The sequence below is a fragment of the Streptomyces sp. YIM 121038 genome, assembly GCF_006088715.1.
In the GTDB taxonomy this organism is placed as follows: domain Bacteria; phylum Actinomycetota; class Actinomycetes; order Streptomycetales; family Streptomycetaceae; genus Streptomyces.
On record NZ_CP030771.1, the window covers coordinates 7,567,057 to 7,623,718 of the forward strand.

The following is a 56,662-nucleotide window of genomic DNA, read 5'->3' on the forward strand; positions in this document are numbered from 1 at the left end:
ACCGGCCTGATGAACGCCTTCGACCTGGAGGTGTTCTACGGCGAGCGCGTCGCCGTGCTCGGGTCGAACGGCTCGGGCAAGTCCCACTTCCTGCGCCTCCTGGCGGGCGACCCGGAAAGCCCCGTCGCGCACACCGGCCAGTGGCGGCTCGGCGCCCGCGTCGTGCCGGGACACTTCGCGCAGACGCACGCCCACCCCGAGCTGGAGGGCCGCACCCTCCTCGACATCCTGTGGCGGGAGCACGCCAAGGACCGGGGCGCGGCCATGTCCCGGCTGCGCCGCTACGAGCTGACCGGGCAGGCCGAGCAGCGCTTCGAGAAGCTGTCCGGCGGCCAGCAGGCCCGCTTCCAGATCCTCCTCCTCGAACTCCAGGGCTCCACCGCCCTGCTGCTCGACGAGCCCACGGACAACCTGGACCTGGAGTCCGCCGAGGCGCTCCAGGAAGGCCTGGAGGCGTACGAGGGCACGGTGCTCGCGGTCACCCACGACCGCTGGTTCGCCCGCTCCTTCGACCGCTTCCTCGTCTTCGGCTCCGACGGCCGGGTCCGCGAGACCTCCGAGCCCGTCTGGGACGAGCGCAGGGTCGAGCGCGCGCGGTAGCGTGGCCGGCAGCGCAGGGCAATCCGTCGTACGCTGCGCGGTTGGAGACACCGTGTCCGTGAGGACGTCCTTCAGGACGGGCGACGTCGACGAGGCAAGGCAGCTCATCGAGGCCACGTACTACAGCAACTTCATGGACGTGTGCGAAGACCCGCGGCCCTTCAGCGCGCGGTACGACATCGGGAAGCTGGGGGCGCTCACCGTCGGCGACATGCGCTGCGGGGCCGACGTCCGCATGCGCTTCGGCGAGCTGGGGGCCTACCACGTCAACATCCCGCTCAGCGGGCACGTCTCCTGGCGGCAGGGGGCCGCGCCCGCCACCGCGGCGGGCGTCGGCAGCGCGGCGGTCTACCAGCCGGTGGGCGACACCGTCCTGGACCGCTGGACCGGCGACTGCCGCCTGCTCGCCGTGAAGGTGGACCGCGCCGCCCTCGAAGGGCGCCTGGAGCGGCTCATCGGCAGGCCGGTGCCCTCCCCGGTGACCTTCGGCCCGGTCTTCGACACGCGGCGGGGCGCCGGGCGCGGCTGGGCACGCCTCGTCCGGACCGTCGTGGCCGACCTGCGCGAGGACGACGGCGTCCTGACCCACCCCCTGGTCGCCGAGCCGCTGCAGGAGGCCCTCCTCAACGGCCTGCTGCTCGCCGCGGACCACCGCTACCGCGACCGGCTCACCGACCCCGTGCACCAGCTGCGCCCCGCCCCCGTCAAACGCGTGACGGACGCCGTCCACGCGCGCCCCGAGCACCCGTTCACCACCGCGGCCCTCGCCGCCGAGGGCCGCGTCGGCGTGCGCTGGCTCCAGGAGGCCTTCCGCCGTTACGTGGGCATGTCCCCGATGGCGTACGTACGGGACGTGCGCCTCGGGCGGGTCCGCGAGGAGCTGCTCGCGTCGGGTTCCTGCGAGCGGTCCGTGAGCGAGGTCGCCCACCGCTGGGGCTTCACCCACCTCGGCCGGTTCGCCGAGCAGTACCGGGCGCGGTTCGGGGAGCTGCCGTCGCAGACGCTGCGGCGCTGACAGGGGCGGCGACCGGGGCCCGCGACGGGGGCCGCGGCCGGGGCGCGTGCGCTATCCGGACGCGGTGCGCTATCCGGACAGGCCGTGCGCACAGCGGATCGTCGGCGCCGGAGCCCGCGCCTAACGTGGCTCTGTCGCCGGGTGGACCGGTCGCGTCGCGGGGGGCCCAGCCTTCTCCCGGGGCGGACCGTGGACGGAACCCCGGCACCTCCGGCCCGGCTCTGGTGAGCGCCGGGCCGGCTTCGGACCGGCGGGCCCGGTCGTTCCCCCTGGCATTCCCCCGTGTGCCATCGGGCCCGCCACTCCGCACGCCGTCGGGGCCCCAGCGGCCCCCTCCCGGTGGTTCGCGCCGCGCGTCGCGGTCAGACTCGACAGCACGCGGCCCGCGCACCGACCGACGGGAGACGGCATGAGCACCGGCGACGACCAGCGGACCCTGGAGCGGCACGGCCAGGCCGTCGAGCAGTTCACCGACCGGGTGCACGCGGTCCGGCAGGACCAGTGGGACGCCCCGACGCCCTGCGCGCGCTGGACGGTCCGCGACCTCGTCCACCACCTCGTGTCCGAGCAGCTGTGGGTGGAGCCGCTCGTCCGTGACCGCGCCACCGTCGAGGAGGTCGGCGACCGCTTCGACGGCGATCTGCTCGGGCCCGACCCCGTCGCCTCCTGGGACACCGCGGCCGCGGCGTCCCGGGCCGCGCTCGGCGCGCCGGGCGCGCTCACGGGCACCGTCCACCTCAGCTACGGCGAGAGCCCCGCGCGCGCCTACTGCGCCCAGATGACCACCGACCTGGTGGTGCACACCTGGGACCTGGCCCGCGCCATCGGCGCCGACGAGCGCCTGCCCGACGCCCTGGTCGCCGCGGCCGCGCGCGAAGTCGCCCCGTACGCGGCCGACCTGGCGCAGAGCGGCCTGTTCGCCGCGCCGGTGGAGCCGCCCCCGGGAGCGGACGCGCAGACCGAGCTCCTGTGCCTGCTCGGCCGCACCCCCTGAACCGCCGCGCCGACGCGCCTCCTCACCGGGGCGGGCCCGCGCCGCCGTCCGGTGCGGCGCGGCTGATGTCGGCGAGCGCGGACGCCGGGTCCTGCTCGATCGCCAGATCGCCCAGGCTCACCATGCCCACCGGCCGCCCGTCCTCCACGACCGGCAGCCTGCGCACCGCGTGGTCGCGCATCAGGCCGACCGCCGCGGCCACTTCGTCGTCGGGGCTCACCACCACCGGGTTCGGGGTGCACACGGCCTGCGCGCTGACCGTCAGCGGGTCGGCGCCCTCGGCCACGGCCCGCAGCGTGATGTCCCGGTCGGTGAGCACCCCGACCACCTGGTCGCCGTTGGCCACGACGACGTCACCGATGTCCTGGGCGCGCATCAGCTGCGCCGCCTCGACCAGGGAGGCGTCGGGCCTGACCGCGACGACTCCCGGTGTCATGACCTGCCTCACGTACTCCGCCATGTCCGCAGAGACCTCCTTCGTCCGTCGGCGATGCGACCCCGCCCGCAGTACCCCTGTACGGGCCACCCATGCCGCCCGGCCCGGCGCTACCGGCGCTTGCCGCCGCCCGGCAGGAAGTCCTGGACCTTCGCCTTCAGGCCCTGCTTCACCACCGCGCCCCGGTCGGCGTCGCCCTTGAGCAGGGCCGTCGCCGTCGACTCCAGCTGCTCCCAGGAGGCGTGCGGCGGAATCGGCGGCACCGCGGGGTCGGTCAGGAACTCGACGACGGCGGGGCCCTCCGCGTCGAGGGCCGCGCGCCAGCCCGCGGTCACGTCCTCGGGCTTGTCCACACGGATCCCCGTGAGCCCGATCGAGCGCGCGAAGTCCGCGTACGGCACGTCCGGCAGGGACTGCGAGGGCTCGAACGACGGGGCGCCGCCCATCGCCCGCAGCTCCCACGTCACCTGGTTGAGGTCGCGGTTGTTCCACACCCCGACGACGAGCCGCGGATCGTCCCAGCGGTGCCGGTACTTGGCCGCGGTGATCAGCTCGGCCATGCCGTTCATCTGCATCGCGCCGTCCCCGACGAGCGCGATCACCGGCCGGTTGGGGTGCGCGAACTTCGCGCCGATCGCGTACGGCACGCCGCAGCCCATCGTCGCGAGCGTGCCGGACAGCGAGGCCCGCATGTCGCCGCGCAGCGTCAGATGGCGTGCGAACCAGTTGGCCGTGGAGCCCGAGTCGGAGGTGATGATCGCGTCGGCGGGCAGGAGCGGGTCCAGGGCCCGGGCCACGTACTCCGGGTTGACGGGGTCGGCGGCCAGCTGCGCGCGGCGGTCGAGGACGCCGTGCCACCGCTCCACGTTCGCCCGCACCGCGGCGTGCCACTCGCGCCCGGCCGCCGCGCGCTCCTCGGAGACCAGCGGGATCAGCCGGCGCAGGGTGGCGCGCGCGTCGCCCACCAGGTTCACCTCGTAGGGGTAGCGCATGCCGATCATGTGCGGGTCGATGTCGATCTGCACCGCGCGGACCTTGCCGTACTCCGGCAGGAACTGCGCGTACGGGAAGCTGGAGCCGATCGTCAGGAGCGTGTCGCAGTCGCGCATCAGCTCGTACGAGGGGCGGGTGCCGAGCAGCCCGATCGCGCCCGTGACGTACGGCAGTTCGTCGCTCAGGGCGTCCTTGCCGAGCAGCGCCTTGGCGACGCCCGCGCCGAGCAGCTCCGCGAGCTCCTCGACCTCGGCCCGCGCGCCCGCCGCGCCCTGCCCGATCAGGACCGCCGCCCTGGTGCCGGAGTTCAGCACGTCCGCGGCCCGCTCCAGGGCGGTCGGCGAGGGCAGCGCCGTCCAGGCGCTGCGGTCCAGGCTGGAGGGCACCATCTTGAACGCGTGCGGCGGCGGGCGGTAGTCGAGCTCCTGGACGTCACCGGGGACGATCACGGCGGTGGGGCAGCGGCGCGCGTACGCGGTGCGGATGGCGCGGTCCAGGACGTTCGGGAGCTGCTCGGGCACCGTCACGGTCTCCACGAAGTCGGAGGCCACGTCCTTGAACAGCGTGTGCAGGTCGACCTCCTGCTGGTACGAGCCGCCCATCGCCGAGCGGTGCGTCTGGCCGACCAGGGCGAGCACCGGCACGTGGTCCAGCTTCGCGTCGTACAGGCCGTTCAGGAGGTGGATGGCGCCGGGCCCCGAGGTCGCCGCGCACACCCCGAGCCGCCGGCCGAACTTGGCATAGCCGACCGCTTCGAACGCGGCCATCTCCTCGTGCCGGGACTGGAGGAAACGCGGCCGGTCGTCGGCGCGGCCCCAGGCCGCGAGGAGGCCGTTGATGCCGTCCCCGGGGTAGCCGAAGACGCAGTCGACGTCCCAGGCCCGCAGGCGCTGCAGAATGTGATCGGCGACCTTCGTGCTCATGACGGTGTCCTTCCGGTGCCGGGCGCGGAATGCGTCCCGGCCGGGTGTCCGCCGGAGCCCCGGGAAAACCCGCGCCCGCCGACGTGGCGTTTGGTGCGCGGAGCGAGGGGCAGGCGGAAGGCAGTGCTTCGGAACGGAGGCACGTCCGTGGGAGAGGCTTCACTCGCCCCGGGTGTGCCCTGACGCGGCACGTGCCCGCACTCCCACGGTGACCGTGCGACCCAAAGCACAGGCAAGGGAGTTGTGACGCACCATGCCAAAGGACGCAGCACGTCCCGAGGAAGCTGCGGCGGTCCCCGACGACACCTCGTCGGGCACGACCACGCGCCGCGAGCGCCCGCACCACGGCCGAGCCACCCCGCACACCCCGCACGCGCAGCGCGCGGCGGCACCGACACGCCTGTCCGGCAGGCAGTCCCCGGCGCGGCGGCAGCGCGCCTCCCGGCACCCCCACGACGACGCCCCGGACACCGCCGCTGCCTTCGGCAGGCTGTGCGGACTCCCGCACGGGCCCGAGCGGGACGCCCTCAGGGAGGAGATCGTGCGGGCCTGGCTGCCGATGGCCGAACGGCTCGCGGGCCGGTTCCGCAACCGCGGCGAGTCCCTGGAGGACCTGCGCCAGGTCGCCGCCCTCGGCCTGGTGAAGGCCGTCGACCGCTACGACCCCGAGCGCGGCAACGCCTTCGAGAGCTACGCCGTGCCCACCGTCACCGGCGAGATCAAGCGCCACTTCCGCGACCACATGTGGACCCTGCACGTGCCCCGGCGCGTCCAGGACCTGCGCAACCGCGTGCGGTTCGCCTGCCAGGACCTCTCCCAGACCGTGTCCGGGCGCGCCCCGACCATCGCCGAGATCGCCGAGCGGGCCGGGATGAGCGAGGAGGACGCGGCCACCGGCATGGAGGCCCTCGACAGCTTCACCGCGCTGTCCCTGGACGCCGAACTGCCCGGCAGCGACGACGGCTACGCGCTGCGCGACACCCTGGGCGGCCCCGACCCGGCGCTCGACGTCGTCGTGGACCGCGAGGCCGTCAAGCCGCGCCTCGCGGCGCTGCCCGAGCGCGAACGGGCCATCCTCTACATGCGGTTCTTCGGCGACATGACGCAGAGCCGCATCGCCGAGCACCTGGGGATCTCCCAGATGCACGTGTCCCGCCTGATCAGCCGCTGCTGCGGGCGGCTGCGGGACGAGATCACCCGTGATCTGGCGCGGCACCCGGCCCGCCCGCACCCCGTCGCGTCCGCCGAGATCACCCGGGACGCCGCATAGCCAGCGCGATATGACGGGACATCACATCCACGGCGCGCGCCTCGGCCATCGAGAAGGCGAGGCGCGCGCCGGTCCTGAACAGGCTGAGCACCCCCTCGGGCGGGCCGCCCGCCTCCGTGGTCAGCGCCACGCACAGCAGGGACGTCACCTGCGCCCGTACGAGCACCGGCGCGCCGGACGCGTCCCGGCCGAAGCCGTCCTCGGGGTGCGGCCGCACCTGGAGGGCGGGCGCCCCGCAGCGCACCGCCTCCATGACCAGCGGGCAGTCGGTGGGGTCGAGCGCGCGGACGTCCGCCACCGGCCCGCCCGGGGGCCCCAGGACCGCGGTGCGGCGCGGCCGCGCCCCGCCCTCGTCGGCGATCACCCAGTCCGCGAACGTGCCGTGCAGCACCTCGGCGGCGCGCCGCAGCACCCCGGCCGGATCGCCCGGCGGGGCCGTGAGCAGCGCCGCCGTCATCGTGTCCGACAGTTCGAGGAGCTCGGCGTGGCGGGTCGCCTCGGTCAGGTCGGGCACCTGGCCCCGCAGCGGGCCGAAGGAGCCGTGCCCGGCGGCGCGGAGTTCGCCCGCCCCCGCGGGCTGCAGGACGGCGAGGACGACCGTACGGGGCTCCGTGCCGGGCCGCAGCGCGGTCAGCGTCGCCCGCAGCGGCTGCTCGGGGCGCGGCTGGAGGCGCACCGTCAGGCTCCGGTCGCCCTCGCCGCGGGCGACCGCCGCGGCCTGCGAGCGGAACGCGATGCCGTCCGACGGCGTGAGGAACCCGGACAGCGGGCGCCCCGTCGCGTATCCGCCGCGCACCCCCGTCAGGCCCGTCGCCGCGACGTTCATGCGCCGCACCACGGTCTCGCCGTCGACGAGCACCACGGGAAGGGGGAAGCGCTGGAACACCGCGCGCAGCAGCCGCTGCTCGTCGCGGTCCGAGGAGGCGGCCGCCGCCCCGCCGTCCACCGCGAGCCGCTCGAACCCCGGCCACAACCGCGCGGCCGCGTGGTCCAGTTCGAACAGGGCCGCGTCGAGCATGGTGCCGAGGTCTCCGGCCGGCACGGCACGGGACGCCTTCAACTCCGCGACGCGGCGCACGAAGTCCGCGAGCTCCTCACCGAACTCATCCGTCTGCCCCATGCGTCGAACGTAGCCGCTGCGCCCGTTTTCCGGAGGCTTCCGGGGGAAGCCGCACAGGTGGGAAGCAAGGAGGAGAGCGCCATGCCGATGCCGATCGGACCGGAAGGATCGGAATCCACGCTGCCGCAGCGCAGGCTGTCCGAACTCGCCGAACAGGCCGTCCGGTGCACCGCCGCGTGCTGCGGCGCCGGCACCACGGTCACCGACGGCGGCGACGAGCTGCCCACCGCCGTCACCCACCCCGACCTCGCCGGGCTCGTCTCCGTCCAGCTGCGCTCCGGAGAGGGGCCCATCCCGGCCGCGCAGGAGCGCGGCGCGCCGGTGGACGCGGGCGACCTGCTGCGCGACGAACGCTGGCCCGAATACCGTGCCCTCGCCCTCGCATCCGGTGTCCGCGCCAGCGTGACGCTGCCGTTCCGGCGCTCCGGCCTCACGCTCACCCTCAGCCTGTTCAGCTTCCGGCCGCGCAGCCTGGACGACGTGAGCTGCGGCCCCGCGCAGGCGCTCGGCGCCCTCGCCACGACCGGCCTGGTCCGCGACCGCCACTACCGCGCGGCCCTCACCGAGCTGGACCACCTGGGCGAGGCGCTGCGCACCCGGCCCGTGGTCGACCAGGCGCGCGGCATCATCATGCACGTCCTGAGCTGCGACGCGGACCAGGCCTTCGCCCTGCTGCGGCGCATCTCCCAGACCACGAACCGCAAGCTCTCCGAGGTGTCGGCCGCCCTGGTGGACTCCCGCGGCCGCGGCCTGGAACGGGAACTGACCTCCCTGGCGCGCGAGGCCCGCACCGGCTGACGGCACCGTCCCGCGCGCCGGGGGTTAGCCCGTCCGGCGCGGGAGGACGAGCGCGCGGCGCGGTCAGCGGCTCGAATGAGTGCATGCGCACTTCCGTCCCCCTGACCCTCGCCCTCCCGCTGGCCCTGTACCCCCTGCTCGCCGTCGTGCCGCCCGCCCACGCGGAGGGCGGCACGGCCGCCGAGGTCACCCCGGCGCGCGCCGCGCCCGGTGAGCAGGTCACCGTCTCCGTCGCCTGCCCGGCCACCGGCACCGCGCCCCCGCAGACGATGGAGGCCGCCTCCCGGGCCTTCGAGCGGGGCAGCGCCACGCTCCAGCGCGTACCGGACCACCAGAACCGGAGCCCCGGCGCCATCGGCTACCAGGGCACCGCCCGCATCGCCCCCACCCCGGGCGCCGCGGGCGGCGGCCCGGAGGTCGGGGGCCCGGCGTCGGAGTGGTCCGAGGACGGCGGCCCGGACGTCGCGGGCCCGGCGTCGGAGTGGTTCGTGGACGGCGTGTGCCCCGACGACGGGCCGTGGCAGGCCACCTTCACCGTCACCCGGGCCGCACCGGGCCCCTCGCCCACCGCGCATGCTCCCGCCGCGCCGCACGGCGTCCACGCGGGCGGGGGCGGCGCCTTCACCGACTCACCCGCGGCCCTCGCCGCGGGCGGCGTCCTGGTGGCGGGCGCGTGCGCCGCCGCCGTCCACCGGCTGCGCCGCGACCGCGCCGCCGGGCGCTGACCGCCGTACGGAGTAAACCTGACGGACCACCACCCACCCGACGATGGAGCGGCGCCGCCGTGGGTACGCACAGACCCGACGGCACGCGGACGGTCACACGGGTGGCCAGGCGAGCGCACGGAGGTGCCCATGCGGCGGACGGACCACGCGGGGCGCGGCCGCGTCCGGTCGGGACCGCCCCTGCCGGAGCCGGGCCTGCCGGTCCTGCCGGAGCTCGCCGCCGTCGTCGCGGCCGCGGCGGGCCACAGCCACGCGCCCCCGCCCGGCGGCGACCCGGCGCTGCGCGCGGCGGCGAGCGGCTACTGGGAGCGCCGCGGCCTGCCCGTCGGGCCGGAGCAGGTGGCCGCCGCGCCCGGCGCCGGGCCGCTGCTGCTCGCCGTCGCCGCGGCCCTCGGCGGCGACGTCCTGCTGCCCCGGCCGTGCGCCGCCTGGTGGGAGCCCCAGGTGCGGCTCCTCGGCCGCTCCGTCTACCACGTGCCGACACCGGCGGAGTGCGGTGGTGTCCCCGACGCGTACGCCCTCCTGGAGACCGTGCGCCGCGTCCGTGCCGAGGGCGGCGCGCCGCGGCTGCTCGTGCTCTCCGTCGCCGACGACCCGACCGCGACCGTGCCGCCGCCCGACGCCGTCCACGAGGCCGTCGAGGCCGCGGCGGGCGAGGGCCTGCACATCGTGAGCGACGAGACGTGGCGCGACACCCTGCACCACCCGCGCGACACCGTCCTGGTCGGCCCCGCGGCGATGGCCCCCGACCGGGTCACCGTCGTCAGCGACCTCGCTGGGGCCTTCCTGCCGCCCGCGCTGCCCGCCGCCGTCGCCCGCTTCCCGGCGGACGGCGCGGGCGCCGCGCTGCGCGCCCGCGCCCTCGACGTCCTGACGGCCCTGGGCGCGACCCCGGCCGCGCCGGTCGCCGCCGCGGCCGCGTACGCGCTCGGCGAGCCCGACGAGATCACCGCGCGCCTGGCCGCCGCGAACCGGCTGCACGCGCGCCTCGCCGCCGCGCTGCGCGAGGCCGTCGTCGGCGCGGGCGCGCTCGCCCGGCCGCCCGCCGCGGGGCGACACGTGTACGCCGACCTCGGCCCGCTGCGCGCCGCGCTCGCCGCGCGCGGCGTCACGGACGCGCAGGAGCTGGAGGACCACCTCCAGGAGCGGCTCGGCCTGCCCGCACCCGGCGGCCACCGCTTCGGCGACGACATCGACGCGCTGCGCGTCCGGCTGTCCACCGGGCCGCTCCTGGGGCCGGACCCCGCGGAGCGCGGCCGTGCGCTCAGCGCCGCAGAGCCACTGGAATCGCCGTACGTGGAGCGGGAGTTGGCCGCGATCGCCGCGGCCTTCGACGAGCTCCGCGCAGAAGCACAGCGACGGGAGCCTCCTCGGTGACGCAGACACAGCAGCAGCCCCAGGGCACGGAGCAGGCACGACGGACGGCCGCGACGGCCAAGACGGCCGCGACGGCCAAGACGGCCGCGACGGCCGCGACGGCCACGGCGGACGGGCCGGACAGGGCGGCCGCCCCGGACGCCCCGGACGCGCGCGGCACCGCGACCGTCCGCCGCCCGCCCGCCCCGGTGTCCGTGCCCGGCTCGCCGCGCCTGTGGCCCAAGTCCTTCGCGGACCGGCTCACCGCGCCGCTGCCGGGCCTGCGCGCCTTCGCGCGGTTCGCCCGCGAGGGCGCGCTGCGGCCCGCCCCCGCGGGCCTCGCCGACATCCCCCGGCTGCCCTTCGCCCCGGGGCCGCTGCCCCGCGTCGACGCCCGTACCGTCGCGGTGACCTGGGCGGGCCACGCCAGCTGGGTCGTCAGGATCGGCGGCCTCACCGTCCTGACCGACCCGGTCTGGTCCCGGCGGATCCTCGGCACCCCCGCCCGGGTCACCCCCGTCGGCGTGGCCTGGAGCGCCCTGCCGCGCGTCGACGCCGTCGTCATCAGCCACAACCACTACGACCACCTCGACGCGTCCACCCTCAAGCGGCTGCCGCGCGACACCCCGCTGTTCGTGCCCGCGGGGCTCGGGCGCTGGTTCGCCCGGCGGCGCTTCACGCGCGTCACCGAGCTCGACTGGTGGGAGAGCGCCGAACTCGACGGCGTCCGCCTCGGCTTCGTGCCCGCGCACCACTGGTCCAAGCGCGGCCTGCGGGACACCTGCCGGAGCCTGTGGGGCGGGTGGGTGCTCACCGACGGGGAGGGGCAGCGGGTGTACTTCGCCGGGGACACCGGGTACGGGCACTGGTTCGCGCGCATCGGGGAGCGGTATCCCGGGATCGACCTGGCGCTGCTGCCCATCGGGGCGTACGAGCCGCGGTGGTGGCTGCGGGACGTGCACTGCGACCCGGAGGAGGCGGTGCGGGCGGCGCGCGACGTGGGGGCGCGACGGATGGCCCCCATGCACTGGGGCACGTTCCTGCTCTCGGCCGAGCCCGTCCTCGAACCCGTGGAGCGGGTGCGGCGCGCCTGGGCGGCGGCGGGGCTCGCCGCGCGCGACCTCTGGGACCTGCCGGTGGGCGGTTCGCGGGTACTGGGGCCCGGCTAGGAGGCCCGCTCCGACCGGGCGCCGCGCGGCCGCAGGCGGCGCCACAGGGCCGGGGCCGTGCTGATGACGACGGTGAGGCCCACCGCCAGGGCGACGCCCTGCCAGGGTTCCCGGAAGAGGGAGCCGCCGAGGATGCCGATCAGCTGGTAGGTGACCGCCCAGGCGAGGCACGCGGGGAGGTTGCCGCGGGCGAAGCGGCGCAGCGGCATCCGGGCCAGGAGGCAGGCCAGCATGACCGGAAGGCGGCCCGCGGGGACGAGCCGGGACAGGACGAGGACCAGGACGCCGTGGTCCTGGAGCTTGTCCTGGGCGCGGGCGAGGCGCTCCTCGGGCGCGCGGTCGCGGATCGCCTCCAGCCAGCGCGACCCGTTCTTCGAGCGCATGCCGCGCTGCCCGAGCCAGTACAGGGCGACGTCACCGGTGAACGCCGCGAGCGAGGCCACGCCGAACACGACGAGCAGCGCGAAGGGCGAGGTGTCGGTCTGGTGGAAGGCGACCACCGCGGCCGAGCTGACCAGCGCCCCCGTCGGCACCACCGGCACCAGCGCGCCGACCACCACCAGCAGGAAGAGCGACGGATAGCCGACCGCCTGCTGGGTGGAGTCCGGCGACACCTGGGCCGCGGCGGCCAGCATCATCGGGCGGCCTCCGGCCGGACGCTCTCGCCGTGCGCGAGGCGGTGCACCGCGACCTCCGGCGCCCGGCGCGCGGCCTGCCGCACGAACTCGTCGCCCGGCGTGTGGAACTCGTGCGGCCGCACCGCGTCCATGCCGATCGGCCAGTACGTGCCGTAGTGCACCGGCACCGCGCTGCCCGGCGCGATCCGGGCCAGGGCCTCGGCGGCACGGGCCGGGTCGAGATGACCGTGGCCCAGATAGGGGCCCCAGCCGCCGACCGGCAGGAGCGCCACGTCGACGGCCCCGACCTCGTCGGCCATCGCGTCGAACAGGCCGGTGTCCCCGGCGAAGTACGTACGGGCCGCGCCCTCGACGACGTACCCGAGGGCGGGGGAGCGGTGCGGGCCCACCGGGAGGCGGCGCCCGTCGTGCAGGGCGGGCACCACCCGCACGACGACGCCGGCGTCGCCGACGGGCACCTCGTCCCCCGGCGCGACCTCCGTGAACCGCAGGTGGGACAGGCGGCGGAGCCCTGGCACCGAACGCGCGGCGCCGCGCGGGACCAGCGCCCGGGTGCCGGGCGCGAGGCGGGCGAGGGAGGGCACGTGCAGATGGTCGGCGTGCAGATGGGAGAGCAGCACGACGTCGGCCACCGCCGCCTCGGGCGGCGGGAGGGCTCCCCGGCGGCGGCGCAAGTGCGCGAGCCTGCGCACGAAGAGAGGATCGGTCAGGACCCGCGTCCCGGAATCCTCGACCGTGCAGGTGGCATGGCCCCACCAAGTGACCGTGACGTCCGGCCGCACCCGTTCCTCCTTCGTGTGACTGTCTCCGAGCCTACGGCCAGGAGTAGTGTCGTCGGCTGACGCCAGAGGTGAGGGGCATGCCATGGGAAACACCTGCGGGGGGCCGGCCCGCGCGGTGCGGGTCGCCGCCATCGCCAGCCTGACGCCTCTGGAGGAGCTGGACAGCGACCCGTTCCTCGTCGACTCGCGCAGCCAGCACGCCATGTGCGCGCGCTGGGCCGCCGCCCACGGCTACGTGGTGACCCGGGAGCTCGTCGTGCACGGCCTGCGCGCCGACCACGCCGTCTTCTGGAACGACGTGGACGCGGGCCTGGTCGACCTGTTCGTGGTCCCGTGCCGCCGGGTCCTGGAGCGGGCGCTGCGGTCCGCCGACGAGTTCACCGCGGAGTGCGCGCGGCGCGGCGTCCGCATCGAGACCGCGGGCTTCGAGGAACCCTGCTACGACTCCCGCATGAAGGCCCGCGTGCACCGCCGCCTCTCCATGCCGACGGCGGGCTACGACGGCTGCTGAGCCCCGCCCCGGGCGCCCTGCCGCCTGCGGGATCCCGCCCTGTGACAGGCTGAGGGCAAGGTCGGGACGTGAGGCAGGCGGAGCGCGGTGCGTGGTGGTCGGTGGCGGACGGTGGGGCGCGGCCTCGGGCGCGTGATCGTCGTCTGGGCGGTGAGCACGCTCACGATGCTGGTCCTCGCGGGCATCCTGCCGGACTTCAAGCTCAAGGCCGACGACGGCGACAGCGCCACCCGCGTCGCCGTGACGGCGGCCCTCGGCGCGGGCGCCTTCGGCCTGCTGTCCGCCCTGGTGTGGCCGCTGCTCGTCCGGGCCTTGCTGCTCGTCCCCGCCCTGGTCATCGGGCTGCTCACCTTCTTCCTGAACGGCTCGCTGCTGCTGCTCGCGCTGCGGCTCATCCCCGACGGCCGCGGCGACGCGAACGCCGAGACCGCCGTGGTCGTCGCGGCCGTGATGTCGGCGGTGGCGTCCGCGACGGGCGGCGCGCTCGCCGTCCGCGACGACGACGCCTACCGGCGGCGCCTGTACCGCCTCGCGGACCGAAGACGCCGCCGTGCCGCGGACCCGCACCGCCCCAGCACCCCGGGCACGGTCTTCCTCCAGCTCGACGGCGTCGGCCACGACGTCCTGTGCCGGGCGGCGCGCAAGGGCGTGACGCCCACGATCGCCCGCTGGCTCGGCGCCGACGAGGGGCCCGACGCGCGGGCCACGCACCGGCTCACGCCGTGGCGCACCGACTGGTCGAGCCAGACCGGCGCGAGCCAGCTCGGCATCCTGCACGGCAGCAACCACGACGTGCCCGCCTTCCGCTGGTACGAGAAGGACACCGGCGAGGTCATGGTGTCCAACCGGCCCGCGTCCGCCGCGGAGCTCCAGCGGCGCGCGATCGTCCGCACCGGCGACGGCGGACTGCTCACCTACGACGGGGCCAGCCGCGGCAACCTCTTCAGCGGCGGCGCCGAGCAGCTGGCGCTCGTGCTCTCCATGGCCGCGCGGCGCGGCCGCGAGAACCGCTCGCGGGCCGGGTACTTCGCGTACTTCTCCGACCCGGCCAACGCCGTCCGCACCGCCCTGTCCTTCGTCGCCGAGGTCGGCCGGGAGATCGGCGAGTCGACCCGCGCCCGGATCCGCCGACGCCGCCCGCGGGTGAGCCGCGGCGGCCTGTACCCCTTCATCCGCGCCTTCGCCACCGTCGTGGAGCGCGACGTCGTGGTCGCCGCCGTCATCGGGGACATGCTCGCCGGGCGGGCCGCCGTCTACGCCGACCTCGTGGCGTACGACGAGGTCGCGCACCACTCCGGGCCCACGAGCGGCGACGCCGAGCGGGTCCTCAGACGCCTCGACCGGTCCCTCGCGCTGCTCGCCCAGGTCGCCGAGCACGCGCCCCGGCCGTACCGCATCGTGCTCCTCTCCGACCACGGCCAGAGCCCCGGCGAGACCTTCCGCGCCCGCTACGGCCTGACCCTCGGCGACCTGGTGCGCGCGGGCTGCGGCCTGCCCGTCCCCCGCCGGGCCCGCCGCACGCACAGCGGCGCCGAGGCCCGCTCGGCCGTCCGCGCCGCCCTGCGCAGGCCCGTGGAGGAGGGCACCGGCGAGCACCGGCCGCGCCGCCTCGCCGAGCCCATCGTGCTCGCCTCGGGGAACCTGGGGCTCGTCTCCTTCCCCGACGTGCCCCACCGCATGACGCGCGAGGAGATCGACCGGCGCCACCCGGCGCTCCTGCCGACGCTCGCCAACCACCCCGGCATCGGCTTCCTGCTGGTGCGCAGCGCGGACCGCGGGCCCCTCGTCCTGGGCGCGCGCGGCGCCGAGGTGCATCTGGACGAGCTGCCCGCCGACGCGGGCCCCGCCGCCCTCGGGCCGCTCGCCGACTTCGGGCCCGGCGCCGCCGACGCCGTGCGGCGCACCGACGGCTTCCCGCACACCGCCGACATCATGGTCAACTCCGCGTACGACCCGCTGGACGGCGAAGTCCTCGCGTTCGAGGAGCAGATCGGCTCGCACGGCGGGCTCGGCGGCGCCCAGTCCCGGCCGTTCCTGCTGTCCCCGCTCGTCCTCTCGCCGCCCGTCGCCGAGGGCGCCGACGGCACCGCCGACCTCGTCGGCGCGGAGGCCGTGCACCAGGTCCTGCGGCGCTGGCTGCGCGAGGCGCACGGGCCGGAAGTGCCCCGCGTCACACCTGCGGATGATCGCCTTCCGGACCCTGCGGCACCGACAGCATTTCCCGCCGCCGACCAGGTCGTACAGGACAAAACGCAGTGATTTTGCGGCGTGCCCCCGGTGCCCGACCATGGGCCCGCGCCCGGTGATCCCGGGCCCCGGCACGACGAGAGGCGCACCACCCCATGCACGACACCGGAACCGCACCACCGTCGGCTCCGGCCCTGAAGCAGGACGCGGAGACCGCCGCGCCGCACGACGACGGCAAGCACGCGCGCCGCTTCGGACTCCCCACCGCCATCTGCCTGGTCATGGGCAACATCATCGGCGGCGGCATCTTCCTGCTCCCGGCCTCCGTCGCGCCCTTCGGCACGATCAGCCTCGTCGCCTTCGCCGTCCTGACCGCGGGGGCCATCGCGCTCGCCCTGGTCTTCGGCCGCCTCGCCGCGCGGGACCCGCGCACCGGCGGCCCGTACGTGTACGCGCGTGAGGCCTTCGGCGACTTCGCGGGCTTCCTCGCGGCCTGGTCGTACTGGATCACCACCTGGGTGTCGAACGCGGCGCTCGCCGTCGCCGCCGTCGGCTACCTCGACGTCCTGATGCCCGTGACCGACCACCAGTGGACCGCCTGTCTGGCGGCGCTCGGGCTGCAGCTGCTCCCCGCGCTCGCCAACCTCGCCGGGACCCGGTACGTCGGCGCCGTACAGCTCGTCGCCACCGTGCTCAAGTTCCTGCCGCTGCTGCTCGTCGCCTTCGGCGGGCTCTTCTTCTTCGACCCGGCGAACCTCGGGCCGTTTCGCGCGAGCGGCGACGGGGCGCTCGGCGCGGTCTCCGCCTCCGCCGCCATCCTGCTCTTCTCCTACCTGGGCGTGGAGTCCGCCGCCGTCAGCGCGGGCGAGGTGCGCGACCCGCGGCGCAACGTCGGCCGCGCCACCGTCCTCGGCACGCTCGGCGCCGCCCTCGTCTATCTGCTCGGCACCCTCGCCGTCTTCGGCACCGTCGCGCACGACGAGCTCGTCGGCTCCACCGCGCCGTTCACCGACGCCGTGAACGCCATGTTCGGCGGCTCCTGGGGCGGCACCGCCGTCGCCGTCGCCGCGCTCGTGTCCATGGTCGGCGCGCTCAACGGCTGGACGCTCCTGAGCGCCCAGACGCCGTACGCCGCCGCGAAGGACGGCCTGTTCCCGAGCGCCTTCGCCACCAAGCGGCGCGGCGTGCCCACCGTCGGCGTCCTCGTGACCGTGGTCCTCGCCTCGCTCCTGACCGTGTACAACTACACGGCGGGGCCCGCCGGGGTCTTCGAGGTCCTCGTGCTCGTCACGACGTTCACGGCCACCGTGCCCTATCTGCTCGCCACCGCCGCGCAGCTCTACTTCCTGGCCTCGGGGCAGCGCGAGCGGGTGCGCCGCGGGCGCCTGGTGCGCGACGCCGTGCTCGCCTCGGCCGCGTTCGGCTTCTCGATGTGGCTGGTCGCGGGCGCCGGGTACGCGGCCGTCTACCAGGGCGTCCTGTTCCTCTTCGCGGGCGTCCCCGTGTACGCGTGGATGGCGGCCCGCAAGAAGCGGGCCGCCCACCGCTCTCCCTCCTAGCGGGTCCTGCCCCGACGCGTCACCGCGCCAGCGGAGCCGTCACCCAGCGCCGGGTCCTGAAGCCGTCCTCGGGGCCGATCTCGATCAGCTTGCGGGCGGCGGGGTACGCCTCGTTGCCCACCACCTCGTAGCCCACGCGGAACGTGCCGGGCACGTCCCTGACCTCGGGCCGCCGCTCCCGCGCGACGGCCGCACCGTAGTCGCCGTCGTCGGCCGCGCCCCGCACCGCGAGGTCGGCGAGCAGCCGCTCCTGGGCGAGCGCGAGGGCCTCCCGCGGGTCGCGCGGGGCCGGTGCGTCGGCGGCCCGGGCGCCCTCGGCGGCGGGCGGTGCCACGCGGCTGCTGGGCTCGCGGGCCGTGCCGGTCGCCGTGCGCGTGGACAGCTGGGCCTGGACGACGGTGCCGTCGTTGTCGAGGCCGACCCGGATCACCCCGCGGTCCGGGCTGATGACGGGCACGCCGTCGAAGGCCTGGCGGAGGGTGACGTGCGTCTGCAGGCTCGTCGGGACGCCGGTCTCCGAGCCGTCCTTCGTGCCGGAGTTCTGCATCAGGTCGTGCACGCTGTCGACGACCAGCTCGGCGCCCTGCGCGTGCTGCTCGGCGAAGGCCCGCGCCAGCTCCACCGCGCGCTCGGTGGGCAGCGGCGTGGTGTTGCGGTGGTTCGCCTCGGCGAGCCGCACCCAGCGCACCGCGTGCGGGCCCGTGGAGACCGTGCGGTCGCCGGACGCGGCGCTCAGCACGCCCTGCCGCTCGACCTGCACCTCTTCGAGGGCCGCCGCGGGGAACTCGGCGATGCGCCCGGCCGCGGTCAGCTCGGCGCTCGGGTCGCGCGGCGCCAGCTGGACGATCTGCGCGCCCTGCGGCGCCTCGCCCGACTCGTCGGCGAGCGAGGCGCGCGCGTAGTACCAGCGCCACGCGTACCAGTCGTCCGGCACGGCGTCGCGGAAGAAGTTGCGCTCGGTGTTGAGCCGGTTGACGGCCTCGGCCTGGGTGGCGCCGACCGCGCACACGGACGGGGCCTGGCCGTGGTAGATGTCCCAGCTGCCGTTCAGCCACGCGTCGCAGAACGTCTGCCCGGACCGCCACTTCTCCCAGAACTTCTTTCCGTAGTCCGGGTTGTCGATGCTGACGGTCTCGAAGCCGAAGAGCATCCGGAAGCCGAGGTTGGGCCCGCCCCAGGTGCGGATCGGGGAGTGCCCGTCGAGCACCCGGAGCGACAGACAGGTCGACCAGAAGACGTACTTCGCCTTCTCGTTGCCGAGCGCCATCCGGTTCGAGTACGCGCGGGTGCGGCCGTCCCAGGCCGCGCCGAGCGGCGCGATGAAGACGCCGCCGCCGTCCATGGTGCCGTGGCCCGAGTGGTACACGGCGCAGACGGCGTCCATGCCGTAGCGGTCCTGCCAGTTGTCGTACGTCTCCTCGTACGCCCACACCTGGACGCCGCCGTCGGCGAACCAGAAGTTGCGGTCGTAGAACTGCTGGAGGTACGCGAGGAAGCCGGTGGCGTCCTCGTGCGTGTACGACAGCGGCGAGGCGTCGGCGAACTTCTCGACGCTGAACGCGCCCCACCAGCCGAACGTCGAGTCCCGGTCCCCGGCCGCGCCCGGCTTCTCCGGCTCCAGCGGAGACGGACCGCGGTCCGCGTAGTTCATGCGCATGGTCTTACCCCCTGGGTTCTCCCCGTCGCGTGGCTGAACCGCACGCGGTCGAGGGGGCCTAAAAGTGTCACTGCCGAAGGGCCTTGCCCAGGTGACATTCCGGCCATAGGGAACGCGCCACGGGGGTGCCGCGCCGCCCCTGTGGCCCCGCCGGCCAGGGCGTTCGCCGCCCCGGTGTTCGTATCGGCCGCGCGCACCAGCGCGGCCCCCTCGAACACGGTGAGGGGGCCGCGCGGTTGGCGGAAAACGGAGGCTGTCTACTTGCCGTCTACCGGCCGAGGTAGGCGTCGAGAATCGTCACGCTCGACGCGTTGCCCTGCCGGTCGGTGACCTCGGCGCGGAAGGAGACGCCCTTGCCGCGGGCCGGGTTCGTCACCTCGGCCTTGCCGCCGGTGACCGTCAGATCGGTCCACGTACGCCCCTTGTCGTAGCTGACGTACGCCTTCAGGGACGCGAGGTTGCCACCGGCCGCATGGCCCTGGACGGTGACCGGGACGGACTGTTTCACGCCTGCGGGGGCGCGGCTGTCCAGACCCGCCTTCGGCGTGAAACGCACCGTGGACACGGGCAGTTTCTCCTCCCCGTCCACGTGCCGGGAACGGAACGTCCAGCTCGCCTCCACGCGCGAGGACACCGCCGCGAGCTTCGGGGAGCGGGTCACGGAGGCCGTCAGCCGGTACTCCGCGTCGCCCGCCGGGACCTTGAAGGCCTCGGCGCCCGTCACCGCGTCCTTCTTCTCCGCGACCTTCACGCCGTCGCGGTACAGGACCGACTTCTCGGCGGTGTAGCGCGTCCAGCCGGGGTTCCCCCGGCCGTCGGCGACGACCGGGATCCGGCCGCGCAGCTCGTCGCCCTTGCGGAAGACGCCGGTGCCGGCGTCGAGGGCAGGGCCGAACACGCCGGTGTTGAACGTCCTGGTGGACGTCGTCCCGGCCCGGAAGGCCCGCGGCGCCGTCTCGTAGGAGCCCTCCAGGACGCGGTCGCCCTCGGCGTCCTTGTCGCCGTACTGCTCGAAGCCGACGCCCCACCGCGCGCCGTCGCGCGCGGACACGTACGCCGTGGTCGTGCGCGGCAGCTTCTGCGGCGCCAGGATCGGCGAGATGCCGCCCGCCTCGGGGAGGTATCCGGCGACGGCCAGCGAGCCCCAGCGGCCGGGGGCCGACGCGCCGGAGCGGACCTTCAGGGTGGCGAAGTCGGCCTTCTGGAGGTGCCGGGTGTAGCCGGTCGCGAACTTGGTCACCCTGCCGCCGAGCATGACGTCGTAGCGCGTGTCCGCGCCCTTGCGCCAGGTCCCGAGCCACTGCTGGCCGAACCCGGCGGCGACCGCGGGGCCGAGGTGCGCGGTGCGCAGGCTGGAGAACTTCGAGATGTTGAGGGCGCCCAGCTCGTTGCCCGCGTACGTGTACCGGGCGTCGAGGAAGACCAGCTTCGCGGTGCGGTCCGCGATGCTGATGTCGACCGGCTTCGCCTTGCGGGCGTCGAGCGTCACGGTCGTCTTCTTGGTCACCACGAGCCGGGGCCGGACCAGCCAGTCCGTGCCCTTGTCAGGGTCGCGGGGGTCGACGTAGACCGCCGTGTCCAGCAGGTACGTGCCCTTCGCCACACGGAGCCTGACGGTCCCGGAGGCGTCGTCCACCCAGTGGTTCTGGCCCTTGTCGCCGCCGGTGAGGCCCTGGAGCAGGGTCAGGTAGTGCGGCGCGGGCCGCCCGTCGCGGCCGACGGTCTTCAGCGTCACCTCGTGCCGCTCGATCTCGCGCTCCACGACGGCCGCCGTGCGCACGCTCTGCCCGCCGCCGGTCGCGGTCACGTACGCCGCGTACGTGCCGTTGACCGAGCCGCCGGGCCGGGTGTCCGCGACCAGGTCGACCGCGGCGGTGCCGCCCGCGGGGACCGTCAGCTCGCGCTTGCTCAGGGAGAAGAGCCCCGCGGGCGCCGGGCGGCCCTTCGGGTCGGTCGCCGCCACCGCGAGGCCGAGCGTGACGTCCCGGTCGCCGAGGTTGCGGTACGTGAGCTTCTTCGTGACGGGCTTGTCGTCGGTGTGCGGCCACAGCCGCGTGCCGAAGTCGAGCGACGTCGGCCGGGCGATCACCGTCTGGTCGACGGCCTTGTCCACGGCGATCCGGCCCGAGCCCTGCTCGAAGGGGCTGTACGCGCCGCCCCGCGCGGACGCCGTCAGGGCGCCCTTCAGCTCCGGCTGCTTCCAGGTCGGGTGCCGCTGCTTGAGCAGCGCGGCGGCGCCCGCGGCGTGCGGGGCCGCCATGGAGGTGCCGGAGATCGTCAGATAGCCCTCGGGGTTCTGCCCGACCTCCTTCTCGATCCGGCTGCCCGGGGCGGCGGCCGCGGTGATGTCCACGCCCGGCGCCGTCACGTCCGGCTTGATCGTGCCGCCGTCCCCGATCGGGCCCCGGCTGGAGAACGGCGCGAGCTTGTCCGCGTCGTCGACGGCGCCCACGGTCAGCGCGGCCTTCGCGCTGCCCGGGGAGCCGACGGTGCCGGGCCCGAACTCGCCTTCGTTGCCCGCCGAGACGGCGAACAGGACGCCCTTGGCGGCCGACAGCTCGTCGACCGCGGCCTCCAGCGGGTCGGTGCCCTCGGAGTCCCCGCCGCCCAGGCTCAGATTGACCACGTCGGCGCCCTGGGCCGCGGCCCACTCCATGCCCGCGACGATGCCGGAGTCGTCGCCGAAGCCCTCGTCGTCGAGCACCTTGCCGCTCAGGACCTTCGCGCCGGGCGCGACGCCCTTGAGCTTCCCGCCCGAGGCGGCGCCCGTGCCCGCCGCGATGGACGCCACGTGCGTGCCGTGCCCGAGGCGGTCCTCGACGTCGGCGGCCGAGCTGAAGTTCTTCTCGGCGACGACCTGGTCCTTGAGGTCGGGGTGCGCGGAGTCCACGCCCGAGTCCAGGACGGCGATCTTCACGCCCTTGCCGTCGTACCCGGACCGCCAGACCGCCGGGGCGCCGATCTGCGGCACGCTCTTGTCCAGGCTCGCCTCGCGGACGCCGTCGAGCCACACCCGGCGCACCCCGGGGGCGTACCCGCGCGCGTCCGTGAGGGTGCGCCACAGCAGGGCCGCGTCCCGGCGCGGGGTGCGGAGGGCCTCCGCGTTCAGGGACGGCAGGACGCGGCGGACCGCCGTGTCCCCGGCCGCCCGGACACCGGCCCGTGCGCCGCGGGCCGCGCCCGTGTAGCCGACGATCAGTTTCAGGCCCTTCTTCTGGGCCGTGCGGGTGGCCTTCCGGCTCAGCTCCGTGAGGTCGAACAGCCGCCGGTCGACGCGCCCTTCGGCGATGAGCCGCCGCGCGTCGTACGGCAGGACCAGCGTGTGGCCGCCGACCGTCTGGGTGCGCACGGGTATGTGCTCGCGGCCCTTCGCGGGCACGAAGCCCCGCACGCGGCCCTCGGCGTCGACGGCCACGCGGTCGCCGGTGACGAGGGTGAGCCGGTACGCGGCCGCGCCCTTCGACGACAGGGCGGGCCCGGCGGCGCCTCCGGAGGCCGCCCGGCCCCCCTCGGCCGCCGCAGGTCCTGTCAGGCCCGCCGTGAGCGCCGCGGCCACCGCTGTCGCGACGGTGACCGCGCCCACTCTCGCGCGACGGCTGCCGCGTCGACTTCCCTGGCGACTTCTGTGCTCATTTCGGTGATGGCGCACATTTCCCCAATCGAGTTCAACTTTGTTACGTAGACGATCAGTTGATGCCTCAGGTTCCTTGCGCGGCGGTGGCGCGCGCCCGTCGGGCGCCCGCGGGAACACCCTCCCGGGTGATCCTTCTTACGGCTCCGTACCGACCCCGTACGCCGCGATTTCCCCCGGAGTGTGATCGGATGGGGGTCACGGAACTTCACCGAAGGGATTTGGCATCGTGGCTACCACGCGCTCCGCACACACGGTCTGGGAAGGCAGCCTGACCGAGGGCTCCGGCACGGTGACCTTCGACTCCTCGGGCATCGGGCAGCAGGCCGTGTCCTGGCCGTCCCGCGCCGAGGAGGCGAACGGCAAGACGAGCCCCGAGGAGCTCATCGCCGCCGCGCACTCCAGCTGCTTCTCGATGGCGCTGTCCCACGGCCTGACGGGTGCGGGCACCCCGCCCACCAAGCTCGTCACGTCCGCCGACGTGACCTTCCAGCCGGGCACCGGCATCACCGGCATCCACCTCACCGTCGAGGGCGAGGTGCCGGGCCTCGACGAGGCGGCCTTCACCGCCGCCGCCGAGAACGCCAAGGCCAACTGCCCGGTCAGCCAGGCGCTCACGGGCACCACCATCACGCTGTCGGCGAAGCTGGCCTGACCCGCGGCCCGCACCGCGGCGAAGCCGCCGACCCCGCACGCCGGGGCGGCGGCTTCGTCGTGTCCGGGCCCTCCCCGGGCCCGCACGGGCCCGGCCCCGTACGCGGCATTGACAAGAGCCCGCTCAAGTTTTGTGCTGGAGGGCGGAGTATCACCGCGTCGGAAGGGGTTGTTGGACATGGCACGTGCGGTCGGCATCGATCTCGGCACGACCAACTCCGTGGTCGCCGTCCTGGAGGGCGGCGAGCCCACCGTCATCGCGAACGCGGAGGGGGCCCGCACCACCCCCTCAGTCGTCGCCTTCGCCAAGAGCGGCGACGTGCTCGTCGGGGAGGTCGCCAAGCGCCAGGCGGTGACGAACGTGGAGCGCACCGCACGCTCCGTCAAGCGCCACATGGGCGACCCGGCCTGGGGCTTCCCGCAGAGCGGCACGGTGGACGGCCACCGGTACACCGCGCAGGAGCTGTCCGCGCGCGTCCTGCAGAAGCTCAAGCGGGACGCCGAGTCCTACCTCGGCGAGGACGTCACCGACGCCGTGGTCACCGTGCCCGCGTACTTCGACGACGCCCAGCGCCAGGCCACCAAGGAGGCGGGCGGGATCGCGGGCCTCAACGTCCTGCGGATCGTCAACGAGCCGACGGCCGCCGCGCTCGCCTACGGCCTCGACAAGGGCGACGACCAGACCGTCCTGGTCTTCGACCTCGGCGGCGGCACCTTCGACGTGTCGCTCCTGGAGATGGGCGAGGGCGTCATCGAGGTCAAGGCCACCAACGGCGACACGCGGCTCGGCGGCGACGACTGGGACCAGCGCATCGTCGAGCACCTCGTCAGGCAGTTCAAGAACGCGTACGGCATCGACCTCGCCCAGGACAAGATGGCGCTGCAACGCCTGCGCGAGGGCGCCGAGAAGGCGAAGATCGAGCTCTCCTCGGCCAGCGAGACCGACATCAACCTGCCCTACATCACGGCCTCCGCGGACGGGCCGCTGCACCTCGCCGAGAAGCTCACCCGGGCCCAGCTGCAGGAGCTCACCGGTGATCTGCTCGACCGCTGCAAGGGCCCCTTCCACCAGGCGGTCAAGGACGCGGGCGTCCAGCTCTCCGCGATCGACCACGTCATCCTCGTAGGCGGCTCCACCCGCATGCCCGCGGTCACGGACCTGGTCAAGGAGCTGACCGGCAGGGACCCGCACAAGGGCGTCAACCCCGACGAGGTCGTCGCCCTCGGCGCGGCGCTCCAGGCGGGCGTGATCCGCGGCGACGTCAAGGACGTCCTGCTGCTCGACGTGACGCCGCTGTCGCTCGGCATCGAGACCAAGGGCGGCATCATGACCAAGCTCATCGAGCGCAACACGACCATCCCCACGCGCCGTTCGGAGACCTTCTCCACCGCCGAGGACAACCAGCCCTCGGTCGGCATCCAGGTCTTCCAGGGCGAGCGCGAGATCGCCGCGTACAACAAGAAGCTCGGCGTCTTCGACCTGACCGGCCTGCCGCCCGCGCCGCGCGGGGTGCCCAAGATCGAGGTCACCTTCGACATCGACGCCGACGGGATCATGCACGTCTCGGCGAAGGACGAGGCCACCGGGCGCGAGCAGCGCATGACGGTCACGGGCGGCTCCGCGCTGCCCAAGGACGACATCGACCGGATGGTCCGCGAGGCCGAGCAGTACGCCGAGGAGGACCGCAAGCGGCGCGAGGCCGCCGAGACCCGCAACCAGGCCGAGCAGCTCGTCTACCAGACCGAGCGGTTCCTGAGCGAGAACGGCGAGCGGGTCCCCGCCGACACCAGGGCCGAAGTGGAGGCGGCCGCCGCCGAGTTGAAGAGCGCCCTCGACGGCGGCGACACCCACGCCGTCCGCGCGGGCGCCGAGAAGCTCGCCACGGTCAGCCAGAAGATGGGGCAGGCCCTGTACGCGGCCGCGGGCGCCGCCGGGAGCACGGCGGCGCCACGGGACTCCGGCGCCCGGGGCCCCGCCGACGAGGGCGTGGTCGAGGCGGAGATCGTCGACGACGAGGAGGCCGGGAAGAAGGGCGACGGCAACGGGGGCGAGAGCGAGCGCGGCGGTCCCGGCGCCTCCTGAACGGGCCCGGCCGCCCCCGCTCCTGGAAGTGCCCGGCTACCCCCGGTCCTGGAGGTACTTGACCGTCGCCGGGTCGGCGGGCAGCAGGGTCTCGACGGCCAGCTCGGCGACGGTCACGTCCATCGGCGTGTTGAACGTCGAGATCGAGGAGATGAAGGACAGCACCCGGCCCTCGTGCTCGATCCTGAGGGGCAGCGCGAAGTGCGGCACCTGCCCGTCCGCCGCCGTGTCCTCGCCCGGGTCGAGGACCGGGTAGGCCGCCACCTCCTCGTACAGGGCGCGCAGCGCGCCCGACCGCTGGAGCGCGATCTGACGCTCCATCTGGTGCAGCAGATGCCCGCGCCACTCCCGCAGGTTGCGGATCTTCGAGGCAAGACCCTCGGGGTGCAGCACGATCCGCATCGCGTTCAGGGGCGGCGCGAGCAGGTGCTCCGGCAGGCCGTCCAGGAGCGAGGCGATGCCGCGGTTCGCGGCGACCACGTCGTACGTCGCGTCGACGACCAGGGCCGGATACGGCTCGTAGCCCTGGAGCAGCCGCTCCAGGCCCGCGCGCAGCGCGCCCATCGACGGGTCGTCGAGCGGGGTCTGCCGGAAGCGGGGCGCGTACCCGGCCGCGAGCAGCAGCGCGTTGCGCTCGCGCACGGGCACGTCCAGGTGCTCGGCGAGCTTCAGGACGAACTCCTCGCTCGGCTTGGAGCGGCCCGTCTCCACGAAGCTGATGTGCCGTGCCGAGGAATCCGCGCGCAGCGCCAGCTCCAGCTGGCTGACGCGCCGCTCCTGGCGCCAGCCGCGCAGCAGCGCGCCCACCTCGGAGGCCGTGCCCGCGTCGGAGGCCGTGCCCGCGCGCGGGCCACCGCCTTTGCCGTTGCGCTTGTCGGGAGCCAGAGTTGTCATACCCCTGACGGTAATCGAGGAGCCCCGCATGGCGAACGCGAAGAAGAGTGGCGCATGACCGGCATGAACGACCCGTGGGACCCGCTGTCGTGGGAGGCCGCCGCCGGCTACCGGGCGCGGGTGCGCGGCTGTCTGCTGGGCGGCGCGGTCGGGGACGCGCTCGGCTACGCCGTCGAGTTCGACTCGCTGGCGGCCATCCGCGCCGCCCACGGCCCGCGCGGCGTGACCGGCCCGCTCCCCGACGCCGACGGCGTGTGGCGGATCAGCGACGACACCCAGATGACGCTGTTCACCGTCGAGGCCCTGGAGGCCGCCCACGCGCGCGAGCGCCGCAAGGGCATCGGCGGCGCGGCGCCCCGGCTCGTCCTGGAGGCGTATCTGCGCTGGCTGGACACGCAGCACCGGCCGGGCCCCGCGGCGGACGTGCGCGGCGGCCTCGCCGCCGAGGCCTGGCTCTACGCCCGGCGCGCGCCCGGCAACGCCTGCCTCAGCGGCCTGGCCCGCGCGCACGCGCCCGACCCGCGCGCCCCGCTCGGGCCGCCCGGGCCGGTCAACCCGGAGTCCAAGGGCTGTGGCACCGTCATGCGTTCCGCGCCCTTCGGGCTCACCCGCGCACCCGCCGGGCGGGCCTTCGAGCTCGCCGCGCGCTGCGCGCTGATCACGCACGGCCACCCCACCGGCTCCTATGCCGCGGGGGCGCTCGCCGCGATCGTGGCGCACCTGGTCGCGGGGGACTCGCTGGAGGGAGCGGTCCTGCGCACCCTGCGGCTGCTCGCCCGGTACCCCGGGCACGCGGAGACGTCCGCCGCGCTCGCCCGCGCCGTCGACCTGGCCGCTGAGGGGGAGCCGGACGCCGCCCGGGTGGAGTCCCTGGGCGCGGGCTGGATCGCCGAGGAGGCCCTCGCCGTCGCGGTGTACGCGGCCCTGGCCGCGCCCCGGGTGGAGGACGCCCTGGCCCTGGCCGTGAACCACTCGGGCGACAGCGACTCGACCGGCTCGGTCTGCGGCAATCTGCTGGGCGCGCTGCACGGCGACCACGGGCTGCCGGGGGACTGGCTCAGGGCCGTCGAGGGCCGGGCGGTGATCGCGGCGCTCGCGGACGACCTCGCGACGGAATGCGCGCGCCGCTGAGTCCCGTGCCCGCGACGCGCTGTGGCAGGCTGACAGCGCACCCCCGACACCAAGGAAGGAGCGCGGCCATGCCTCTCGAACCGCTGTCGCAGAAGGAGATCGAGGACCGGCTCGCCGAGCTGCCCGGCTGGTCCGTCACCGAGAACGCCGCGGGCACGGGCCGCTCCGAGAACGCCGGGAGCACGGGCCGCTCCGGGAGCGTCCTCACCCGCTCCTACCGCCTCGGCTCGCACTACGCGGCCACCGCGCTCGTCGTCCACGTCTCCCAGGTGCAGCAGGAGCTCGACCACCACGCGGAGATCACCCTCGGCTACGACACGGTGGCGCTCGCGGTGTGCACCCACAGCGCGGGCGGCGCCCTCACCGAGCGCGACTTCGAACTCGCCCGCAGGGTCGAGGAGCTGGCGCCCGGCCACGGTGCCGCGTGACGACCGACGGGCCCCGGGGCGTGACGCTCGACTACGGCAAGGAGGCCGTCCGCTACGACGCCTCGCGCGGCGGCGAGCCCCGGGCCGCCGCCGCGGCCGCCGCGGTGCTCTCGCTGCTGGCGCCGGGCACCCGCACCCTGCTCGACGTGGCCTGCGGCACGGGCCTCGTCACCCGGCGGCTCGCCGCCCTGCCGGGCCTCGGCGTGACCGGGGTGGACGCGACGTACGCCATGGTCCGCATGGCCGCCGAGCGGGTCCCGGGCGCCGTCGTCCTGGGCGACAGCCGCCGACTGCCGTTCCCCGACGGCGCGTTCGACGCGGTGGCCACGGTGTGGCTGCTGCACCTGTTCGCGGAACCCGCGGAGGCCGCGGCCGTGGTGGCGGAGTGCGCCCGGGTCCTCAGGCCCGGCGGCCGCTACGTCACCACCGTCGACAAGGCCGCGTCCCACGACGTGGGCAGCGACATCGACGCCGTCCTGGCGGGCCGCCCCGTCCGTGAGCCCGTGGACGGGGCCGACCGCGTCGAGGGCTACGCCGCGGCGTGCGGGCTGGCCCCCGCGGGCCGCGCCCGCTTCACCGGCCACGGCCAGGGCCGCAGCCCGCGCAGCACCACGGAGGACCTGTTCCGCGGCTGGTTCACCAGCATCCCGACGGACAGCGCGATGGCACGGGGGTACGCGGAGCGGCTCGCCCGGCTGCCGGACCAGGACGTGCGGCGGCCCGACCCGGAGTTCGCGCTGCGCGCCTTCACCAAGAGCGCCGCTGGGTGACGGGCCCCGGACGCCGTTTGCCGAAACGGCAACGGAAGTGGCCGTTCGCGGAACGCCGACGCAAGCTGGCAGCGTTCGCGAAGACCAGGTGAGAGGGCGGCGGAACGATGACGGCGTACGAGACCAAGGCCGGTGGCCACGACCACGACCACAGCTCCGGCCGCAGCTCAGGCCACGGCTCCGGGCACGGGCATGGCCACGGCCACGGCGACTACGACATCGACTGGGCCGAGATGGCCCCCGTCCTGGAGCAGAACGCCGAGGTCACGGCCCCGCTGTACCGGCAGGTCGCCGCGTGGCTGCGGGGGCTGCGCACGGTGGCCGCCGAGCCGGCCCTGATCGTCGACGCGGGCAGCGGCCCGGGCGTCGTCACCAGCCTGCTCGCCCAGGCGTTCCCCGAGGCCGAGGTGGTCGCGGCGGACCCGGAGCGGGCCCTGCTGGAGCGGGCCGAGGCGCGCGCCGCCCGGCTCGGCCTCGCGGACCGGGTGCGCGCGCACCGCGCGGAACTCCCCGACGGCCTGGGCGAGCTGCCGCCCGCCGGCCTGATCTGGGCGGCACGGTCCGTGCACCACGTGGGCGACCAGGTCGCCGCGCTCACCGCGCTCGGCGAGCGGCTCGCGCCGGGCGGCGCGCTCGCGGTCCTCGAAGGCGGTCTGCCGCCGCGCAGCCTGCCGCGCGACATCGGCGTGGGCCGCCCCGGCCTGCAGGCCCGCCTCGACGCGGCCAACGAGGAGTGGTTCGCGCGCATGCGCGCGTCCCTGCCCGGCGCCACCGGGGCCACGGAGGACTGGGCCGCGCTGCTCACGGCGGCGGGCCTGCGCCACACGGCGACCCGCACGTTCCTGCTCGACCTGCCCGCGCCCCTGGACGAGCGCGCGCGGGCGCACGTCATCGACACCTTCGAGCGCTACCGCGGCCTCGCGGCCGCCGAGGGGCCCGAGGCGCTCGCCGCGGACGACGTGACCGTCCTGAACCGCCTGCTCGACCCCGAGGACGAGCTGAGCCTGCACCGCCGCCGCGACGTGTTCCTGCTCGTGGCGCACACGGTGCACGTGGCGGTGAAGGAGGGCTGACCCGGGACCCCGGCCACCCCGGGGCCCGCCGCCCGCCCTGCGCCCGTCCCGCGTCCGCCCTACGACCGCAGCTCGTCGAGCCGCGCCAGCGCGTCCCGCACGGCCTCCCGCTCGTCCTCATCGAGTGCGCCGAGCCCGATCCCGGCGGCCCGCTCCAGGAGGCGCTCCGCCAGTGCGTCGTCGCCCTGCCGCTGGGCGATGTCCCCGCGCAGCACGAGCAGCCGCAGGTGCTGCGCGGGCGTGGGCCGCTCGTCCTCCAGGGCGAGCGCCCGGTCGATGACCTTGGCGGCGCCCTCCAGGTCCTCCTTGGAGTCGACGAAGAGGTCGGCCATGTGCAGCGCCCGCGCGAAGGTCTCCTTCGGCGCGGGCCGGTGGCTCTGGTCCTCGTCGAGCTGCTGCCCGACGCGGATGCTGTTGCCCGCGGGGTCGGTCATCAGGAACTGCCGCACGCCGTACGACATGTCCTTCAGCGGCCCGATCCTGGGCAGCCCCCGCCGCGGCACCTTCCCGTACGCGGCCTTGAGCCCGGCCCGGAACGCCGCGTACAGCGCGTCCACGTCGTCGGTGAGGACGTAGCACCCCGAGTACGACGCGGCGGGGTCGTACTGCTTCATGCCGAAGAACTGGAGCTCCACGGGGCCGCGTTCGACGACGGCGTACGCGTACGGGCTCTTCTGGAGGTAGGTCGTCTCGAAGCCGAGGGCGGTGTAGAAGTCGACGACCGGCTGGACGGACCGGCAGGGGAGCAGCGGGATGGTTTTGTCAGCCATTCCGTCAGTCTAGTCAAACTTGAATAGGCGGGGGTAGGGGATGCGTATTCGTCTGCCGTGGTGGACGTAGATTTCGCCACTCCGCTGCTCCGGCAGGCCTGTTGCGTCTACGTTCTGCCGCATGAGGGAGCTGATGCGCTGGGAGTCCGACGACGGGCCCGTCGTCGTGGAGATGGACTCGCGGGACGTGGGCTACCGGTCCGTCTCGCGCCGGGACGACGACGGGGTCCGGGAGGTCGAGGGCCGCTTCGAGTCGGCCCTCGGCAATGTGCGCGGCGCCGCGCTCTCGGCGCTCCGCACGTTCCGGGAGCAGGCGCTCGACCCGGACGGGATCGAGCTGGAGTTCGGCGTGAAGCTGAGCGTCGCCGCGGGCGCCGTCATCGCGAAGACCGCGGCCGAGGGGCATCTGACGGTCAAGCTGACGTGGTCGAAAGGGGGCGCCCCAGGGGGCGCGGAAGGCGCGGCGCGGGGCGAATAATGGCGGACATGCACTGGCGTGCCCGCATCCACGCGGTCGGCGGCGGCCCGCCGTTGGGAGCGGGCGTGCTGGTCGACGGCGAGCGGGTGATCACCTGCGCCCACGTCGTCGACGGCCACGCCGAGGTCCGCGTGGCGCTGCCCGGGGACGGCGGCGAGGAACCGGCGCGCGTCGTGTGGACGGGCGGCTGGCGCGCCCTCGGCGACCCCGGCGACATCGCGGTGCTCGCGCTCGACCGCCCGGTCCGCGCGGCGCCCTGCGCCCTCGCCCCCCTCGGCGCGCTGCGCCCGGACCGCGGCCGCCCCGCCCACGTGCTGCGCGCCCTCGGTTTCCCCGAGGGCCACGAGCGCGACGGCACGTACGTCACGGTGACCACCAGCGCCGACCGGCAACTGCACGGCGAATGGCTGGAGCTGGACGTCGACAAGGCCCATCTGCGCCGCCTCGACGAGGGGTTCAGCGGCGCCGGGGTGTACGACCCGGTGAGCGGCGAGGTCGTCGGCATCGTCACCGACGCGGAGCTCAGGGACGAGCGCGGCGGCACCCAGGGCCGCATGCTGCCCCTCGACGCCGTGCGCCGCCACTGGGAGGGCCTGGACGACCTGCTGCCCCTCGACTGGATGGAGCCCGCCCCGCGCCGCGAGCTGCGGGCCGTCCTCGACGGCGGCGAACTGGCGCCCGCCGCCGTGGCGTTGGCGGTGCGCCAGGCCTTCCCGACGTTCCTGCGGGAGCTGCCCGCCTTCCGGTCGGCCTGGCACGCCGTGCGGTACGTCGCCGAGGAGCTGACCGGCGAGGGCCGCGTCGAACGGCTGCTGCGCGAGCTGCGGGACCACGCTCCCGGCGGCGTCGCCGCCCGCCTCACCGCCTGGACGCGGCGCTGGCAGCCGGACGACGCCGGGCGCGGCCCGGCCGCGGCGGCCGTGCGCACCGGGTCCCTCATGGTCCGGGTGGAGCCGATGACGAAGGCCAAGAGCCTGGACCTGTCCGTGTGCGCCCTCGTCGACGGGGTCCCGGTCGGCCGCGCGGGGCCCGTCCGCGTCCGTCCCCAGCAGCTGCGGACGAAGGTCGAGGCGCTGCTCGCCGCGCAGGTCGGCGCCGTCGCCGACTTCGACTGGATCGCGGAGTTCGTCGTGCCGCAGGGACTCATGGACGAGCCCTTCGAGGAGTGGCTGCTGCACGAGCCCGGCGCGGCCCGCCCCCGGGCGCTGCGCGCCGTGCCCGTCGTGGTCCGCCACACGGACCGCCTCAAACCCCTCATGGTCTGCCGCTTCACCCGCGAGCGCTGGGAGACCGTGCGCGCCCGCGGCGAGACCCGGCCCAAGCCCGTCGCCTGCTCCCTGACGTGGAACTACCAGGAGTTCTACGACTGGCTCGCCGGCCAGGAGCAGCTGTGCGCCCTCGCCTACGCGGCGACCCCCGGCGACGCCTGGCTGTCGGCGGCGCTCGACATCGGCATGCCCATCATGCTGTGGCGGCGGCGCGACTGCGGCGGCGGGGGCCACGCGGACTGTGCGTCCGCCGCCTTCCTCGACCGCCTCACCCGGGCGGTGTCCGGGCTCGACCCCGACCGGCTCCCGTACGAGGTCATGAAGTTGCGCAAGGAGGCCCGCTCCCCGGAGCGGGGCGGCGACGGCCACTGCGGACACCGCCTCGCGCTGTTCTGGGACGACCCGGAGCGCAGGCCCGACCCGCCGCTGGCCATGGGGAACAAGGAGAGGGGCTGAGGTGACCGCACACCCGTCGCGCGCCTGGCACGTCTACACCGGCGGCCGCACCCCGCACGACCGCGTCGACCTGCTGCCCGACCCGCCGCCCTGGCGGCGCTTCACCGGCGGCCCGCCGCTGCCCGCCCCGCCCGGCGACAGCGGCAACCGGCACGCGGCCGTCAGCTACCGCCCCGGCGCCGACGCCGTCCGCCAGGTCAACGCCGCCCTCTATCTGCGCAGGCCGCTCCTGGTCACCGGCGCCCCCGGCACCGGCAAGTCGTCCCTCGCCTACGCCGTCGCCCACGAACTCGGCCTCGGCAAGGTCCTGCACTGGCCCATCACCAGCCGCGTCACCCTGCGCGAAGGGCTGTACGCGTACGACCCGCTGACGCGCCTGTACGCCGCCGGGCGCGCCCGCGACGGGGCGGCGGGCCCCGAGCGGGCCGACGACATCGGCGACTACCTGCGCCTCGGCCCGCTCGGCACCGCCCTGCTGCCCTACGCCCGCCCCCGCGTGCTGCTCGTCGACGAGATCGACAAGAGCGACATCGACCTGCCGAACGACCTCCTCACCATCTTCGAGAAGGGGTCGTACGAACTCGTCGAGCTGGCCCGGCGCGCCGAGCCCACCGCCGAGGTGATGACGGCCGACAGCACCACGGAGCGGGTGGAGATCCGCGACGGCACCGTCACCTGCCGGGCCTTCCCCTTCGTGGTCATGACCAGCAACGGCGAGCGCGAGTTCCCGCCCGCGTTCCTGCGCCGCTGCGTGACCGTCGACCTGAAGCAGCCCGCCACGGTCGAGGAGCTGACCGCGATCGTCGGCGAACACCTCGGCGGGGTCGTGGGCGACGCCTCGGGCGCCCTGCCCGAGGGCGCGCACGACGTCATCCGGCGCTTCTTCGACCGGCGCGGCGGCGGTCTGCTCGCCAACGACCAGCTTCTGAACGCCGTCTACATGTGCCACCACGCGGCCTTCAGCGAACCGCCCGGAAACGTGGCCGAGCTGGCCGACCAGGTCGCCCCGTACCTGAGCAGCGAGGCGACGGACCCCGATGACGCTTGACCGGCTGCGCGCCACGCTGGAGGCCCTCGGCCCGCCGGTCACGCCCCTCGAACTCGCGGAGATGCTGTGGCTCGCCCGCACGCTGCCCGCGGCACCCGAGAGCCCCGAGAGCACGGACGGCCCCCGGCCGCGTCCGGGCGGGCCCCGCCTGTCGCCGGACGCGCCCGCGGCGGGCGGCGCGGACGGGCGGGCGCCCGGGCCGCGCCCTGGGCCGGAGCACCCCGAGGGGGCGCCCGCGGCCGGGGACGGCCCGGAGGCGGCGGCCGCGGAGCCCGGCGGGAGGCCCCTGCACCTGCCGCGCGGCCCCGCGGGGCCCGGCACGGACGCCGACGACGTGCTCGTGCCCGCCCCGCAGGCGCTGCGCCACGAACTCGCCCTCCAGCGCGCCCTGCGCCCCCTCAAGCGGCGCGTGCCCGACGCCCGCCACCGCGTCCTGGACGAGGACGCCACCGCCGCCCGCGCGGCCGAGGACGCCACCGCGGCCCGCGCCGCCGGGCGCGCCGGGCGCCGCCCCTGGGTGCCCGTCCTGGTGCCCGCCGACTGCCGCCCGCTGCGCCTGGCCCTCGTCGTCGACACCGGCTCCGCGATGGCCGTGTGGCGGCCGCTGGCCGGGGAGTTGCGGGCCGCGCTCCAGCGCACGGGCGCCTTCCGCGACGTCCGCCTCTGGTACGTCGCCGACCTCGGCACCCGCGTCGGCCTGCGGCCCGCGCCCGGCCGCCCGGCCGTGCCCCCCGCCGCCGCGGTCGACCCCACGGGCCGTCAGCTCACCCTGGTCCTCAGCGACTGCTCCGGCCCCCACTGGTGGGCCGGGCGCGCCGGACAGGCCCTGTACGCCTGGGCGCGGCGCGGGCCCACAGCCGTCCTCCAGCCGCTGCCCGAACGCCTCTGGCGGCGCACCGCCGCGCCCACCGTGCCCGGCAGGGCGACCGCCGCGCGGGCCCACGCCCCGAACACCGCGCTCCGCTTCACCCCGCACCACGGCCGCGCCCGCCGCCCCGCCGGGGCCCTGCCCGTGCCCGTGCTCGAACTCGCGCCGGAGTGGCTCGCCGACTGGGCCGCCCTGGTCGCGGCGGTGGGCGACCGTCCCCGCGACACCGCCGTCACCTACGCGGCCGCCGCCCCGCCCGTCCTCGCCGAGCCCCTCGCGGAGGAGGGCGACCTGCCGATCGCCGAGCGCGTCCTGCGCTTCCAGCTCGCCGCGTCCCGCACGGCCGCCGACCTCGCCGCGCACGTGGCCCTCTCGGTGCCCGCGCTCCCCGTGATGCGCCTCATCCAGCAGCGCGTCACCCCCGGCTCCCGGCCGAGCGACCTCGCCGAGGTCCTGCTCAGCGGCCTCCTGGAACCCGTCGACCTGGAGCGCGGCCGCTACGACTTCGCCCCCGGCGCCCGCGCCGCCCTCATCGAGACCCTGCCGCGCCCCGAGTCCCTGGCCGTCACCGACCTCCTCACCCGCCTCGGCGAGGAGATCGAGTCCCGCGCGGGCTCGGCCGCCCGCTCCTTCCGCGCGGTGGTCCCCGTGGCGGACGGCCGGGGCACCCGTCACCTGGGCGCGGCGGAGCAGCCGTTCGCGCTGGTCAGCGAGGAGGCGCTGGAGGTGCTCCGGGGGGCGGCGATCCGGGTGGCCCAGCGGCCGGCGGCCCCTGCCCCGGTCATGAGCGTGCGCACCACGTCGCTGGAGATATACGACGAGGAAGTGACCGAGTGGTTCCTCGCGTCCGGCGGGGTGTCGGCTCCGCCGGGCCTGACCAATCTTCCTCCCGCGAAGCCGTTCGTGGGCCGGGCCGCGGCCCTCCAGCGCCTGGACGACGACCTGTTGGCTCCACGCCCGTGGACGGACGGCCCGCACGCGGTGGTCGTGTCGGGAATCGGAGGATCGGGCAAGTCGGCGCTGGCCGAGTGGTGGGGAGCGAGCGACGCCGTCCGCGCGGCACTGAACCCGGTGTGGTGGCTGCGCGCGTCCTCCCCGGCCGAGGGGCTCGCGGAGCTGGCCCGCGCCCTGCGGCCCGCGTCCTCGGACGTGACGCGGGAGGAGGCGAGCGAGTGGGCCGTCGGCTGGCTGGCCGCACACCACGACTGGCTGCTGATCCTCGACGACGCGGAGAACCCGGCCGACGTCCGTGCCCTGCTGGAGCGCCTGGGCACGGGCGGCCGGGTCCTGGTCACCAGCAGACGGGCCGACGGCTGGGAAGGCGTGGGGCCTGTTCTGGAGCTGACGGGCATGGAGCCCGCTGAGGCCGTCGAGCTGCTCCGCGCCCACCTGGGGGCGGACGTCCTGGAGGGCGACGCGCGGAGTGTCGCCGAGGCGGTCGGCCGCCTCCCGCTCGCCCTGGCGGTGGCCGTCCAGTACATGGTGAGGGAAGGAGTGTCCCCCGCCGAGTACCTGGTGTTCCTGGAGCGCACCCGGGCCGGGCGGAGCGAGGACCGCCCCGACGTCGCAGGTACCGTCCGCGCGGTCCTGCGTGTCGTGGACGAGACGACGGCACGCCGCGTCATGAGCGTCCTCGCCTGGCTGGCCCCCGAGCCGGTCCCGCTGAGCGTGCTGTCCGGCATCGGCGGTACCGCCGCGCTGAACCATGCCGCCGAAACATTGGCGTGGCTCGGCCTCATCGACCGTGACGGCGACACGCTGCGCATCCACCCGCTGGTGCACGAGGTCCTCAACGAGCCGGACGAGGACGGCTCGTGGAGCAGCCCCGCGGCCCTGCGGGCGGCACGGTCCGATGCCACGGCCTGTCTCGACGGCGCGCTGCCGGGCGACGCCGAGGATCCCGCGACCTGGCCGCGCTGGCAGGCCCTGCTGCCGCACATCGACCACCTGGCGGAGTCGGTCGCGCCCGAGGACGACGACGTGGACTTCGCGCACGTCCTGGAGGCGGCGGCGGAGTTCGTCATCGGGCAGGGCCGGGCGGAGCGTGCCGTCGCCCTGCTGGAGCGCGCGGAGGCGGGCAGGGAGCGCGGCCCAGGGATCGGTTCGCCGGAGAGCCTGCGGACGACACGGCTGCTGGTGAACGCGCTGCGGCGGGCGGGCCGCCTGCCGGAAGCGCTGCGGCGGTGCGAGACCGCGCGCTGGCTGCCCGTCCCGAACGACCCCGGAGCCCTCCTGGACGTCCTCCTGCTGCGGGTCGAACTCGCCTCGCTCAAGAACGAGGTGGGAGAGACGGGCGCGGCGAAGGAGCAGTTCGCGAAGTTGCGCACGTCGGCGTTCCGCGCCCTCGACAGGGAGGCGTCCCCCCACCTGGTCCTGCCCTGTGCGGCCATCGCGGACCTGGCGCTGAGCCTGGGGGACCCGCACGGGGCGGTGCGGCTGTACGAGACGACCCTGGCCGCCGCGCGCCGGGAGCTGGGGGAGGACCACCCGGACACCCTCGCCGTCCGGGGCCGCCTCGCCGCCGCCCTGTACGCGACGGGGGAGCGGGGCCGAGGATCCCGCGAGGGCACGCGCGTGCTCGTCGACCTCACCCGTGTCTTCGGTGCGGACCACCCCCGGGTGATCAGCGCCCTCAGCGACGTCGCCCACGCCCTGGAGGGTGCGGAGGAGACGCTGCCCGACGCCGTCAACGCGTACCGCGAGGCCCTGCGGCGCAGCCGGACGGCGCGCGGCGAGACGCACCCGGAGACCCAGCGCCTGTGGAGCCACCTGGTCGACGTCGAGGCGCGGGCGGGGAACCCGGAGAGCGCGGTCGAGGCGGCGAAGGAGTGGCGGTCCGTGGTGGTCGAGGCGCTCGGCCCCCGGCACCCCGCCACCCTGCGCGCGTCCGCGTGCCTGGCCCACGTGTACGGGGCGAACGGCGCGTGGAGCCTGGCCATTCCGCTGTACGAGCGCACGCTGGACCTCCAGCGCGAGGTGCTCGGCGAGGACGCCCCGGAGACCTGGGAGTCCTACGACCGCCTCGCCGCGCTCTTCGCGCAGGTGGGCGACGTGGACCGGGCGCTGCCTCTGTACGAACGGGCGCTGCGTGTACGGCGGGAGACCCTGGGGGACGAGCACGAGGAGACCCTGGCCGCGCTCGACCGCACGGCCATCGCGCTGCTCGGCGCCGGACGCCACGACAAGGCCCTCGCGCTGCTCGACCGGGCGCTGGCCCTGCGCCACCGGGCGCTCGGTGACGGGCACCCCGACGTGCTCAGGACGTACGGCTATCTGGGATACGCGCACCTGGAGGCGGGGGACCCCGCGCGGGCCGTCGCGACGTACCGCGCCGCGCTGCACGGCTGCGCCGAGCAGTTCGGGGCGGCGGACCCCCGCACCGTGGCGATGACCAGGAACCTCGTCGACGCGCAGCTCTCCGGAGGCGATCGCGCCGGGGCCGGCGAGGTCCTGGAACACGCGGTGGCCGCCCTCGCGCCCGCGCTCGGCGCGGACCACCGCGACGTCCTCGCCCTCAAGGACGAACTGGCCCGTCTGCGCCCCCGGGGGAGAGGGGGCGCGGACGGGCCGTGACGGGGCTCGCGCGCGTCAGGCGACGTGGAAGTCCGCCGGGTCGGGGCCGAGCCGCCGGTCCTCGTTCAGGGCGCTGATCGCCGCCATGTCCTCCGGGTCGAGCTCGAAGTCGAACACCGCGATGTTCTCGGCGATGCGGGACGGGGTCACCGACTTGGGGATGACCACGTTGCCCAGCTGGAGGTGCCAGCGCAGGACGACCTGGGCCGGGGTGCGGCCGTGCTTCTGGGCGATCGCGACGATCGCCGGGACCTCCAGGAGGCCCTTGCCCTGGCCGAGCGGCGACCAGGCCTCGGTGGCGATGCCCTGCTCCGCGTGGTACTCGCGGGCGGCGCGCTGCTGGAGGTGCGGGTGCAGCTCGATCTGGTTCACGGCCGGGATCACCGACGTGGCGTCGATGAGGCGCTCCAGGTGCTCCGGCAGGAAGTTGGAGACGCCGATCGACTTGGCGCGGCCCTCCGCGTGGATCTTCTCGAAGGCCTTGTACGTGTCGATGTACGTGTCCTTGTCCGGCATCGGCCAGTGGATCAGATACAGGTCCACGTAGTCGAGGCCGAGCTTGTCCAGGGACGCGTCGAACGCGCGGAGCGTCGCGTCGTGGCCCTGCGCGCTGTTCCAGAGCTTCGTCGTGACGAAGAGCTCCTCGCGGGCGACGCCCGAGGCCGCGATGGCCTTGCCGGTGCCCGTCTCGTTCTCGTAGACGGCCGCCGTGTCGATGCTGCGGTACCCGGATTCCAGGGCCGTCGCGACCGCCCGCTCCGCCTCGTCGTCCGGCACCTGCCAGACGCCGAAGCCCAGTTGGGGCATCTCGATGCCGTTGTTCAGGATGATCGGGGGGACCTTGCTCACGAGCTCTCGATCCTTATGCGTCGTCGGGTGGTACGTCCATGGTCAACGATCAGGAGCCGTGCCGCATTCCTGGCGGGGGATCCGGGACGCACAGCGGCAGGTACGGGTCGTGGCGGCCTTTGGAGAATGGCCGGATATAGCTCCGACCTCATCGGTCCGAACCATTGACCGCGTCCCGTCATGCCGCGACTCTGTTGCACGTCACTGAACGCAGGCCATCCATGTGAACACCCTACGCACACCGGTGATGGTGTATCCCAGTGGCTCCTGAATCCCCCACTTCTTCAGGAAAGGCAGGACACGCCCATGAACAGCCACGACACGCAGACGTCGGAGCTTCCCCCGGGCCCGGCCGACCGCACGGCCTGGCAGACTCCCGAGTACACGGTCGTCGAGACCTCGCTCGAGGTCACCGCGTACCGCCTCGCCGACCGGTAAGCACGGACCGTGCTGCTCCAGGTGCTCGGCACCGCGGCGGGCGGCGGGCTGCCCCAGTGGAACTGCGCGTGCCCCGGCTGTTCCGGGGCACGCGCCCACCCCGAGCGCCGCCGCCGCCACGCGTCGCTCGCCGTCCGCGCCAGCCCGGGCCGCTGGTACCTCGTCAACGCCACCCCCGACATCGGCGAGCAGATCGAGGGGTGCCCCGATCTGCTGCCCGACCCCGCGGCCGACGTCCGCCGCTCCCCGCTCGCCGGAGTCCTGCTCACCGACGCGGAGCTCGACCACACCCTCGGCATCGCCCGGCTGCGGGAGGCCCGCGATGGCGTGGCCGTGTGCGCCACCGCGCCGGTGCGGTACGCCGTCCGCGAGCGGCTCGGCCTCGACGCCGTGCTCGGCCCCTACACCACCGTCCGCTGGCGCGAGCTGACCGCCGCGGCCGTGCCCCTGGAGGAGGGGGCCGAGGTCGCCGTGAGCGCGGTGCCCGTTTCGGCCAAGCGCCCGCGCTACGCGGCCGGCGCCACCGGGCCCGGGGCCGAGGGGGACGCCTGGTCCGTCGCCCTGCTCCTGCGGGACACCGGGACCGGCGCCACCGCCCTGTACGCACCGGCCGTCGCCGCCTGGACCGACGCCTTCGAGGAGGCCGCCCGCGCGGCGGACCTCGTCCTCGTCGACGGCACCTTCTGGGACGACGAGGAGCCGCTGCGGGCCGGGTTCTCCCGCACCACCGCCACCGGGATGGGCCATCTGCCGATCACCGGTCCGGGTGGCACCGCGCACCGGCTCGCACGCCTGCCGGGCCGCTGTCTGTACACGCATCTGAACAATACGAACCCCCTCGGGGACCCCGGCGCCGAGCAGCACAAGCAGCTCGCGGAGCGGGGACTCGACGTCGCGGCGGAGCGGATGGTGATCGAGCTGTGAGGACGGCCACCCAGGACGACACGAGGCCGGACGGCACGAGGCCGGACGGCACGAGGATGGATGGAACGAGGCCGGACGGCGCGGTGCCCGACGGCACGCGGCCCGGTGAGCGGGAGCCGTGGACGCCCGACGAGCTCACCGAGCGGCTGCGGTCCGTCTCCGCCGAGCGCTACCACGACCACCACCCCTTCAACGTCCGGATGCACGACGGCGACCTCAGCCCCGGCGAGCTGCGCCGCTGGATCGCCAACCGCTTCCACTACCAGCGCCACATCCCCGTCAAGGACGCCCTGATCCTGGCCAAGTTCGACGACCCGGCCGTGCGCCGCGGCTGGCTGCGCCGGATCCGGGACCACGACGGCGAGCGCCCCGGCGACGGCGGCATCGAGCGCTGGCTGCGGCTCGGCGAGGCGGCGGGCCTCGGGCGCGACGAGCTTCAGGACGCGTCGCGGGTCCTGCCGGGGGTGCGGCTCGCCGTCGAGGGATACGTCAACTTCTGCCGTCTGCGGCCCGCCCTCGACGCCGTGGCCGCCTCGCTCACCGAGCTGTCCGCGCCGGACCTGATGCGCACCCGGATCGCCGCGTTCGAGAAGCACTACCCGTGGATCGACGCCGACGGGCTCGCCTACTTCCGCGGCCGGGTGGAACAGGGCGGCCGCGACGGACAGGAAGCGCTCGGCCTGGTCCGCGCGTGGGCACGCACCCGGGAACAGCAGGAGCGGGCCGTGGCCGCGCTCGCCTTCAAGTGCGACGTGCTGTGGTCGCTGCTCGACGCCGTCGACCGCGGCCCCGCCGGGGCCCCCGCGAAGGAGTGAGCCGCCGTGACCGATCTCGTACGACTCGACTGGCGGCCCGTGCTCGCCCGCTCGGTGCTGCTCCGCCACGACCGGGTGCGCGGCGTCGACCTGCTCGTCCTGCCCGAGCGGGTGGTGGTCCTGCGCGGGGCCGCCGGGAGCATCGTGGCGCTGTGCGACGGGGAGCGCGACGTGGAGGCGATCGTCGCGGAGCTGGCGCGGCGCCACCCGGCGGCGCCGGTCGCCGCCGAAGTGCCGGTCTTCCTCGAACAGTTGCGGGACGAGGGGTGGCTGCGGTGACGGCCGCCGCACCACAGTCCGCCCCGGCGCCACAGCCCGCCCCCGGGCCGCCCTCCGCGCCCGAGCCGCGCCCGGACTCCGTACCGCCTTCGCCCCCGCCCCCGGAGCCCCCCTGGGCCCTGCTCGCCGAGCTCACGCACGGCTGTCCGCTGCGCTGCTCCTACTGCTCCAACCCGACCAAACTGGTTGGTCGGTCAGCGGAGCTGTCCGGTGCCGAGTGGGCCGACGTCTTCCGTCAGGCCGCTGACCTGGGCGTCGTCCAGACCCATCTGTCCGGCGGCGAGCCGCTGTTGCGCCGCGATCTGCCGGGCATCGTGGCCGCCGCCGACGGCGCGGGGATCCACACCCAGCTCGTCACGAGCGGCGTCGGTCTGCACGAGGCCCGGCTCGCCGCCCTCGTGGCCGCGGGCCTGCGCAGCGTGCAGCTGTCCGTGCAGCACACCGACCCGCGCGCCGCCCAGCGCATCGCCGGGGCCCGGGCGTCCGCCGCCAAGGAGCGGGCGGCCCGCGTCGTCCGCGACGCCGGACTGCCGCTCGGCCTGAACGTGGTCCTGCACCGCGCCAACCTGGACGCGCTCGACGCCCTCGTCGAACTCGGCCTGGCCTGGGGCGCGGAGCGCGTCGAGCTCGCCAACACCCAGTTCTACGGCTGGGCCCTGCGCAACCGCGACGCGCTCCTGCCCCACCCCGAGCAGGTGGCCCGCGCCCGCCGCACCGTCGAGCGGTGGCGGGCCGACCTCGCCGGGCGCATGGAACTGGTGTGGGTGGCCCCCGACTACGTCGACGCGACCGCCAAGCCCTGCATGGGCGGCTGGGGCGCGGTGTCCCTGACCGTCGCGCCCGACGGCACGGTCCTGCCCTGCCCGGCCGCCGCCGAGCTGCTCGGCGCGGCCGCCCCCAGCGTGCGGGAGCGGCGGCTCGACTGGATCTGGCGGTCCTCGCCCGCCTTCACGCGTTACCGGGGCGAGGCCTGGATGCCCGAGCCCTGCCGCTCCTGCGAGCTGCGGACCGTCGACTTCGGCGGCTGCCGCTGCCAGGCGTACGCCCTGACGGGAGACGCCGCCCGCACGGACCCCGCCTGCCGGCGCTCGCCCGACCACGGAATCGTGCGGGCCCTCGTCGACGCCGCGCGCGGGCCCGCGCGGGCCGCGGGCGGCTACGCCTACCGCGAAGGAGGATCATGAAACGTTCCGCCCTGTCCGTGGCGGCGTGCGCCCTCGCCCTGGCGGGCCTGGTGGGGACCGCCCCCGCGGCCCCGGCCGCCGCCCCCCGGACGCGTGCCGCCGATGACTGGTCCGTGGCCCTCGTCGAGTCCACCACGGCCCGCCACACGCCGACGTCCATCGGCGGCTGGTCGTACCCCGTCGGGCTCTACCTCTACGGCCAGTACCGCACGTACCTGCGCACCGGCGACGCGCGCTATCTGACGTACGTGAAGGCGTACGTCGACCGGTTCGTCGACCAGGACGGGAACACCGCGCAGAAGTTCAGCAGCCTCGACAGCATGCAGGCGGGGCGGCTCCTGGTGATCCTGCACCACGAGACGGGCGAGGACCGCTACCGGATCGCCGCGCGCAGGATCCGGGAGCGTCTGACGTCCTATCCGCGCACGTCCGACGGCGGCTTCTGGCACGCCGACACCGCGAGCCGCGCCCACCAGCTCTGGTCGGACGGCGTCTACATGGTGACTCCGTTCCTCGTCGAGTACGGCGCGGAGTTCGACGACGAGGCGTACACCGACCGCGAGGCCGTCGAGCAGCTGAACACCTACGCCCGCCACCTCCAGGCGGACAACGGCCTGTTCCAGCACGCCTTCGACGAGTCGCGCACCGCCGCCTGGGCCGACAAGGAGACGGGGCGCGCCCCCGAGCAGTGGTGCCGGGCCGTCGGCTGGTACGCGATGGCCGCCGTCGACGTCCTCGACGCCACGCCCGAGGACGGGCCGGGCCGCGAGGAGCTCCTGCGCACCGTGCGGAAGCTCGCGGCGGGCATCGCGCGCGCCCAGGACCCGGCCACCGGCCGCTGGTTCCAGGTCGTCGACAAGGGCGGCCGGGAAGGGAACTGGACCGAGACGTCCTGCTCCAGCATGTTCACCTACGCCCTCTCGCGCGCCGCGGAGAAGGGCTACGTCTCCGCGTCGTACCGCGAGGCCGCCCGGCGCGGCTACCGGGGCGTCCTGGCGAAGATCTCGCGCGGCGCCGACGGTCTGACCCGTCTGACCGACATCTCCATCGGCACGAACGTCGGCGACTACGCCTTCTACGTCGCCCGGCCCCGCCAGACCAACGACTTCCACGGGCTCGGCGCCTTCCTGCTGATGAACGAGCAACTGCGGAAGCAGGGGTGAGCCGGGCATGACCCCGTCACGAAGGGCCTTACTGGGCGCGGCACTCGGCGCCGGCGCGGGCGCCGCCGCCACGGCCGCCGGAGCGCCGCCCGCCGGGGCGGCGGGCGCCGCCGCATGGCAGCTGCGCTGGGCGCCGTCCGCCCGCGAGGTCGGGACCCGCGCCTTCGAGACCCTGGAGGACGACCGCGCCGACTCGCACCCCGAGGCCGCGCCGCACATCTCCGCCGAGGGCGACACCTTCCGCTTCGCCATCCACACCGTCGACCGCGACACCAGCACCGACCGCCAGCGCCAGGAGGTCACCGGCTGCCGCACCGGCGACACGTATCTGAAGTGGCGGCGGGGCGAGACCTGGCGGGTCACCTACCGCATGTTCCTGCCGAGTTCGCTGCGGGCGACCACGACGTTCACGCACATCATGCAGATGAAGCAGCCCGGCACGGGCAGCGCGCCGCTCGTCGTGCAGTCGCTGCGCCGCTCCGGCGGCGACCAGACCGTCGAGCTGAAGGTCTTCGGGCAGGACGTCCTCGTCGGCCGCACGGATCTGGAACCGCTGCACGACCGGTGGACCGACGTCGACTTCCGGATCACGATCGGCGACGGTTCGGCGGGCTCCGTGCGCTGGATCCTCACGAGCGGCGGTACGACGGTCATCGACCGGGAGGCGTCCGGCGTGGACACCTTCCTCGCCGACCGGGTGCGGCCCAAGTGGGGCATCTACCGCTCCCTCGGCGACACCTCCGGCGCGATCCGGGACACCTATCTGCTCCTGTCCGACCTGCGCGCCTACCAGCTCGTCTGACGCGTCGCACCCGGCATCTCCCACCCCCCCGGCCCACAGGAGGCACCCATGCACGGCACTAGCAGGCCGACCGCCCGGAGCGTGGCCCTGGCGGCCACCGCCGTCCTCACCGCGGGACTCGTGACCCACGCCCCCTCGGCGGTGGCCGCGCCGCCCGCCCCGGCCGGTGCGCCCACCGGCGTCAAGACCGTCTCCAGCGGCTGGACCATACCGTGGGGCACCTCCTGGCTCCCCGACGGCAAGTCCGCGCTCGTCACCGAGCGGGACGACTTCCGCGTCTGGTCGGTGTCGGCCGACGGCGCCACGAAGAAGCAGCTCGGCACGGTGCCGGAGGCGCAGACCACCGGCGGCGAGGGCGGCCTCATGGGCGTCGCCGTCGACCCGCAGTGGGCGTCCAACCACTACGTGTACGTCATGCACACCGCGGCCGAGGGCAACCGCATCGCCCGCATGACCTACGACGGCTCCTCGCTCGGCGGCTACACGGTCCTGGTCAAGGGCATCAAGAAGGCCAAGTACCACAACGGCGGCCGCCTCGCCTTCGGCCCCGACGGCTTCCTGTACGCCACCACGGGCGACGCCCAGGACCGCAACCTCGCCCAGGACAAGAACTCCCTCAACGGCAAGATCCTGCGCCTGACCCGGGACGGCGAGCCCGCCCCCGGCAACCCCTTCGGCACGCTCGTCCACAGCCTGGGCCACCGCAATCCGCAGGGCATCGCCTTCGACCCGCAGGGCCGCCTGTGGGAGGCCGAGCTCGGCGACGCCACCAGGGACGAGCTGAACCTCATCAAGCCCGGCAAGAACTACGGCTGGCCCACCTGCGAGGGCACCTGCAACGTGTCCGGGATGACCAACCCCAAGCAGACCTGGGGCGTTGCCGAGGCCTCGCCGAGCGGCGTCGCCGTCGTGGACGGCGCGGTCTACATGGCGGCGCTCAAGGGCGAGCGCCTGTGGCGCATCCCCATCAACGCCGACAACGAGAACGTCGGCTCCGCCAAGGCGTTCTACGTCGGCCAGTACGGCCGCCTGCGGGCGGTGACGACCGTGCCCGGCGCGAAGGCGCTGTGGCTGTCCACGACCAACGCCGACAACAACGGCGGCGAGCCGGACGGCGCGGACAAGATCCTGCGCGTCTCGATCGGCTAGCCCGCGAGCACCGGCGGGCCGTCAGGAGCACACCGGCCGTCAGGGGTACAGCGCCGCGACCTCGTTCGCGTACGCCTGCTCGATGGCCTTGCGCTTCAGCTTGAGGGAGGGCGTGAGCAGGCCGTGCTCCTCGGTGAACTGGTGCGCCAGGATCCGGAACGTCCGGATGGACTCGGCCTGCGAGACCAGGGTGTTGGCGGCGACCACCGCGCGCCGCACCTCGGTCTCCAGGTCCGGTTCGCGCACCAGGTCGGCCAGGGCGAGCGGCGGCTTGTCGCGCAGGGCGAGCCAGTGGTCGACGGCCTCCGCGTCCAGGGTGACGAGCGCCGCGACGTACGGGCGGTCGTTGCCGACGACGATGCACTGCGCGACCAGCGGATGGTCGCGCACCCGCTCCTCCAGCTGGGCGGGGGACACGCTCTTGCCGCCGGAGGTCACCAGGATCTCCTTCTTGCGGCCGGTGATCGTGAGGTAGCCGTCCTCGTCGAGGGCGCCCAGGTCTCCGGTGGCGAGCCAGCCGTCGTGCAGGGCCGCGTCGGTGGCCTTGGGGTCGTTGAGGTAGCCCTGGAAGACGTGGGGGCCGCGCAGCCACACCTCGCCGTCGTCCGCGATGTGCACGGTCGTGCCCGGAACGGCCTGGCCGACCGTGCCGTAGCGGGTGCGCTCGGGCGGGTTGGCGGTCGCGGCGGCCGAGGACTCGGTGAGGCCGTAGCCCTCGAAGACGGTGACGCCCGCGCCCGCGAAGAACAGACCGAGGCGCCGGTCCATGCCCGAGCCGCCGGACATCGCGTGCCGCACCCGGCCGCCCATCGCCTCGCGCACCTTGGCGTACACGAGCTTGTCGAAGAGCTGGTGCTGCATCCGCAGGCCCGCCGAGGGGCCGGGCCCGGTGCCGAAGGCCTTGGCCTCCATCGCGTCGGCGTACTTCACGGCCACCTCGACGGCCTTGTCGAACGGGCCCGCCCTGCCCTCCCGTTCGGCCTTGCGCCGGGCCGCGTTGAAGACCTTCTCGAAGACGTACGGCACGGCGAGGAAGAAGGTGGGCCGGAACGCGGCCAGGTCCGGGAGCAGCGCCGCCGCGGTCAGGCTCGGCTGGTGCCCGAGCTTGACCCGGCCGCGCACCGCCGCCACCTGCACCATGCGGCCGAAGACGTGCGCGAGCGGCAGGAACAGCAGCGTGGACGGCTCGTCGCCGCGCTTGGAGTGGAACACCGGCTCCCAGCGCCGGATGACCGTGTCCACCTCGAACATGAAGTTCGCGTGGGTGAGCACACAGCCCTTGGGGCGGCCCGTGGTGCCGGAGGTGTAGATCACGGTGGCGACGGAGTCGGGCGTGACCGCGCGGCGGTGGCGGTGCACCACCTCGTCGTCCAGGTCGCGGCCCGCCTCGCCGAGCTCGCGCACCGCGTCCTCGTCGAGCTGCCACAGACAGCGGAGCAGCGGCAGGCGGTCCACGACCGAGCCGATCGTCATCGCGTGGTCCTCGTGCTCGACCATGGCCGCGGTGACCTGCGCGTCGTGCAGCATCCACAACACCTGCTCGGCCGACGACGTCGGGTAGACGGGGACGACCTGGGCGCCGACCGTCCACAGGGCGAAGTCGAACAGCGTCCACTCGTAGCGGGTGCGGCACATGATGGCGACCCGGTCCCCGAAGCGCACACCCCGGGCGAGCAGGCCCTTGGCGAGCGCGAGGACCTCGTCGCGGAACTGTGCCGAGGTCACGTCCCGCCAGCCGCCGTCGGGGCCCTTGCGCCCGAGCACGACGCGGACCGGATCCTCCAGGGCATGGTCGAAGACGGAGTCGGCAAGGCCGCCCACCTTGGGAGCCGACGCCAGGGGAGGGTTCGTGAACTCGCGCAATGGTGCTCCTTGTGGCGCTCCGCACAGCGCCGGTGACGGTACCCCACCCCAGTCCCTTCCGGGAGGGGGGTGGGGAACGGGCCCATGGGCACGATCGTCACAGGTCAGCTGGTGAAATGCGGCCACAAGGGGAAGGGCCGGACAGTTTCCTGACGGTTGAGTAAGTTTCGGTGGTGTGATCTCCACCGAATCTGTACGCGGAAGTTACGCCTGGAGCTGCTTCGCGGGCGCGCTCTCGACCGTGCGTTCGGCTCCGGCGGGTCCCTGACCTGCGTCGGCCGTCCGCTTGGTCCGGACCATCACGAGGACCGCGACACCCGCCACGAGGCCGGTGATCCCCGCCGTGAGCGAGGCGCCGTTGAGCCCGGAGGCGAACGCCGCGCGCACGCTGTGCTCGGAGAACGCGCCCCGGACGGCCGCCGCCCCGCCGCCCGCCACGGTGTGCGCCGCGTCGTGGCCGAGCGCGTCCTGCATCCGCGACGTCAGGACCGTGCCGAAGACGGCGACACCGAGGGCGTAGCCGAGCTGGCGGAAGGTGTTCACCGCGCCGCCCGCCATGCCCGCGTCGCGCGGCGGCACCGCCGCGAGCGCGGCCCCCGCCAGCCCCGGCGAGACCAGGCCGATGCCGACGCCCGCGAGCACCAGGCCCGGCACGAGCGCGCCCCAGGACGAGCCCGCGTCGAGCACCGCCATCGCCAGGCCGCCCGCGCCGATCAGCAGCAGCCCGACCCCGATGACGTACCGCCCCGGCACCCCGTGCAGCAGCCGCCCGCCGATCGCCGCCACCACGAACGACGTGGCCGACAGCGGCACCAGGACCAGGCTGCCGCGCACCGGGCTCATGCCGAGCACGGTCTGCAGCCAGATCGAGAGGTAGGGGATCACGCCGAACGCGGCCGCGTTGTAGCCGATCGCGCCGATCAGGACCCCGGTGAACGCGGGCTTGCGCAGCAGCCGCAGATCGAGCAGCGGATACGCGGCGCGGCGCTCCACCACGACGAAGGCGAGCAGCGCGAGCGCCGCCACCGCGAGCGTCACACCGGTGCGCGCCGAGGCCCAGCCGACCGTCGACGCCCGCACCACGCCGAACGTGAGCGCGCCCGCGAACAGCGCGAACGTCGCCGTGCCCGCCCAGTCCACGCGCCGCTCCGCGCGCCCGCGCGACGGCGGCACCGCGCGCAGCGTCAGCCACACCGAGGCCACGCTCACCGGCAGGTTGACGAAGAAGATCCAGCGCCAGCCGGGCCCCTCGGTGAGCAGCCCGCCGGCGATCGGCCCGAGCGCGGCGGCGGCACCGCTCACCGCGCCCCACAGGCCGAGCGCCACCGAGCGCTCCTTGCCCTGGTACGCGGCGCCGAGCAGCGGCAGCGTCGTGGCGAACATCGCGGCGGCCCCGAGCCCCTGCACGGCCCGCGCCGCCACGAGCAGCTCCGCGTTCGCAGCGAGCCCGCAGCCGAGCGAGGCGAGCGCGAAGACGACGGTGCCCGCGAGCTGGACGCGCCGGTGGCCGACCACGTCGGCGGCGGCGCCGATGCCGAGCAGCAGCGCGGCGAGCGCGAGCGCGTAACCGTCGATGACCCACTGCAGATCGCTGAGCGAGGCGTCGAGCGCCCGCGCCATGTCGGGCAGCGCCACGACCACGATCGTCACGTCGAGCAGCAGCATGAACGTGCCCAGGCACACCGCCGTCAGCGGCCCCCATGAGCGCATGGTCCTACCCCGTTCCCTGGTTCCGTACGCCACCGGGCGGTGGCTCCGATGCCGTACGATCCGTGGCGGCCGGACGATCGTGACGGCCGTGGGCAGCGCTGCGGCGGAATCCGACATCTCAGGGGTGCACGGCGGTGGAATCCTCCACGCTCGACGTATTGGACCAGAAGCTGCTCCAGGCCCTGGAGACCGACGGACGCGCGCCGTTCAGCAAGATCGCGGAGGTGCTCGGCGTCTCGGACCAGACGATCGCGCGCCGCTTCCGCCGGCTCACCGCCACGGCCGGGCTCCGCGTCGTGGTGCTGCGCAACGCCGAGCGGCTCGGCCAGGACCACTGGATGCTCCGGCTGCGCTGCGCCCCGGACGGCGCGCAGACCATCGCGCACGCCCTGGCCCGCCGCCCCGACACGTTCTGGGTGGGCCTGGCCGCCGGGGGCACGGAGGTCCTGTGCATGACCAAGCCCCGCACCCCCGACGACCACGACCTGCTGCTCGGCAAGCTGCCCCGCACCCCGCACATCGTGGACATCCGCGCCCACCAGCTCCTGCACACCTTCTTCGGCGGGCCCCGCGGCTGGCTCGGCAAGCTCGCCCCGCTGAGCGCCGAACAGCTCGCCGCGCTGACCCCGCAGCTCCCGCCGCGGCCCTCGGCCCCGGCCCGCATCTCCCCGGAGGACGAACCCCTGGTGGCCGCGCTCGAAGCGGACGGCCGCGCCGGATACCCCGAACTCCAGCGCGTCACCGGTCTGTCGGAGTCCACGGTCAAGCGCCGCCTGGCCGCGCTCCTGGAGTCCCGGGCGATCTACGTCGACATCGAGTACAGCGCCGAGGCCCTCGGCTACCGCTGCGGCGCCACCCTGTGGATCACGACGGCCCCCGCCGCCCTGCACTCCGTCGGCCAGGCCCTTGCCGAGCACGACCAGATCGCCTACGTCGCCGCGACGGCGGGCCCCTCCAATCTGGTGGCGACGGTGGTCACCCAGGACACCGCGGGCCTGTACGCCTACCTCAGCGGGGAGATCGGCGGCCTGGAGGGTGTGCAGCACGTGGAGACCACGCCGTATCTGCGCCGCGTCAAGCAACTCATCTACCGGCCCACGCGCTAGCGCCCGCCCGGCCTCAGGGGCGCCCGCGCTGCAACCGGTCCCCGCCCGCCAGGATCGCCGCCGCCAGGGCGTCCGCCGCCGCGTGGGCGCCCGGTGCGGCCGGGCGCCGCTCGCCGTGCCGCAGGACGAAGTCCACCGCGCCCAGCTCCGGCAGGCCGAGCCGGTCGGAGACCCGCACCAGGCCGGGCGGGACCAGGCCGCGCGAGTGCGCCATCACGCCGAGCCCGGCGCGCGCCGCGGCCACCAGGCCGTTCAGGCTGCCGCTGGTGCAGGCGATCCGCCAGGGGCGGCCGCTGCCCTCCAGGGCCCGCAGCGCGAGCGCCCGGGTGATGCCCGGCGGCGGATACACGATGAGCGGCACCGGGCGGCCCGGGTCAAGGCGCAGCCGCGGCGCGCCGATCCACACCAGGTCGTCGTGCCAGACCAGTTCGCCGCGCGGGTCCTTCGGGCGCCGCTTGGCGAGGACGAGGTCGAGCTTGCCCGCGTCCAGGCGCTCGTGCAGCGTGCCGGACAGCTCGACCGTCAGCTCCAGGTCGACCTCCGGGTGCTCGCGCCGGAAGGACTGGAGGATGTCGGTGAGGCGGGTCAGGACGAAGTCCTCGGACGCGCCGAAGCGCAGCCGCCCGCCGAGCCGGGCGCCCGTGAAGTGCGCCGTGGCCTGCTCGTGCACCTCCAGGATGCGGCGCGCGAAGCCGAGCATCGCCTCGCCGTCCTCGGTCAGCTCCACCCGGTGCGTGTCCCGCGCGAACAGCGGCCGCCCGGTCGCGTCCTCCAGGCGCCGCACGTGCTGGCTGACCGTCGACTGGCGCAGCCCGAGCCGCCGCGCGGCCTGCGTGAAGCTCAAGGTCTGGGCCACCGCGAGGAACGTACGCAGCTGAGCGGGGTCGTACACCCCGCAAGGTTATCGCGGTACGTGATGACAGTCAGAGCGGTGTACGGGATTCCCGATCGCGCCGAGGAGGAGGACCATGGAAAGGGCACGTACCGGGTCCGGCCCGTGGACGGGCCCGAAGAACCGAGACCCCGAGAGCACGGAGCCCTGTGAAACGCCCGTCCTGGCCGTCGTGGATGCCGGTCGACCCCTTCATCGCGGTGCTGCTCGGCACCGTCGGCCTCGCCGCGCTCCTGCCCGCCCGGGACACCGCGGCCGACGTCGCGTCCGGGGCCTCCACCACGGCCGTCGCGCTGCTGTTCTTCCTCTACGGCGCCCGCCTCTCCACCCGGGAGGCGCTGGACGGGCTGCGCCACTGGCGGCTGCACCTCACCGTGCTGCTCTGCACGTTCCTGGTGTTCCCGCTGCTCGGCCTCGCCGCCAAGGGGCTCGTGCCGCACGTCCTGACGCCCGCGCTCTACAGCGGCTTCCTGTTCCTGACCCTGGTGCCCTCGACGATCCAGTCGTCGATCGCCTTCACCTCGCTGGCGCGCGGCAACGTGCCCGCGGCGATCTGCGCGGGCACGTTCTCCTCGCTCGCCGGGGTGGTGCTCACCCCGCTGCTCGTGGCCTGGCTGCTCGCCGACACCGGCGGCGGCTTCTCCGCCGACGCGTTCGTGAAGATCGTGCTGCAGCTGCTCGTGCCCTTCCTCGCCGGACAGCTGCTGCGGCGCTGGATCGGCTGCTTCGTCGCGCGGCACAAGAAGGTCCTGAGCCTGATCGACCGGTGCTCGATCCTGCTCGTCGTCTACACCGCGTTCAGCCAGGGCATGGTGCGCGGCATCTGGAGCCAGGTCACCCCGGCCCGGCTCGCCGCGCTGCTCGGCGTCGAGGCGGCGCTGCTCGCCCTGATGCTCAGCCTGACCTGGTACGGCGCGAAGCGGCTCGGCTTCGACCGCGCCGACCGGGTCGCGATCCAGTTCGCGGGCTCGAAGAAGTCCCTGGCGGCCGGGCTGCCCATGGCCAGCGTCCTGTTCGGCGCGCAGGCCTCGCTCGCGGTCCTGCCCCTGATGCTCTTCCACCAGATGCAGCTGATGGTCTGCGCGGTGATCGCCAAGCGCCGCTCCCACGACCTGGAGGAGTTCACTCCGGCCGGGACAGGCGCAGCGTCACGAACCGCGGCCGGTACAGCTCCACGTTCCGGTTGACGTTCGCCTGCCCCGCCGCCGTCGCGGTGGCGTCCGGCGCGTTCACGTCGTAGCTCAGCACGAGACGGCCGCCGCCGCTCAGGGCGGGGTGCGCCTGCGGGTTGTACGCGGCCGAGTCCGCGGGCAGCGGCGGCGCGAAGCCCTTGCCGGGGCCGTACCAGGGCCCGCTCGGCGAGCACGCCCAGTACGACGTGACGGTGGTCAGGCCCCGCGCGCCCGCCGCCATCGTGAACAGCACGTACGTGCCGCCGTCCCGGACCACGGTGAACGCGCTGCCGACCCCCTTCTGGTCGTCGTCGCCGAGCACCGAGCGCGGCTTCGCCCCGGCGCGCGACCAGGCGCGGCCGTCCCAGTAGCGCCAGGCCGAGGGGTCGCCGAGGCCGCCGTGCGGGACGCGGGCGACATAGGCGTGCGAGGAGGGGCGCGAGGCGGTCTGCGCGTCGTTGCCGCCGAAGACGTACGTCCACTCGCCGTCGTCGACCGTGGTGGTGCCGTACAGCACCCGCCGCTCGGGGTCGGCGACGCCGCGCTGGTCGGAGATCTGCGTGATGCCTTCGAGGGCGAGGTCGGGCAGGGTGAGCGTGGCGACCTCGGTGGCGGCGGGCACCCCGAAGATCCACGGCGCGGGGCCCGCGGCCCGGGTCCACAGCAGGACGCGCACGACCTGCTCGTCGCCGCCCGGCGTGCGCGGCTCGACCTTCGCGGCGACCGGCCAGCGCCACTGCCCGGGCGCGGGGTCGGCGAACAGGGGCGTGGGCAGGGTCCGCTCCAGGGCCCCGGAGGGGGACGTCACCACGCCGGAGTTGCGGACCATCGGGGCGCCGCCGTCGCGCCACTTGTGCGGCTTGCCCTGCTGGTTGGGCGGCGGGTGCACCCGGCCGAGGAAGGTGTCGGAGAACAGCCACAGGACGCGCCCGCCGGGCAGCTTCACCGAGTGGGTGCCGTCGCCGCCGCTCCAGTCGTCGTCGCGCGCCGCGTCGTCGCCGTACGCGGCGAACGCTCCGGTCAGGCCGGTCTCGGGGCGCCAGGATTCCACGCCGCGGGCCGTGCACGCCGCCGGTCCCTTCCGGTCGTCCTCGTCGTCCGGAAGGGCCGTCAGGAGCACGGCCGCGCAGGCGAGCACCGCCAGCAGGGCGACCCACAGCACGGGTGAGCCGGGGCCGCCCCGCTGCCGGTTCGCCGCCGTCGGACCGGTGAGCGGGCGTGTGGCTTGGGACACGCCCGGGACGCTAGTTCCTCGGGCGCACGCGGTCCATGGGCAGCCAGGCGACGGTGTCCGGTGTCACAGCGGAGCGGCCGGCCCGCCGCCCGTCGGGGTCGGCCACCGAGGCGAGTTCGTCCACCTCCGCGTCGGTCAGGGCGCGCTTGAAGACCCGTACCTCGTCGATGGCTCCGGCGAAGTGGGCCCGGCTGTCGACGCGCTGCCCGATGTGCACGCCGAACGGCGAGTTGCGGCTGACCGTGCCCGGCACGTCGGGCCGGGACAGCTCGGTGTCGTCCACGAACAGCGTGAGCTCCCCGTCGCCGCGCCGCAGCACGGCGTGGTGCCACGCGCCGTCGTTGTACGCGCCCTGGGTGCTCAAGGAGGCCGAGCGGGGCGGCGTACCGCCGTCACGGGTGGTGATCAGGCCGGTGACGCGGCCCGCCGCGGGTTCGCCGCGCAGCCACACCTGGGGTTGGTTCGTGCCGACGCCGCCCATCCACAGCAGCGGCTGCTCCCCGCTGGTGGCGGAGTAGCGGAACCACAGGGACAGGGTGAAGTCGCCCGACCCCAAGGGGAGTTGGGGACGGAAGCGGAGGCGTACCGCGTCGTCGGTGCCGTCGAAGGCGAGCGCGTCGCCCGTGACGCCGTCGGTGGGGCGCGCGCCGCCGAGCACCGCGGCGCCGGGCGCGCCGGGAGCCCAGTCGCTCGTGTGCGGGTCGGGGCCGCGCCGCGGCTTCAGCCAGTCCTCGGTGAAGCGCGCGAAGCGGATCTCGTCGCGGGCGTCGACCGGGCCGCCCTCGTACATCAGGCCCACGTGGTCGGCGTCGGCGCGCACCATGTCCGAGTAGCCGGACCAGTCGGTGGTGACGACGGTGCCGCGGTCGAAGCTGTCCCAGGTGCGCCCGCCGTCGTAGGAGGACCGGACGGTCATGGTGCGGCGCCGGTCCGGGTCGCCCGGGCAGGCGAGCAGGAGCCGGTCGCCGAGCCGCAGCGTCGAGCCCTGCACCTGGGGCGTGTACAGGTCCGGCTGGGGGCGGAAGGGCGCGATGAAGCTGTCGCCGCCGTCGCGGCTGACGGTGTGGGAGCGGTGCCCGAGGTCGGTGCCGTCCTGTTCGCGCCCGCTGACGTAGATGGAGCCGTCCTGGCGCTCGGTGACGGTCATCTCCGACGGCTTCTGCCGGAACGTGCCGTCGGCGGCGTCGACGGGATACGAGTCGGTGGCGCCGACGCGCCACCGCTCGCCGCCGTCGTCGCTGACGATGAGCGCGGCGTGGTTGGCGGTGACCCGGCTGCCGTTCCACGTCTCGGCGTTCACGGTGAAGACGAGGCGGCCCTTGTGGCGGCCGCGGGTCAGCTGCAGGCCGTGCACGGGCCCGGTCGCGTACCAGGAGTTCCAGCTGGCGGGCAGGATCTCCTTGCTCAGGTCCCGCGGCGCCGACCAGGTCACGCCGTCGTCGTCGCTGTACTGGAGGTGCGGGGTGCGGTCGCACGGCACCTCGCAGTTCTTGCCGTCCGTGCGTCCCGTGTTGTACGTCTCCGCGAGGACGACGCGGCCCGTGTCCCGGTCCACGATCGGCGTCGGGTTGCCGTGGGTGTTCCCGGCGCCCTCGTTGATGACCTGCATGGGCCCCCAGGTGCGGCCGCCGTCGTGGGACCGCTTGAGGACGAGGTCGATGTCGCCCGCGTCGCTGCAGTCGTTGACGCGGCCCTCGGCGAAGGCGAGCAGCGTGCCCTTGGTCGTCTTCACCACGGCCGGTATACGGAAGCAGGTGTACCCGGGATCCTGGGAAGCCTTGAAGAGGACCTGCTGCTCGAAGGACGGCAGCGCCCGGTCACCGGCCGCGGCCGAGCCGCTCAGCGCCGACGGCAGGGCGAGCGCGGTGAGGGTGGCCGTGGTCAGCGCGGCGACGGCGCGCCGGGGCGGGCGGCGGCGGGCAGGGGGTGCGGCGAGGTCGAGCCGGGGAGGTCTGGGGCGTGCGCGGTGTCTCAGGGGCATACGGCGGCCCTTCGTAGTGACCATATCGACCGGACATATGGACATCCCATGTCCAAGGTGCGGGGCGCCGACGCTACTTGGGCCGCTGGGGCCGCACAAGAACCGTGCGTGTAGCTGAAGCCATACGGGCGAGCGGGTCCGGAATCAACCCTCCTAACGGGTGAGAATGCCGCCGGAGCGACCACCCTGTTGGCCGCTACGGGACGAGGACGACCTTGCCGAGATTGGCGCGGGACTCGATGGCCTCGTGCGCTTCGGCCGCCTTCTCCAGGGGGAACGCGGCGTGCACGGCGGGCCGCAGCGCGCCCGCCGCGAACAGCCGCCACAGCTCCCGGCGCCACGCCTCGTAGGTGTCCGGACGGCCCCGGGCGATGAGCGCCATCTGAAATCCCGTCACGGACTTGGCGCCGACGAGCAGGTCGTACGCCCGCACGGTGCCGCCGCCCGAGCTGTAGGCGACGAGGCGGCCGAAGGGGTTGAGCGCGGCCAGGGCCGGGGCGAGCAGGTCGCCGCCCACCGCGTCCAGGCAGTAGTCGACGGGCTCGCCCCAGCTCTCCCGGTCGTACGTGACCACTTCGGTGGCGCCCAGGGAGCGCACGAAGCCGGCCTTGGCGGGGTCCGACACGGCGCCCACGACCCGCCCGGCGCCGCCGAGCGCGGCCAGCTGCACCGCCAGATGGCCCACGCCGCTGGCCGCCCCCGTGATCAGCGCGGCCTCGCCGGGCGCGGGCCGCGCCGCCTGGAGCGCGCCGTAGGCGACCAGGCCGCTGCGGACCAGGGCCACCGCGTCGGTCGCGCTCGCTCCGTCCGGCACGGGGGAGGCCATGGCGGTGTGCAGCAGGGCGTAGTCGGCGTAGCCGTGCCCGAAGGTCAGGCCGGTGACGCGGTCGCCGGGCGCGAAGCCGGTGACGCCCGGGCCGAGCCCGGCCACCTCGCCCGCGATCTCGCCGCCGAGCGGTATCGGCTCGGGGGACTCGCGCACCTTGCGCACGACGGGCAGCGTCACGCCGGCCGCCGCGACGCGCACGAGCAGCTCGCCGGGGCCCGGTGCGGGCACGGGCGCCTCTTCGAGCCGCAGGACGTCCGGGCCTCCGCTGTGGTCGTACCGAACGCGACGCATGTGTGCCTCCTCGGGGCGGAACCGTTGGTGGGTCCAACGATATCCCTCTTTTCGTTGGGAAGTCCAACGGTTCTTCGGTACGCTCCTCCCATGCCCGAGACCCCGCCCGCCCCCTCCACCATC

Annotated in this window: 48 protein-coding genes (2 of these 48 running past the window's edge); 32 read left to right on the forward strand and 16 right to left on the reverse strand. The window is 74.9% G+C overall.

Annotation, left to right across the window (positions count from 1 at the left end):
- From C9F11_RS32480 to C9F11_RS32490, 3 genes are all read left to right on the forward strand, one after another.
- Positions 1 to 600 carry the end of an ATP-binding cassette domain-containing protein gene (locus C9F11_RS32480; protein WP_138962607.1) on the forward strand. Its footprint begins 1,029 nt before the window's first position, so the window shows 600 of its 1,629 coding nt (coding positions 1,030-1,629); its start codon lies off the left edge, out of view; it ends in the stop codon at positions 598 to 600.
- A 52-nt stretch (positions 601 to 652) separates the two neighbouring features.
- On the forward strand, positions 653 to 1,615 hold the full coding sequence (locus C9F11_RS32485) for an AraC family transcriptional regulator (RefSeq protein WP_249401962.1): 963 nt from the start codon (positions 653 to 655) through the stop codon (positions 1,613 to 1,615).
- A gap of 409 nt (positions 1,616 to 2,024) precedes the next feature.
- Positions 2,025 to 2,609, forward strand: a complete 585-nt coding sequence (locus tag C9F11_RS32490) for a TIGR03086 family metal-binding protein (RefSeq protein ID WP_138962608.1) — start codon at positions 2,025 to 2,027, stop codon at positions 2,607 to 2,609.
- 22 nt (positions 2,610 to 2,631) lie between these two features.
- Here C9F11_RS32490 and C9F11_RS32495 read toward each other — a convergent pair whose 3' ends face one another.
- A complete protein-coding gene (locus C9F11_RS32495; protein ID WP_138962609.1) occupies positions 2,632 to 3,069 on the reverse strand; it encodes a CBS domain-containing protein in 438 nt (145 codons plus the stop codon).
- 86 nt (positions 3,070 to 3,155) lie between these two features.
- A complete protein-coding gene (locus C9F11_RS32500; protein ID WP_138962610.1) occupies positions 3,156 to 4,961 on the reverse strand; it encodes a thiamine pyrophosphate-requiring protein in 1,806 nt (601 codons plus the stop codon).
- 253 nt (positions 4,962 to 5,214) lie between these two features.
- Here C9F11_RS32500 and C9F11_RS32505 point away from each other — a divergent pair, with 253 nt between their 5' ends.
- On the forward strand, positions 5,215 to 6,231 hold the full coding sequence (locus C9F11_RS32505; RefSeq protein ID WP_249401963.1) for an RNA polymerase sigma factor SigF: 1,017 nt from the start codon (positions 5,215 to 5,217) through the stop codon (positions 6,229 to 6,231).
- Here the strand turns inward: C9F11_RS32505 and C9F11_RS32510 are convergent.
- Positions 6,212 to 7,351: a PAS domain-containing protein gene (locus C9F11_RS32510; RefSeq protein ID WP_138962611.1), complete on the reverse strand. Its 1,140-nt coding sequence runs from the start codon at positions 7,349 to 7,351 to the stop codon at positions 6,212 to 6,214. The genes C9F11_RS32505 and C9F11_RS32510 overlap by 20 nt on opposite strands.
- 81 nt (positions 7,352 to 7,432) lie before the next feature.
- Here C9F11_RS32510 and C9F11_RS32515 point away from each other — a divergent pair, with 81 nt between their 5' ends.
- From C9F11_RS32515 to C9F11_RS32530, 4 genes are all read left to right on the forward strand, one after another.
- Positions 7,433 to 8,149 (forward strand): ANTAR domain-containing protein, encoded by a 717-nt coding sequence (locus C9F11_RS32515; RefSeq protein ID WP_138962612.1) that lies wholly within the window; start codon positions 7,433 to 7,435, stop codon positions 8,147 to 8,149.
- A gap of 83 nt (positions 8,150 to 8,232) precedes the next feature.
- Complete coding sequence (locus C9F11_RS32520) at positions 8,233 to 8,874, forward strand: hypothetical protein (protein WP_138962613.1); 642 nt, start codon at positions 8,233 to 8,235, stop codon at positions 8,872 to 8,874.
- Between the two features lie 129 nt (positions 8,875 to 9,003).
- Positions 9,004 to 10,251, forward strand: coding sequence for an aminotransferase class I/II-fold pyridoxal phosphate-dependent enzyme (locus tag C9F11_RS32525; RefSeq protein ID WP_138962614.1), 1,248 nt, complete (start codon positions 9,004 to 9,006; stop codon positions 10,249 to 10,251).
- Entirely contained in the window at positions 10,248 to 11,399 is a 1,152-nt protein-coding gene (locus C9F11_RS32530; protein ID WP_249401964.1) for an MBL fold metallo-hydrolase, read from the forward strand. The genes C9F11_RS32525 and C9F11_RS32530 overlap by 4 nt, the downstream gene beginning before the upstream one ends.
- Here the strand turns inward: C9F11_RS32530 and C9F11_RS32535 are convergent.
- Together C9F11_RS32535 and C9F11_RS32540 are read right to left on the reverse strand one after the other, a co-directional pair.
- Entirely contained in the window at positions 11,396 to 12,034 is a 639-nt protein-coding gene (locus C9F11_RS32535; protein WP_171076145.1) for a VTT domain-containing protein, read from the reverse strand. The genes C9F11_RS32530 and C9F11_RS32535 overlap by 4 nt on opposite strands.
- The gene (locus tag C9F11_RS32540) at positions 12,034 to 12,819 is read right to left on the reverse strand and encodes an MBL fold metallo-hydrolase (RefSeq protein ID WP_138962616.1); all 786 of its coding nucleotides are present in this window, start codon (positions 12,817 to 12,819) and stop codon (positions 12,034 to 12,036) included. The genes C9F11_RS32535 and C9F11_RS32540 overlap by 1 nt, the downstream gene beginning before the upstream one ends.
- An 82-nt stretch (positions 12,820 to 12,901) precedes the next feature.
- Between C9F11_RS32540 and C9F11_RS32545 the strand changes: the two genes are divergently transcribed.
- The 3 genes from C9F11_RS32545 (at position 12,902) to C9F11_RS32555 (ending at position 17,076) form a co-directional block, all read left to right on the forward strand.
- Positions 12,902 to 13,330: a hypothetical protein gene (locus C9F11_RS32545; RefSeq protein WP_138962617.1), complete on the forward strand. Its 429-nt coding sequence runs from the start codon at positions 12,902 to 12,904 to the stop codon at positions 13,328 to 13,330.
- Positions 13,331 to 13,417: 87 nt separating this feature from the next.
- Positions 13,418 to 15,589 (forward strand): phage holin family protein, encoded by a 2,172-nt coding sequence (locus C9F11_RS32550; RefSeq protein ID WP_171075893.1) that lies wholly within the window; start codon positions 13,418 to 13,420, stop codon positions 15,587 to 15,589.
- An 83-nt stretch (positions 15,590 to 15,672) separates the two neighbouring features.
- Positions 15,673 to 17,076 carry an amino acid permease gene (locus C9F11_RS32555; protein WP_138962618.1) on the forward strand — a complete coding sequence of 468 codons (1,404 nt, stop codon included), beginning with the start codon at positions 15,673 to 15,675 and terminating at the stop codon, positions 17,074 to 17,076.
- Between the two features lie 19 nt (positions 17,077 to 17,095).
- Here the strand turns inward: C9F11_RS32555 and C9F11_RS32560 are convergent, their stop codons facing one another.
- A complete protein-coding gene (locus C9F11_RS32560; RefSeq protein WP_249401966.1) occupies positions 17,096 to 18,727 on the reverse strand; it encodes a DUF6345 domain-containing protein in 1,632 nt (543 codons plus the stop codon).
- A 274-nt stretch (positions 18,728 to 19,001) separates the two neighbouring features.
- Positions 19,002 to 22,289 (reverse strand): S8 family serine peptidase, encoded by a 3,288-nt coding sequence (locus C9F11_RS32565; protein WP_249401967.1) that lies wholly within the window; start codon positions 22,287 to 22,289, stop codon positions 19,002 to 19,004.
- 304 nt (positions 22,290 to 22,593) lie between these two features.
- On the opposite strand from C9F11_RS32565, the gene C9F11_RS32570 reads away from it, so the two are divergent.
- Both C9F11_RS32570 and dnaK read left to right on the forward strand, forming a co-directional pair.
- Positions 22,594 to 23,019 (forward strand): OsmC family peroxiredoxin, encoded by a 426-nt coding sequence (locus C9F11_RS32570; RefSeq protein WP_138962621.1) that lies wholly within the window; start codon positions 22,594 to 22,596, stop codon positions 23,017 to 23,019.
- 177 nt (positions 23,020 to 23,196) lie between these two features.
- Complete coding sequence (gene dnaK, locus C9F11_RS32575; RefSeq protein WP_138962622.1) at positions 23,197 to 25,101, forward strand: molecular chaperone DnaK; 1,905 nt, start codon at positions 23,197 to 23,199, stop codon at positions 25,099 to 25,101.
- A gap of 36 nt (positions 25,102 to 25,137) precedes the next feature.
- On the opposite strand, the gene C9F11_RS32580 is transcribed toward dnaK, so the two are convergent.
- Positions 25,138 to 25,995: a helix-turn-helix transcriptional regulator gene (locus tag C9F11_RS32580; RefSeq protein WP_138962623.1), complete on the reverse strand. Its 858-nt coding sequence runs from the start codon at positions 25,993 to 25,995 to the stop codon at positions 25,138 to 25,140.
- 63 nt (positions 25,996 to 26,058) lie between these two features.
- Here C9F11_RS32580 and C9F11_RS32585 point away from each other — a divergent pair, with 63 nt between their 5' ends.
- The 4 genes from C9F11_RS32585 to C9F11_RS32600 all read left to right on the forward strand — a co-directional run bounded on the left by C9F11_RS32585 (position 26,059) and on the right by C9F11_RS32600 (position 29,397).
- Positions 26,059 to 27,126: an ADP-ribosylglycohydrolase family protein gene (locus C9F11_RS32585; protein ID WP_138967271.1), complete on the forward strand. Its 1,068-nt coding sequence runs from the start codon at positions 26,059 to 26,061 to the stop codon at positions 27,124 to 27,126.
- Positions 27,127 to 27,194: 68 nt separating this feature from the next.
- Positions 27,195 to 27,554, forward strand: a complete 360-nt coding sequence (locus tag C9F11_RS32590) for a 4a-hydroxytetrahydrobiopterin dehydratase (protein WP_138962624.1) — start codon at positions 27,195 to 27,197, stop codon at positions 27,552 to 27,554.
- On the forward strand, positions 27,551 to 28,324 hold the full coding sequence (locus tag C9F11_RS32595) for a class I SAM-dependent methyltransferase (protein ID WP_249401968.1): 774 nt from the start codon (positions 27,551 to 27,553) through the stop codon (positions 28,322 to 28,324). Before C9F11_RS32590 ends, C9F11_RS32595 begins: the two co-directional genes overlap by 4 nt.
- 107 nt (positions 28,325 to 28,431) lie before the next feature.
- The gene (locus C9F11_RS32600) at positions 28,432 to 29,397 is read left to right on the forward strand and encodes a class I SAM-dependent methyltransferase (protein ID WP_138962625.1); all 966 of its coding nucleotides are present in this window, start codon (positions 28,432 to 28,434) and stop codon (positions 29,395 to 29,397) included.
- 59 nt (positions 29,398 to 29,456) lie between these two features.
- Here C9F11_RS32600 and C9F11_RS32605 read toward each other — a convergent pair whose 3' ends face one another.
- A complete protein-coding gene (locus C9F11_RS32605) occupies positions 29,457 to 30,167 on the reverse strand; it encodes a VOC family protein (protein ID WP_138962626.1) in 711 nt (236 codons plus the stop codon).
- 121 nt (positions 30,168 to 30,288) lie between these two features.
- On the opposite strand from C9F11_RS32605, the gene C9F11_RS32610 reads away from it, so the two are divergent.
- From C9F11_RS32610 to C9F11_RS32625, 4 genes are read left to right on the forward strand one after another with little or no spacing between them, the layout of a single operon-like run.
- Positions 30,289 to 30,645, forward strand: a complete 357-nt coding sequence (locus C9F11_RS32610; RefSeq protein WP_138962627.1) for a CU044_2847 family protein — start codon at positions 30,289 to 30,291, stop codon at positions 30,643 to 30,645.
- Between the two features lie 8 nt (positions 30,646 to 30,653).
- The gene (locus C9F11_RS32615) at positions 30,654 to 32,369 is read left to right on the forward strand and encodes a trypsin-like peptidase domain-containing protein (protein WP_171075895.1); all 1,716 of its coding nucleotides are present in this window, start codon (positions 30,654 to 30,656) and stop codon (positions 32,367 to 32,369) included.
- Position 32,370: 1 nt separating this feature from the next.
- Positions 32,371 to 33,417: a MoxR family ATPase gene (locus C9F11_RS32620; protein ID WP_138962629.1), complete on the forward strand. Its 1,047-nt coding sequence runs from the start codon at positions 32,371 to 32,373 to the stop codon at positions 33,415 to 33,417.
- Positions 33,407 to 37,858 carry a tetratricopeptide repeat protein gene (locus tag C9F11_RS32625; protein ID WP_138962630.1) on the forward strand — a complete coding sequence of 1,484 codons (4,452 nt, stop codon included), beginning with the start codon at positions 33,407 to 33,409 and terminating at the stop codon, positions 37,856 to 37,858. The genes C9F11_RS32620 and C9F11_RS32625 overlap by 11 nt, the downstream gene beginning before the upstream one ends.
- A gap of 15 nt (positions 37,859 to 37,873) precedes the next feature.
- Here C9F11_RS32625 and C9F11_RS32630 read toward each other — a convergent pair whose 3' ends face one another.
- Positions 37,874 to 38,665 carry an aldo/keto reductase gene (locus C9F11_RS32630; protein ID WP_138967275.1) on the reverse strand — a complete coding sequence of 264 codons (792 nt, stop codon included), beginning with the start codon at positions 38,663 to 38,665 and terminating at the stop codon, positions 37,874 to 37,876.
- A 348-nt stretch (positions 38,666 to 39,013) separates the two neighbouring features.
- Here C9F11_RS32630 and pqqA point away from each other — a divergent pair, with 348 nt between their 5' ends.
- The 8 genes from pqqA to C9F11_RS32670 are packed head-to-tail and all read left to right on the forward strand — an operon-like array spanning position 39,014 to position 45,461.
- Positions 39,014 to 39,145: a pyrroloquinoline quinone precursor peptide PqqA gene (gene pqqA / locus C9F11_RS32635; protein ID WP_138962631.1), complete on the forward strand. Its 132-nt coding sequence runs from the start codon at positions 39,014 to 39,016 to the stop codon at positions 39,143 to 39,145.
- Between the two features lie 9 nt (positions 39,146 to 39,154).
- Entirely contained in the window at positions 39,155 to 40,069 is a 915-nt protein-coding gene (locus C9F11_RS32640; RefSeq protein WP_138962632.1) for an MBL fold metallo-hydrolase, read from the forward strand.
- A 56-nt stretch (positions 40,070 to 40,125) separates the two neighbouring features.
- Positions 40,126 to 40,884 (forward strand): pyrroloquinoline-quinone synthase PqqC, encoded by a 759-nt coding sequence (pqqC, locus tag C9F11_RS32645; protein WP_138962633.1) that lies wholly within the window; start codon positions 40,126 to 40,128, stop codon positions 40,882 to 40,884.
- Positions 40,885 to 40,890: 6 nt separating this feature from the next.
- On the forward strand, positions 40,891 to 41,163 hold the full coding sequence (gene pqqD / locus C9F11_RS32650) for a pyrroloquinoline quinone biosynthesis peptide chaperone PqqD (protein WP_138962634.1): 273 nt from the start codon (positions 40,891 to 40,893) through the stop codon (positions 41,161 to 41,163).
- A complete protein-coding gene (pqqE, locus tag C9F11_RS32655; RefSeq protein ID WP_138967277.1) occupies positions 41,160 to 42,347 on the forward strand; it encodes a pyrroloquinoline quinone biosynthesis protein PqqE in 1,188 nt (395 codons plus the stop codon). Before pqqD ends, pqqE begins: the two co-directional genes overlap by 4 nt.
- Positions 42,344 to 43,510 (forward strand): glycoside hydrolase family 88 protein, encoded by a 1,167-nt coding sequence (locus C9F11_RS32660; RefSeq protein ID WP_138962635.1) that lies wholly within the window; start codon positions 42,344 to 42,346, stop codon positions 43,508 to 43,510. Before pqqE ends, C9F11_RS32660 begins: the two co-directional genes overlap by 4 nt.
- A 7-nt stretch (positions 43,511 to 43,517) precedes the next feature.
- Entirely contained in the window at positions 43,518 to 44,312 is a 795-nt protein-coding gene (locus C9F11_RS32665; RefSeq protein WP_138962636.1) for a Tat pathway signal sequence domain protein, read from the forward strand.
- A 48-nt stretch (positions 44,313 to 44,360) separates the two neighbouring features.
- Complete coding sequence (locus C9F11_RS32670; protein WP_138962637.1) at positions 44,361 to 45,461, forward strand: PQQ-dependent sugar dehydrogenase; 1,101 nt, start codon at positions 44,361 to 44,363, stop codon at positions 45,459 to 45,461.
- A 39-nt stretch (positions 45,462 to 45,500) separates the two neighbouring features.
- Here the strand turns inward: C9F11_RS32670 and C9F11_RS32675 are convergent, their stop codons facing one another.
- Together C9F11_RS32675 and C9F11_RS32680 are read right to left on the reverse strand one after the other, a co-directional pair.
- A complete protein-coding gene (locus tag C9F11_RS32675; RefSeq protein ID WP_138962638.1) occupies positions 45,501 to 47,324 on the reverse strand; it encodes an AMP-dependent synthetase/ligase in 1,824 nt (607 codons plus the stop codon).
- Positions 47,325 to 47,528: 204 nt separating this feature from the next.
- Positions 47,529 to 49,034, reverse strand: a complete 1,506-nt coding sequence (locus C9F11_RS32680; RefSeq protein WP_138962639.1) for an MFS transporter — start codon at positions 49,032 to 49,034, stop codon at positions 47,529 to 47,531.
- 134 nt (positions 49,035 to 49,168) lie between these two features.
- On the opposite strand from C9F11_RS32680, the gene C9F11_RS32685 reads away from it, so the two are divergent.
- Positions 49,169 to 50,140 carry an Lrp/AsnC family transcriptional regulator gene (locus tag C9F11_RS32685; protein WP_138962640.1) on the forward strand — a complete coding sequence of 324 codons (972 nt, stop codon included), beginning with the start codon at positions 49,169 to 49,171 and terminating at the stop codon, positions 50,138 to 50,140.
- A 13-nt stretch (positions 50,141 to 50,153) separates the two neighbouring features.
- Here the strand turns inward: C9F11_RS32685 and C9F11_RS32690 are convergent, their stop codons facing one another.
- On the reverse strand, positions 50,154 to 51,032 hold the full coding sequence (locus tag C9F11_RS32690) for a LysR substrate-binding domain-containing protein (RefSeq protein WP_138962641.1): 879 nt from the start codon (positions 51,030 to 51,032) through the stop codon (positions 50,154 to 50,156).
- Positions 51,033 to 51,181: 149 nt separating this feature from the next.
- Between C9F11_RS32690 and C9F11_RS32695 the strand changes: the two genes are divergently transcribed.
- Complete coding sequence (locus tag C9F11_RS32695; protein ID WP_138962642.1) at positions 51,182 to 52,219, forward strand: bile acid:sodium symporter family protein; 1,038 nt, start codon at positions 51,182 to 51,184, stop codon at positions 52,217 to 52,219.
- Here C9F11_RS32695 and C9F11_RS32700 read toward each other — a convergent pair.
- From C9F11_RS32700 to C9F11_RS32710, 3 genes are all read right to left on the reverse strand, one after another.
- On the reverse strand, positions 52,155 to 53,366 hold the full coding sequence (locus C9F11_RS32700) for a DUF4185 domain-containing protein (RefSeq protein ID WP_138967279.1): 1,212 nt from the start codon (positions 53,364 to 53,366) through the stop codon (positions 52,155 to 52,157). The genes C9F11_RS32695 and C9F11_RS32700 overlap by 65 nt on opposite strands.
- An 82-nt stretch (positions 53,367 to 53,448) precedes the next feature.
- The gene (locus tag C9F11_RS32705; RefSeq protein ID WP_138962643.1) at positions 53,449 to 55,419 is read right to left on the reverse strand and encodes a sialidase family protein; all 1,971 of its coding nucleotides are present in this window, start codon (positions 55,417 to 55,419) and stop codon (positions 53,449 to 53,451) included.
- Positions 55,420 to 55,615: 196 nt separating this feature from the next.
- On the reverse strand, positions 55,616 to 56,539 hold the full coding sequence (locus tag C9F11_RS32710) for a zinc-binding dehydrogenase (protein ID WP_138962644.1): 924 nt from the start codon (positions 56,537 to 56,539) through the stop codon (positions 55,616 to 55,618).
- 90 nt (positions 56,540 to 56,629) lie between these two features.
- Between C9F11_RS32710 and C9F11_RS32715 the strand changes: the two genes are divergently transcribed.
- Positions 56,630 to 56,662: the beginning of a MarR family transcriptional regulator gene (locus C9F11_RS32715; protein WP_138962645.1), read on the forward strand. Its footprint extends 420 nt past the window's final position; the window shows 33 of its 453 coding nt (coding positions 1-33); its start codon is at positions 56,630 to 56,632; its stop codon lies beyond the right edge, outside the window.

Bases quoted from the DNA above. Each gene is read 5' to 3' on its own strand.
- C9F11_RS32490 (WP_138962608.1), top strand. From the start codon at position 2,025: ATGAGCACCGGCGACGACCAGCGGACCCTGGAGCGGCACGGCCAGGCC.
- C9F11_RS32495 (WP_138962609.1), bottom strand. From the start codon at position 3,069: ATGGCGGAGTACGTGAGGCAGGTCATGACACCGGGAGTCGTCGCGGTC.
- C9F11_RS32500 (WP_138962610.1), bottom strand. From the start codon at position 4,961: ATGAGCACGAAGGTCGCCGATCACATTCTGCAGCGCCTGCGGGCCTGG.
- C9F11_RS32505 (WP_249401963.1), top strand. From the start codon at position 5,215: ATGCCAAAGGACGCAGCACGTCCCGAGGAAGCTGCGGCGGTCCCCGAC.
- C9F11_RS32510 (WP_138962611.1), bottom strand. From the start codon at position 7,351: ATGGGGCAGACGGATGAGTTCGGTGAGGAGCTCGCGGACTTCGTGCGC.
- C9F11_RS32515 (WP_138962612.1), top strand. From the start codon at position 7,433: ATGCCGATGCCGATCGGACCGGAAGGATCGGAATCCACGCTGCCGCAG.
- C9F11_RS32520 (WP_138962613.1), top strand. From the start codon at position 8,233: ATGCGCACTTCCGTCCCCCTGACCCTCGCCCTCCCGCTGGCCCTGTAC.
- C9F11_RS32525 (WP_138962614.1), top strand. From the start codon at position 9,004: ATGCGGCGGACGGACCACGCGGGGCGCGGCCGCGTCCGGTCGGGACCG.
- C9F11_RS32535 (WP_171076145.1), bottom strand. From the start codon at position 12,034: ATGCTGGCCGCCGCGGCCCAGGTGTCGCCGGACTCCACCCAGCAGGCG.
- C9F11_RS32545 (WP_138962617.1), top strand. From the start codon at position 12,902: ATGGGAAACACCTGCGGGGGGCCGGCCCGCGCGGTGCGGGTCGCCGCC.
- C9F11_RS32555 (WP_138962618.1), top strand. From the start codon at position 15,673: ATGCACGACACCGGAACCGCACCACCGTCGGCTCCGGCCCTGAAGCAG.
- C9F11_RS32560 (WP_249401966.1), bottom strand. From the start codon at position 18,727: ATGAACTACGCGGACCGCGGTCCGTCTCCGCTGGAGCCGGAGAAGCCG.
- dnaK (WP_138962622.1), top strand. From the start codon at position 23,197: ATGGCACGTGCGGTCGGCATCGATCTCGGCACGACCAACTCCGTGGTC.
- C9F11_RS32580 (WP_138962623.1), bottom strand. From the start codon at position 25,995: ATGACAACTCTGGCTCCCGACAAGCGCAACGGCAAAGGCGGTGGCCCG.
- C9F11_RS32585 (WP_138967271.1), top strand. From the start codon at position 26,059: ATGAACGACCCGTGGGACCCGCTGTCGTGGGAGGCCGCCGCCGGCTAC.
- C9F11_RS32590 (WP_138962624.1), top strand. From the start codon at position 27,195: ATGCCTCTCGAACCGCTGTCGCAGAAGGAGATCGAGGACCGGCTCGCC.
- C9F11_RS32600 (WP_138962625.1), top strand. From the start codon at position 28,432: ATGACGGCGTACGAGACCAAGGCCGGTGGCCACGACCACGACCACAGC.
- C9F11_RS32605 (WP_138962626.1), bottom strand. From the start codon at position 30,167: ATGGCTGACAAAACCATCCCGCTGCTCCCCTGCCGGTCCGTCCAGCCG.
- C9F11_RS32610 (WP_138962627.1), top strand. From the start codon at position 30,289: ATGAGGGAGCTGATGCGCTGGGAGTCCGACGACGGGCCCGTCGTCGTG.
- C9F11_RS32615 (WP_171075895.1), top strand. From the start codon at position 30,654: ATGCACTGGCGTGCCCGCATCCACGCGGTCGGCGGCGGCCCGCCGTTG.
- C9F11_RS32625 (WP_138962630.1), top strand. From the start codon at position 33,407: ATGACGCTTGACCGGCTGCGCGCCACGCTGGAGGCCCTCGGCCCGCCG.
- C9F11_RS32630 (WP_138967275.1), bottom strand. From the start codon at position 38,665: ATGCCCCAACTGGGCTTCGGCGTCTGGCAGGTGCCGGACGACGAGGCG.
- pqqA (WP_138962631.1), top strand. From the start codon at position 39,014: ATGAACAGCCACGACACGCAGACGTCGGAGCTTCCCCCGGGCCCGGCC.
- pqqC (WP_138962633.1), top strand. From the start codon at position 40,126: ATGGATGGAACGAGGCCGGACGGCGCGGTGCCCGACGGCACGCGGCCC.
- C9F11_RS32660 (WP_138962635.1), top strand. From the start codon at position 42,344: ATGAAACGTTCCGCCCTGTCCGTGGCGGCGTGCGCCCTCGCCCTGGCG.
- C9F11_RS32665 (WP_138962636.1), top strand. From the start codon at position 43,518: ATGACCCCGTCACGAAGGGCCTTACTGGGCGCGGCACTCGGCGCCGGC.
- C9F11_RS32670 (WP_138962637.1), top strand. From the start codon at position 44,361: ATGCACGGCACTAGCAGGCCGACCGCCCGGAGCGTGGCCCTGGCGGCC.
- C9F11_RS32680 (WP_138962639.1), bottom strand. From the start codon at position 49,034: ATGCGCTCATGGGGGCCGCTGACGGCGGTGTGCCTGGGCACGTTCATG.
- C9F11_RS32705 (WP_138962643.1), bottom strand. From the start codon at position 55,419: ATGCCCCTGAGACACCGCGCACGCCCCAGACCTCCCCGGCTCGACCTC.
- C9F11_RS32710 (WP_138962644.1), bottom strand. From the start codon at position 56,539: ATGCGTCGCGTTCGGTACGACCACAGCGGAGGCCCGGACGTCCTGCGG.